Consider the following 57,322-nt stretch of genomic DNA (forward strand, 5'->3'; position numbering starts at 1 on the left):
CGCGAAGCCCGGTGCGGCCGCCAGGGCCAGGCCGCCGGCAGCCGCCTGGACGAAGTTGCGGCGTGAAAAATGCCGTTGCGGGAGGATCGGTGTGCGCATCAGAAATCCGCCGTCAAGGTCAGGAAGCCCTGGCGCGGCGCGATCGGGAAGGTGTTATACGTCTTGTCGGCCGCGCCCACGACCACGTTCAGCGATCCCTCGCGGTTGGCCAGGTTGCTGACGTTGAGTCTCCAGCGCGGATTTTTCAGCCAGCTGGCCATGGCCGGCAGCTTGCCCGACACGCCCAGGCCCATCAGGAAGTAGCTGGGCACGGACAAATCGTTGGTGTACGTCGCGTAGCGCTTGCCCACATAGTCTCCCGTCAGCTGCACTTCGATATCGCCGAACGTGGCCGAGGCCACGAACTTGTTCAGCCACTCGGGCGAGCCCGGCACGTTCTTGCCCGCCGTCATGACCAGTGCGGCGCCATTGTTGTAATTGTCCGCGTACTGCGAGCGGTTGTACGACAGGGCATTGTAGAACGAAAAATTGCTGCCGAAGTGCACGGTGCCGGCGATATCGATGCCGTCCGTGCGCACGCTGCCGACGTTGGCCAGCACGGGGTTGCCGCCTATGATGGAGGAAATCACCGGTGTCGGGCTGATCTGCAGCAAGCGGTTGCTGAAATCGACGTGGTACACATTCACCTGGCCATCGATGGCCGTGATGGCGCCCAGGTTCAGCGCGTGGCTGCCGCGCACGCCCACTTCATAGGTGAGCGCCGTTTCCGGCTTGGCGTCGCGCTTGAACAAATCAAACGCGGCCTGGCTCGACAAGCTCCATGGCGAGGCGCCGCCACCGCCATAGGTGACGAACTGGCGCATGTTTTTCTGGATATTGAAGTACAGCTGGTCTTGCGGCGTGAAATCCCAGCGCGCGCCCACCTGCGGCAAGAACCATTTTTTCGTCGTGATGGAACCGACGGGCAAGGCCGTGGAACCGCCGGCAATGGCGCCCTTGGCCGGCTGCACGGGGAACTGGCCATCGGCGAACTGCAGGCTGGACTTGAAACCGGCCTGCAGGGCGATCTCAGGGCGCAAACGCCACTCATCCTGCAGATGCAGCTGCACCACCTTGTTGTCGATCTCGCTGCCGTACTGCGTGATCAAAGGATTGCTGGGACGGTCGTAGGGCGAAGTCGGGTTGTTCACGTCCAGCGCATACCAGCGGCGGTAGGCCGATGAACGGTTCTGTTCCAGCCACAGTCCCATCTCGACCTGGTGTTCGCCGATTTCCTTGCGCAGGGTGGAAATGACGCCGCCGCGCTTGATGTCGTATTCCGTGGTGCGCACGGCATAGCCCGAGTTGCCGAAAACTTCCTTCAAGTTCTGCTTTGGGTAATACACGCTGAACAGGCCCGGCAAGCCGGCCACACCGATGGGGCCGGCCACCACGCCGGCGCCGTCATCCTTGTGGTAATACACCTGGTTCGACCAGGTCGTGCCTTCGGACAGGTTGGCGTCGAACTTGGCGTATGCCAGGTAGTCGGTGCGCTGCGCATCGCTGTAGTAATTGCGGTAATTGTTGCCATCGGCGGCCGGCGTGGCGCCCGTTGGCGACAAATAATTGAGAGCCGCCTTGAAGTCCGGATACAGGAAGGGGCGCGTGTAGGGCGCGCTCGTCTCGCCGGCCACGTGCACGGTGCTGTCCTCGTTCGGCTCGATCTTGTCCGAGTAATTGAAAAACAGGGTCAGCTTGCCAGCGTCGCTGCGGTTGACGTACTTGGCGTTGACCTGGTCGCCGCCCTGGCGCGCGTCGAAGTCCCAGGCGCGCGCTTCATGGTGCAGCACGGAAACGTACGCGCTGCTGCCATCGCCAAAGGCGCCCGTGTCGTAGCGGGCAAAGGTGCGCGAGGTGCGGTGGCTGCCCACGGTTAGCTGCACGCTGGCGCCCTGCGTGGCCAGCGGGTCGCTGGAATAGGTTTCGATGGTGCCGCCCAGGTTGCTGGTCGAGGCCGTGGCCAGGTCGCCCGCGCCCGACGACAGCACGACGCTGCGCACGTTTTCGCTGATGACGGCGCGCTGCGGCGACAGGCCGTTGTAGTTGCCGTACTGCTGGTCGCCCAGCGGCACGCCATCCATGGTGTAGCCCAGCTGCTGGCCGGAAAAGCCATGCACGAACAGCGACAGGTTCTGCTCGTTGTTGCCCCATGGATCGGCCGTCTGGAAGCTGACGCCTGGCAAGGTTTGCAGGGCTTTCAAAGGATTCGTGCCGGGCAGGATTTTCTGGATCTCATTCTTGCTCAGGGAGACGGACGAGCGCGTCTTGCGCGAGGAAATTTCCACGGTGGCCATCGTCGCGCCGTCGTCAGCGGCGGCGTTTGCGGGCGCGGCCATGTCGGTGGCGGCGGACGCCACGGCGGCGGCCACGGCCGTTTGCGCCAGTGCCGGCAAGGAGAGGCCTGCGGCGCAGGCGCCCAGCAAAACGTGGAAGGAACGGCGGCGCAGGGCCAGCTTCAAGTGGGAGTTCATCATCAGCCTGTGGAAAGTAGTGTGGGTAAGACAAGCTGCGCAGCGTAACGGCGCCGCATGACGGGCTGATGACGAACTGATGACGGGAGAATGACAGCAGAAACAATTGCGCCGCCTCAAGGGCGGCGCGGTCGATGCATGACGAAACTGTAATGCTGGGTCGAGCTTAATTGATGCTGGCTGCGGGCGGTATTAACACTTCAGCTGGCGCATCCGTGATGAAAAGCTGCGCGCAATCGACCTTGTCGAACTCGTAGTGCTGGCCGCAGAAATCGCAGTTCACGCCCACTTGTCCCACTTCTTCCAGAGTGCTGTTGACTTCCTCCTCGCCCAGCATCTTGAGCATATTGCCCACTTTTTCACGCGTGCAGGTGCAGTGGAAGCTCGGGTGCAGCGGGTCGAAGACGCGAATCGTTTCTTCCCAGAACAGGCGCTGCATCAGGGTGTCGATATCGGTGGCGAGGATTTCTTCCTCTTTCAAGGTCGATGCCAGCATCACGGCGCGGTTCCACGTATCGAGTGCGTCTTCTTCCGAAACGGGCGTCGCTTCGGCCTTGCCGCCATGGTGCGGCAGCTTTTGCAGCAGCAGGCCGCGCGAGACGCTGTCGTCCGTGGCCAGCCACAGGCGCGTGTCGAGCTGTTCCGAGCGCAACATGTAGTTTTCGATGACGGTGGCCATGTCGTCGCCGTCCAGCGGCACGATGCCCTGGTATGGCTGCTGGCCTGGCACCTTGTCGGCCGGGTCCAGGGTGATGATGAAGCGGCCCTTGCCCGTGGCGTTGAGCAATTGCGGCACGGTGGCCACGTCGGGGATGGTGGCGTCCGGATCCAGTTTGGCGGTGGCGCGCAGGCGCAGGTCGGAATCGCACTCGACCACCATCAGGCGCACGGGACCGTCACCGTGGATCTGCATGATGATGGAGCCGTTGAATTTCAGGTTGGCCGACAGCAGGGCGGCGGCAGCCACCATTTCGCCCAGCACTTTTTTCACGGCCAGCGGGTAGGCGTGGCGCGCCACCACTTCCTGCCAGGTGTGGGACACGTCGATGAACTGGCCGCGCACGGCGGCGTTGTCGAAAATAAATTTTTGCAGGGTATCCTGGCCGGTGGCGGCAGCGCTGACGGCGCCCGTGGTTTCAGTCGTCATACTTTTATCCAATCTTCTTGAGTTGCGTATTAAATAGCTGGCCGCGTTGTACATAATTGACGGCGTTGCCTTGTAGCCTGGTGATATCGTCTGCCGTCAGGGCCCGCACGGCTTTTGCCGGCGAGCCGAGGATCAGCATATTGTCGGGAAATTCCTTGCCTTCCGTGACCAGCGCGCCCGCGCCGACCAGGCAGTTCCTGCCGATCTTCGCGCCATTCAGGATCACCGCCTGGATGCCGATGAGGGCGCCGTCGCCTATCGTGCAGCCATGCAGCATCGCCTGGTGGCCGATGGTCACGTTCGCGCCGATGTCGAGCGGGTAGCCGGGGTCCGTGTGCAGCACGGCGCCTTCCTGCACGTTGCTGTTGGCGCCCACGGTGATGCGTTCGTTGTCGCCGCGAATGGTGGCGCCGAACCATACCGAGCTGTTCGCTTCCAGGGTCACCTTGCCGATCACGTTGGCCGTGTCGGCAACAAAAGCGGAAGCATCAATCTGCGGCGCATCGGCGCCCAATTGGTAGAGTGTCATCGTTAGCCTGTGGCGGTGGTGGAAGCGCCGGGCATGGCCGGACGCGGAAGTTTTGCGCTATTTTACGCTGTTGCAGGACAAGTCCGAACGCCGGCCATCTATCCGGTATAATTATCGAACGGTCGTACTTTTATATCCGCACTATCTACAGACACAGCATGTGGCGCCATCCGCGCCACTTTCAAGGCAGGCATCCGATGAAAAACATGAAACTTTCCCGTTCCGAATTCATCAATATCCGCGGCGCGCGCACCCACGTGCGCCACTGGGGCCGCGAAGGCGCGCCCATCCTGTTCATGCTGCACGGCTGGATGGACGTGGCCGCCTCGTTCCAGTTCGTTGTCGACGAGTTGCAAGGCGACTGGCACGTAATCGCGCCCGACTGGCGCGGCTTCGGCCTGAGCGACTACACGCAATCGGACACCTACTGGTTCCCCGACTACCTGGCCGACCTGGACGCCATGCTGCTGCATTACTCGCCGGACGCTCCCGTCAATCTGCTGGGGCACAGCATGGGCGCCAACGTGGCCGGCCTGTACGCGGGCGTGCGCCCGCAGCGCATCAGCCGCTTCATCAACCTGGAAGGCTTCGGCATGATGGCAAGCAAGCCTGAGCAGGCGCCGGGCCGCTATGCCAAGTGGCTCGATGAATTGCGCGAACCGCCGCAGATGCGCAGCTATCCCACGCAGCGCGCCGTGGCCGAGCGCCTGCAAAAGACCAATCCGCGCCTGCCGGACGAGCGTGCGGCGTTTCTCGCCGAACACTGGTCGGCGCAGAACGAGGCGGGCGAGTGGGACATCATGGGCGATCCGCAGCACAAGAGGGTCAATCCCATCCTGTACCAGGTGGAAGAAGTGATGGCGTGCTGGCGCCGCATCACGGCACCCGTGCTGTGGGTGGAGGCCGATGACACGAATATGTGGCAATGGATGGGGCCGAAGGAAGAGGCGCGCATCGAGATCGACCGCCGTTTGGCCTGCATCAAGGATGTGCGTTGCGAAATGCTGCTGGACGCAGGCCATATGCTGCACCACGACCAGCCGGTCGCACTGGCGCGCCTGGTGGAAGCGTTCCTGGCGGCGTAGCTGCGCAGGCGCTACTGTGTCGCTAACGCGACTTCCTCATTTGACAAGCAGCGTACAATGAAAACTTCTTCCATGCTGAGCCCGTGCAGGGTATTGTTTTTGTATGCTTAAAGTTGACCTGCATTGTCATTCGAATATCTCCGACGGCGTATTGTCGCCTGCCGCCGTGGCCGCGCACGCGCGCAAGGCTGGCGTCGACGTGTGGGCGCTGACCGACCACGATGAAGTATCGGGCATCGCCGCCGCGCGCGCGGCCGCGCTGGACCTGGGCATGCGTTTCGTGGCCGGCGTGGAAATTTCCATTACCTGGGCCGGTGAAACCGTGCACATCGTCGGCTTGCAAGTCGATGAAAACAATCCGGGCCTGGTGCAGGGCTTGCAGCAGACGCGTTCCGGGCGCGATGCGCGCGGCCGCGAAATCGCCCGCCAGCTGGACCTGGCCGGCATTCCCGGCGCCTATGAAGGCGCGCTGAAATTCGTCGGCAACCCGGACCTGATGTCGCGCACGCACTTCGCCCGCTACATCGTGGAAACGGGCAAATGCGCGAACATCCCCGACGTGTTCAAGAAATACCTGTCTGATGGCAAGCCTGGCTACGTCGAACACCGCTGGGCCACCCTGGCAGACGCGGTCGGCTGGATACGCGGCGCGGGCGGCGTGGCCGTCATCGCCCATCCGGGCCGCTACCGCTTCAGCTACACGGCGCAAGGCGTGCTGTTCGATGAATTCAAGCAACTCGGCGGCGTGGCCATCGAAGTCGTCACGGGCAGCCACAGCCCCGACCAGTATCCGGAATACGCGCGCCTGGCGAACGATTACGGTTTCCTCGCCTCGCGCGGCACGGACTTCCACGCGCCGGGCGAATCGCGCGTGGATTTTGCCATGCTGCCGCCTTTGCCGTCGAATGTCACCCCGATCTGGCACGACTGGTTTTAGCTGGTAGTCAGGCAAATCTGTTGCGCGGCGCCACTTGCGGCTGGCGATGCCCGCTGTGCTGTGGCACAGCTCCGCTTCCCGGCCACCATTGACTGCCGCTCGCGACGATTTTCTCAGGCATTCAGCGCAGTACGCGCGCGGGCATTGAAAATGCGTCACCTCGCACTTATCTTTTAGTTATTGTTATTCCTCTTCATCCGGAGCCAACGCCCATGAAACGTATCGTCCTTTTTATTGCAACCAACCTGGCCGTGATGCTGGTGCTGTCGCTCGTGCTCAGTTTGCTGGGCGTGGGCAATCCGGCGCGCGGCAGTACCCTGAACCTGGGCAGCCTGCTGGTGTTTTCGCTGGTGGTCGGCTTCACGGGGTCGATCTTTTCCCTGTTGATCAGCAAACCGATGGCCAAGTGGAGCACCGGCGCGCGCGTGATCGACAACCCGACCTCGTCCACCGAACTGTGGCTGGTCAATACCGTGCGTGCGCTGTCCGAGCGGGCCGGCATCGGCATGCCGGAAGTGGCCGTCTACGAGGGTGACGCGAACGCCTTCGCCACGGGCGCATTCAAGAATTCGGCGCTGGTGGCCGTCTCGACGGGCCTGCTGCAAAGCATGAACCGCGATGAAGTCGAAGCCGTGCTGGGCCATGAAATCGCCCACGTCGCCAATGGCGACATGGTAACGTTCACCCTGATCCAGGGCGTGGTGAATACCTTTGTCGTCTTCATGGCGCGCGTCGTGGGCTTCTTTGTCGATAATATGCTGATGAAAAATAATAACCGCGAAGGCGGCGGGCGCGGCATCGGCTATTTTGTCACCGTCATGGTGTGCGAAGTGATCTTCGGCTTGCTCGCTTCCATCATCGTCGCCTGGTTCTCGCGCCAGCGCGAATTCCGCGCCGACGCCGGTTCGGCCAAGCTGCTGGGCAGCCCGACGCCGATGATGCATGCGCTGGCCCGCCTCGGTGGCGTGCAGCCGGGCGAGCTGCCGCAATCGATGCAGGCGCTGGGCATCAGCGGCGGCAATGGCGGCTGGGGCGCGCTGTTCGCCACCCATCCGCCGATCGAGCAGCGCATCGCTGCCCTGCGCGGCGTGCAATAATGATAACTGTCTCAATATGAAGAACGTGTAAACCATGAGTCAATTTTTCCAGATTCACCCTGACAATCCGCAATTGCGCCTGATCAAGCAGGCGGCGCAGATCATCCAGTCCGGCGGCGTGGTGGCCTTGCCCACCGATTCCTGCTACGCATTGGTGTGCCAGCTGGACGACAAGGGCGCCGTCGAGCGCCTGCGCCGCATCCGTGGCGTGGATGAGAAGCATCATTTGACCCTGCTGTGCCGCGACTTGAGCGAGCTGGGCGTGTACGCGCGCGTCGACAACCGCCAGTTCCGCCTGCTCAAGGCGGCCACGCCGGGTGCCTATACGTTCATCCTGGAAGCGACCAAGGAAGTGCCGCGCCGCCTCAGCCACCCGTCGCGCAAGACCATCGGCCTGCGCGTGCCGCAGCACCGCATCGTGCAATGTTTGCTGGAAGAACTGGGCCAGCCCCTGCTGGGCGCCACCTTGACCCTGCCCGGCGACGAAGACAGCCTGACGGATGCGGACACCATCCGCGAGCGGCTGGAAAAGCTGGTCGACCTGATCATCGATGGCGGCGTCTGCGCGCACGGTCCCAGTACCGTGATCGACCTGACGGGGCCGGAGCCGGAAGTGGTGCGCGTGGGCCGCGGCGACCCGGCCGTGCTGGGCCTGTAGGCGGCATGGCGGGGCGGGTGCCGCTGCCGTTTTTAGCTGTCCTGATAGCGTGTGCCGGTAGCGCAATGCGGCTGCGGCAGGCAAAAGATGCTGGCTGCCGCAATGGGGTCTTAATGGCAACATAAGCAAGGACAGCGGGTGCCTCTGTTAAAATCGGCGCCATGAATGATATCAATGTGACGGTCCAGACGGTCGCGGTGTATCTGGTGCCCGTGCTGTTTGCCATTTCCCTGCATGAAGCGGCGCATGGCTACGCAGCCCGGTATTTTGGCGACCCGACGGCCTCGAACGAGGGGCGGCTGAGCCTCAATCCCATCCGGCATATCGATCTTTTCGGCACCATCCTGCTGCCCTTGACCCTGTATTGGGCCATCGGCGTGCCGTTCGGCTATGCCAAGCCGGTGCCGGTCGATTTCAGCCGCCTGCGCAAGCCGAAGGAGCAAATGGCCTGGGTGGCGCTGGCCGGGCCTATGGCCAACCTGGCCATGGCGTTTGGCTGGATGATGCTGCATGTCTTGCTGGGCGCGATGTCGCCAGGTTTTGCCATGCGCAATTATCTTGACGAGATGAGCCTGGCTGGCGTGGCCGTCAACGTCGTCATGTTCTGTTTTAATTTGATACCCGTGCCGCCCCTCGATGGCGGGCGTATCGTCGCCGGCCTGTTGCCCGGCAGCTTGTCCAGGAAGTACGCCAGCATCGACCGCTACACGCCGTTTGTCTTCGCGCTGCTGATCTTCCTGAGCTATAAGGGCTACCTGGGCCTGGCGTTGAGCGGGGTGCTGCAGCGGGCGGTGGAAATCCTGTACGCGATGACTTTGCCGCTGCGCATGCTGCTGGGCTGATACCGCCAAATACGACATTAACTGATGGAAGTACCGATGCAAGTAACTGAACACGTAGTAGACACTGACACGATTTCCGGCTGGGTGCGCCGTTGGGCGCCTTTGATCCCCGGTGGCGAGGTGCTGGACCTGGCTTGTGGCGCAGGCCGCCACGCGCGCCACCTGGTGACCCTGGGCCATCCCGTGATCGCGCTCGACCACGATCCGGAAATACTGGAAAAGGCGGCCGGCCCCGGCATCGTCACGTCGCTGGTGGACCTGGAGGCGCCGGGCGCCGTGTGGCCGTTCGCGGCGGGGCGCTTTGCCGGCATCGTCGTCACCAACTACCTGCACCGCCCGCTGTTTGAAGCGATGATCGCCAGCCTGGCGCCCGATGGCGTGCTGCTGTACGAGACCTTTGCCGAAGGCAATGAGCAGTTCGGCAAGCCGTCGAACCCGGCATTCCTGCTGAAGGAGGGCGAGCTGCTGGCCATGGCGCTGGAACACGGCTTGCGCGTCGTCGCGTATGAGGATGGCCGCGTGGAGCAGCCAAAAGCTGCTCTGGTGCAACGAATTTGTGCTGTCCGGCCAGATTTTCCACGGTTGGCAGCCTTGCTGCCGACGTTTTGAACGGGCTTTCCAAGTAGAATGCACCACAGGCGCGGGCTATCCGCTACAATCGTTGTTTTATTTATCGGCGCTATAAACTTACTATGATCAAGGGCAGCATTGTAGCAATCGTCACCCCGATGCACGCGGACGGCAGTCTGGACTTTCCAGGTCTGCGCAAGCTGATCGACTGGCATATCGCCGAGGGTACGGACGGCATCGTCATCGTTGGCACCACGGGCGAATCGGCAACTGTGAGCGTGGAAGAGCACTGCGAACTGATCCAGTTGACCGTCGAGCACGCCAAGGGACGCATTCCTATCATCGCCGGCGCCGGTGGCAATTCCACGGCCGAGGCCATCAAGCTGACGCGCTACGCGAAAGAAGCGGGTGCCGATGCTGTCTTGCAAGTGGTGCCGTACTACAACCGTCCTACCCAGGAAGGCATGTATCAGCACTTCAAGGCCATAGCCGAAGCCGTCGACATCCCCGTGATCCTGTACAACGTACCGGGCCGCACGGTTGCCGACATGAGCAACGAGACCATCGTGCGCCTGTCGGCCATCCCGAATATTGTTGGCGTGAAAGATGCAACGGGCAATATCGGCCGCGGCATCGACCTGCTGCGTTTGGTTCCAGCGGACTTCGCCGTGTACTCGGGCGACGATCCGACCGCCATGGCGCTGATGTTCTGCGGCGGCCACGGCAATATCTCCGTGACGGCCAACGTCGCGCCGCGCGCCATGCACGAACTGTGCGTGGCCGCCATGGCGGGCGAGCGTGCCACGGCTATCGCCATCAACAACAAAGTGTTCCCCCTGCACCAGAAATTGTTTGTCGAGCCCAACCCGGTGCCCGTCAAATGGGCGCTGGCAGAAATGGGCCTGATGCCTGCAGGCATACGCCTGCCACTGGTGCCGCTGGCTGAAAATTGCCACGCTACCGTGCGCGACGCCTTGCGCGACGCTGGTGTCCTGTCTTAAGGCCGGACTTTAAGCCCGGACTCGACCAGTCCGGACCCTCCCTGATTTCAGCTGCTACTTAGCTTCCTATCCCAGTTACGACATGACTAATTGCAAGAAAACCCAATCGGCGCCTGCCACCATCGCCCTCCGCGGCATCGTCATCGGCGCCGTCGCTGCCAGCCTCGCGGGCTGCGGCATGATCAGTTCGGTGGTCGGTGGCGACAAGGTCGACTACAAGTCGGTCAAGAAAGCCAGCACCCTGGACGTGCCGCCTGACCTGACGCAATTGCAGCAGGACAACCGCTACTCCTTGCCAGATTCGAAAAACGGCGTGGCCACGGCTTCCGGCTACAACGCCCAGCGCAGCGCTGCAGCGGGTGCGCCCGTTGTCGTGGGCGCCGATGGCGTGGTAGGCGTGGTGCCTGTCACGGCGGGCGGCGTCAAGGTCGAGCGCGCCGGCAACCAGCGCTGGCTGGTGGTCAAGCAGTCGCCTGAGGTGCTGTGGCCGCAATTGAAGCAGTTCTGGGAAGATGCGGGCTTTACCATCGCCATCGACCAGCCGACGGCTGGCATCATGGAAACCGAGTGGAACGAAAACCGCGCCAAGATCCCGCAAGATATCATTCGCAGCACCATCGGCAAGGTATTCGACGGCCTGTATTCGAGCGGCGAAAAAGACAAATACCGCACCCGCGTGGAACGTCTGGCCGATGGTTCGACCGAGATCTACATCAGCCACCGCGGCGTGGAAGAGGTTGTTACGGGCCGCGACAAGGAAACCACCACCTGGACAGCGCGCCCCAACGATCCGGGCCTGGAAGCGCAATTCCTGGCCAAGCTGATGACGCGCCTGGGCGCTGCTGGCGACGAAGCGCAAGCCAAGACAGCTGTCGACGCCGCCATCGTGCAGCCGCAGCATGCCAAGTTGGTGGGCGATGCCGCCACGCCGGCGCGTGCCATCGAAGTCGATGAAGGTTTCGACCGCGCCTGGCGACGTGTCGGCCTGGCGCTGGACCGCGTCGGCTTCACCGTGGAAGACCGCGACCGCACGCAAGGTACGTATTTCGTGCGCTACGTCGATCCGGACGCGGTCAAGAAAGACGGTTTCTTCTCGAAACTGTTCAGCTGGGGCTCGTCGTCGGACAAGGACAAGGAAGCGCAGCGCTACCGCGTCCTGGTCAAGGCCGGCAATGGTTCGACCAGCCTGGTCAGCATCCTCGGCAACGAAGGCCAGCCGGATACCTCGCCAGTGGCCGAGAAGATTCTGGGCTTGCTGAACGATCAGCTGAAATAACTACGGTGATCGCGGCAGGCATGAAAACCTGCCGCAGATTAAAAAAGGCTGGCCCGGGAAACCGGGTCAGCCTTTTTTGTTGCCGACGTCCGGTGTTTATCCTGCGAATAAAACACCGGACGTAAAAAAGCCGGCCCGAAGGCCGGCTTTCTCTAGTGCAGGGTGCTAAATTACTTAGCAGCCGATGCAGCAGCCGAAGCAGCCGAAGCAGCGTCGGTAGCGGCCGAAGCGGCAGCCGAAGCAGCAGCAGCAGCGTCGGTAGCGGCCGAAGCAGCAGCGTCAGCAGCAGCAGCTGGAGCAGCTTCAACTGCTGGTGCTGGTGCTGGGGTTTCAACTACTGGTGCTGGTGCAGGAGCTTCTTCTTTTTTGCTGCAAGCAGCCAGAGCAACAACCATCAGGGAGGCGATCAGCAGGGATTTTTTCATTTGTTTTCCTTAATTATTTCAAAAATAAATCAACATTGTTGCGATGAATAATTACCGGTAATTATCGCTCGTTAGGTCGTCTTCGAAGGCTTTTCGTACCAGGTGGTGCCTGCCAGACAACGGAAACTTCCTAACCGAATATTATAGCGATTTTTGGTGCGTCGCAATAGGAGCAAGAGGCAAATTCGCAACTTTTTTGTGATATCGCAATAATTGCCGCAGCAAATTGCAAGCAAGTGTAAGTGTTTTGCGAAAGCGCGACAAAACGATATAAAAATAATATGTTTTATTGCGCTAGCGCAGATTCACAAACTCCCACTACGGTAAGACCACTTTTGTTGCGGCGCGCCTGCTTACGCCAATTCGATCCAGCCATCCTGATACCAGGTGTACAGCGCATCCATCACGTCATCCGAAGCCTTGGCGACGGCGGCACCATCAAGGGCGCGGTCGTTGGCCAGGGTTTCCAGGGTCGCTTTATCGGCCCTGCCAATGGCAAACGACTCGCCATTGATGAAGACATTCTTGCCACGATACAGCATCAAGGTCTTGCGTGACAACACGACACCTTTCTTTTGTGCGGCGTCCGTGAAGCGGCCCACCGTCAGCGGCTTGGACAGTGGCGTAAAGAATACGTTGTGCTTCGGTTCCGACAGGTGTTCGCCCAGGAAAATGGTGACGTCTTCTTCCGTGAAGCGCACCTTGTTCAGTTCTTCCGTGATGGTGCTGAGCATGTCGCGGGGAATCTCGGCCGGCTTGGCAGAGGCTTTCAAGTCAGGATCGCTGTAGATGCCTGGCAAGTCGATCGAATCAGCCATGAATTGCAAAAATGCTTCGCCCAGTTCCTGGAACGATGGCGAACGGAAGCCGATCGAATAGGTCTGGCAGTCGCCGATGGCCACGCCGTCGTGCGCGTAGTGGGGCGGCAGGTACAGCATGTCGCCCGGTTCCAGCGTGAATTCTTCGTCCGGCGTGAAGTTGCTGAGGATTTTCAGCGGCAAGCCGTCGATCAGGCTCAGGTCCTTCTGCGCGCCGATGCGCCAGTGGCGCTTGCCCTGGCCTTGCAGCAGGAACACGTCGTAGGAATCGAAATGCGGGCCCACACCGCCGCCATCGGTGGCGAAGCTGACCATCAGGTCATCCAGGCGGGCGTCCGGCAGGAAGCGGAACTGGCGCAGCAGCTCGTCGGCCTTGGCGCTGTGCAGGTTGGCGCCCTGCACCAGCAGGGTCCATTCCTTCTGTTTCGGGGAGGGCAGGCTGGTCAACGGACCTTGCTGCATATTCCAGTGGCCGTCGGCATGGCTGACCAGGCGCGATTCAACGTGGTCCAGCTTGGCTAGCTCGGCCAGCGCCTTGAAATCGAACAAGGCTTTGAAGCCGGGCACGGCCTGGCGGATCAGCAGGGGTTTTTTATGCCAGTAGTCGCGCAGGAATTGCGCTGGCGTGATATCGCCGAGGAGAGTTAATGTTTTCATGCGCCCATTATAACAACCGGAAATGCAGGAATGCGCCTGCCGTTGGCGACGTGAAGGTATAATTTGCCAGCTTATACAATGAAAGGAAGCATAATGAAGATTGCCAAGAATACGGTCGTGACTGTCAACTACAAACTGTCAGACGCGCAAGACAATCTGATCGAAGACGGCCGCCAGCCGATGGTCTACCTGCATGGTGATTATGAAAACACCCTGCCAAAGATCGAAGAAGAGCTGGACGGCAAGGAAGTTGGCTATTCCAACACGATCCAGATCGAACCGGACGATGCTTTCGGTGAATACGATCCCGCCCTGGTCAAGGTAGAGCCGCGCAATCGCCTGCCTGAGCCGCTGGAAGTGGGCATGCAGTTCGAAGGCATGCCGGAAAGCGATTCGCCGGACGAAGAAGCGATGATCTTCACGGTCACCGATATCGCCGACGACAAAGTTGTTCTGGATGGCAACCATCCACTGGCCGGCATCGCGCTGCGCTTCTCGCTGACCGTCGCTGACGTGCGCGAAGCCACCGAAGAAGAAATCGCCCATGGCCACGTGCATGGCGCACACGGCCATGACCATGGCGACGATGAAGGTGACGAGGGCGAAGACGGCGATCACTTCCGTACTCACCCGATTCATTAACACCTGACCAAACCTGCTGCGCGCAGCGGGGCGCGGCCGGCGATGCTCACCGTACTCTAGTACGGTTGCGCTTCTCGGCCACGCCGCGCAGCTGCTCGCTACGGTTTTGTCAGGCGTCGTGACGTCTGTTGGGCGTGACGCTGCTTGAATGAAAACAGGCCGTCTACATGCCGGCCTGTTTGCTTATGCGCTAACGGCGCAAGGTCGACGCCTTGGCCCTGGCTTGCGCCGATGGCCGGGTAGCCCGTTGACGCACCTCAAACAAGGGTGTTTTACCCGGCCGTACGGCGATGGCGGACCAGTCGTTGTCGATGCTGACGTGGCCCAGGTTGCCTTTCCAGCTGATTTTTGGCGCGCCCACCTTGGCGGCGGCCTTGCGGTTCCTGCTTTCCTTCCCCTCCGCCTCGTTGTCGCTGTGCGTATCGACCAGCAAGACCTTGCCGCTGAATTTCTTTGCCAGTGTGCGGATCTGCTTGCGCGGCCCCATGAAGCCATCCTGTTTCGAGCTGAAGCTGGGCAGCAGCGAATTGTCGTCTTCGTCCAGCACGCCCACCTCGCCGTCGGAAAACAGCACGATGCCGTCGAGCTTCTTGCGCTGGGCCATGGCGAACAGGCGCTGCAGCCACGAGCGGTTGGCTACCAGGCGGTCTTCGAACTCGCTGTTGCGGCCCGCTTCAGGCAGGAAATGGTTGTTGTTTGCCGGCAGATTCACGGTGGCAAACAGCACGCCGCCGTATTCCCAGTGCGCATTTTCCGCATAGCTGCGGAACTTCGCCGTCGATGACAGCCGCGACAAGGTCAGCTTGCGCTGGCCCAGGCTCTGGTCGTCGGCGAAATACACGTCACGCAGGCGGTTCAGGCGCTCGATGGCGTTGACCCTGCCGCGTGAATTGCGGCAATACGCCCAGTCGCTGGCCGATAGCGAGACAATCAGCGGCGGCCCGCTGGCGTCCAGCAAGTCCTTGCGCTGGCTGTACAGCTTGTCGCTGCACGACTCGCTGGCGGCCTTGATGCCCGTTGCCACGACGAAGGCGGCATTGAAGGCGCTGGTCTCGGCGATCGCCTTTTTCAGTGGCGCATCGTCGGGCCCGTCCTTGAAGGAGTGGCCCAGCACGGCAAACTCGAAGCCGGCCTGGTCCGCCGGTGCGGCCTGTGCCGCTTGCCATGGCAGGCTGGCGGCCAGCAGGCCTGCCGCCAGCAGGCGCAGGGTGCTGCGCCGGATCGTCATGCGGCGGCCAGCCGTTTCAGCTGATACAACTGCTCCAGCGCATCGCGTGGCGTGAGCGCATCGGGATCGAGGTCGGCGATGGCGTCGAGCAAGGCTTGCTGCGCCGCGTTCAGCGCGGCCAGCGGCGCCGATGCTTCCTCTTCTTCCTCCTGCGCATACGGATCGGCCGATGGCAGCGCGAACAGGTCGCGCTGCGGCGTGGCGTCGAGCGCCTGCGCTTCCAGGCGCGCCAGGTGCTTGCGCGCCGCCTTGATCACGGGCTGCGGCACGCCAGCCAGTTGCGCCACCTGCAAGCCATAGCTTTGCGAGGCGGGGCCCGCTTGCACGGCGTGCAGGAAGACGATGCTGTCCTTGTGCTCGACTGCCGACAGATGCACATTGGTGGCGCTCGGGTGGCTGTCCGGCAATTGCGTGAGCTCAAAATAGTGCGTGGCGAACAGGGTGAAGCTGCGGCTGGTATCGATCAGGTGGCGCGCGATGGCCCAGGCCAGGGCCAGGCCGTCGAAGGTGGAGGTGCCGCGGCCCACTTCATCCATCAGCACCAGCGAGTGCTCGGTGGCGCCGTTCAAAATCGCCGCCGATTCCGTCATTTCCACCATGAAGGTCGAGCGTCCGCCCGCCAGATCGTCGGTGGCGCCGATACGCGTGAAGATGCGGTCGATGGGGCCGATGGTGGCGGACGCGGCCGGCACGTAGCTGCCCACGTAGGCCAGCAGGGTGATCAGCGCCACCTGGCGCATGAAGGTGGATTTACCGCCCATGTTCGGACCGGTAATCAGCAGCAGGCGGCGCTCGTTGACGAAGCGGCAATCGTTGGCGATGAAGCGTTCGATCTGCTTTTCGACAACCGGGTGGCGGCCTTCGACGATGTTGATGCACGGCTCGTCGACCAGTTGCGGCGCGGCCCAGTTGTGCTGCTGCGCATGTTCCGTCAGCGCATTCAGGGTATCGAGCTGGGCCAGGCCCTGCGCAATGGTCTGCAAGGTCCCGATGTGCGGCGCCAGGTCGGCCAGCAGCAGGTCGTACAGCAGCTTTTCGCGCACCAGGGCCTTGTCTTGTGCCGACAGGGCCTTGTCTTCGAAGACCTTGAGTTCCGGCGTGATGTAGCGCTCGGCGTTTTTCAGGGTCTGGCGGCGGCGATAGTCGTCCGGCACCTTGTCCGTCTGGCCGTGCGTCACTTCAATGTAGAAGCCGTGCACCTTGTTGTATTCCACGCGCAGGTTGGCGATGCCGGTGCGCGCCCGTTCGCGCGTTTCCAGGTCGAGCAGGAACTGGCCCGCGTTTTCCGACAGCGCGCGCAATTCGTCGAGTTCCGCATCGAAACCGGTGGCAAACACGCCGCCGTCGCGCACCATCGCGGCCGGTTCCTGCGCCACGGCGCGCACCAGCAAGTCCAGGCAGGCGGTCGGTGTGGACAGGGCCGCGTGGATGGCAGCCAGCAAACCGGTTTCGCCGCCCTGGCCAGGTCCGTAACAGCGCACCACGTCGCCGCGCAAGGCCGGTAGTTGCAGCAAGCCGTCGCGCAGGGCGGCCAGGTCGCGCGGACGCGCCGACAGCAGCGCGATGCGCGTGGTGATGCGTTCGATATCGGGCACTTGCGCCAGGGTGGCGGCCAGCGGTCCCGCCGCTTCGCTTTGCGCCAGCGCGGCGATGGCTTCATGGCGCGCGCGCGCCACGTTCTGGTCGCGCCGCGCGTGGTGCAGCCAGTGGCGCAGCATGCGCGAACCCATGGCGGTGCGGCAATGGTCGAGCAGAGAGAACAAGGTCGGTGATTCCTGGCCGCGGATGGTTTCCGTCAACTCCAGGTTGCGCCGCGTGGCCGCGTCCAGGCCGATGAATTCACTTTCCGTTTCCGTCGTCAATGAACGCACGTGCTGCAGGCCGCGCCCCTGCGTCGATTGCGCATAGCGCAGCAGCGCGCCGGCCGCGCCGAACGCTGCGCCGAGGCCATCGGCGCCAAAGCCCGTCAAGGTCGCCACGCCCAGTTGATCGAGCAGGGCCTTGTGGCCGCCGACCACGTCGAAATGCCAGTCCGGTACGCGGTTGATGTGCGTGCCCGCGTAGTCGTCGAACAGGTTGCCATTGTCGCCGCTCAAGATTTCAGCCGGCACGATGCGCTCGAGCTCCTGCTGCAGGCGCACGGCCACGGTGCTGCTCTCGCCGGAAAACTCCATCAGCTTCAAGGCGCCGCTGGCCAGCGACAGCCAGGCCAGGCCCGTGGTGACCGTCTTGCGCTGCGTGATGCTGCACATGGCCAGCAGCGGGCGCTCAGCCTTCTCAGGCAGCAAGTCCGCATCCGTCAGGGTGCCGGGCGTGACCACGCGCATGACCTTGCGTTCGACGGGGCCCTTGCTGGTGGCCGGGTCGCCGATCTGCTCGCAAATGGCCACCGACTCGCCCAGCTTGACCAGCTTGGCCAGATAGCCATCGAGCGAATGAAACGGCACGCCGCACATCTTGATGGGGTTGCCACTGGCCACGCCGCGCGCCGTCAGGGTAATGCCCAGCAGGCGCGAGGCTTTTTCCGCGTCCTCGAAAAACAGCTCATAGAAATCGCCCATGCGGTAGAAGACCAGCATCGTCGGGTGGTTTTCCTTGATGCCCATATATTGTTGCATCATCGGCGTGAGCTTTTCAGCCGAATTCTTCTTTGCCGCGGCGGCGTTGATTTCTTTTGGGACGGTGGTCATGTGTTCTTTGTCGTTGGTCCGGCGGCAGGAAAGGCATGCCTGCCGGGCTGTGTGTGATGCTGTGTGCGTTCAAGGCCGCGCCAGAGGGCGGAGCTTGGGTTAAGGCCGTCATTTTACCGCTTTCGGCGGGCGGGGCGGGGTATTGCGTGCGGGTGCGAGCAAGCAGCATGTTGCGCCGGTGCTGTTGAGACGCTTGCCAGGCGGAATTGCTTTGGCTGCCTTTGTCGGCTGGGAATCAGGTAGCGCGGTAGTGTGGGCATGGCCAAAGATATAGGCCGCTTATACAGCGACACCATAAACTGCCGCTTGCAAGCTTGCGACCGCATATTCGCAGTTCACCCTGTCTGATTCACTGAAGGTGCTGCAAGAATGAAGCATATGCATCCCGGCCCTGGGCACGGTACCGCTGGCTGGGATGGAATACTGGCACGGTTACAGGCTGCCGTTGCCTCCAACAGAGCTTTCCGGGTCGAAGGAGAAAACGCGCAGCTCTGGCTGGACGTCTTCGCCGCGCATAATGCGTACGGTCATGACAAACGACAATTCCCAGCGGCCGCTTGCGTAACCCACGTCCAGGTTGTGCTTCCATTCCTGGCGAATGTGGTGCAGATTCGGCGGTTCTTGCTCACCCAGAAGTTGCTGGATTTCGAAATCCAGCGGCAGCTGATAGGTGGCGCCCACGGCTTGCAAAAATGGCGATGGTGGCGAGTAGATAGTCGGTACTTTCGGGCCGATCTGCGTCAGTTGCGGTACGGTGATGATGCAGCAGTCGACAATCTGGAACGAGGTGAAGCCGCTGTCCTTGGAGCCGCAGCAAGTAACGTCGAGATAGACATGCTGGCCCTTCTGGAAATGCACGCCGCCCATGTAAGGACCATGGCGTGGATCGGCCGTGCCATCGCATGAGGTGAAGCTGTAGTCGAGCTGATTGGTAATCTGATCTGCATCAAAATGCACGGATAACTTCATCCAAGGGCTTACAGGCGTCATTTTTTACTGTCTCTTTCCAGGTTGATAAAAAGTTGTTGATAGCGGGAATCACGTCGCAGATTCAAAAGATCGGGGGCGGATTCGATCAAGTTGCGTGGGTAGCCAAGTTTGCTGGCTTTGAGCAATGCATCAAGCGCTTCGCTACGGTTGCCGATCAGTTCATGGGTGAGGGCGGCACGAAATTGCACATCCGCTACTTGTGGCGCCAGGCTGAGTGCATGCCGCACTCCGACAAGCGCCTGCTGCTTTTCCTCCGCGTAGGCCTGGTAGAGCGCCATTCGCGAATTCAGTGTGATGTCGTTTGGCATTCGTTTAAGCATCGGCCCTATTAGCGCAATGGCACGCTGATACGATTGTTTCGAGGCCCGCACTTGGCTGGGCACCCAGCGCTGGGCGTCGGCTAGATTAGCCCACAATAAATAGATACCGGGCCCACCTTTTCGTTCTGATACGGCACTCTCAAATGCTTGGACTGCGCCCAGATAGTCACCTTTTGCAAACAGGGAGGTGCCCAGGTTGGAATAAAGTTCCCAGTAGGGGCTGACTTGCAGACCTTGTTGCAGCACTTGCAATGCCTCATCATCGCGATTCTGGCGTAGCAGGGCGGCATTCAGATAAGCGTAGGTCGCGGGGGAGCGCGGGTTCATGCGTATGCTTTCACGGAAAGCTTGTTCCGCACCAACGTAATCGCCTTTCTTGTAGTGCATGTAGCCCAGTAATGTAACGAGCAAGTACTCCTGCGGATGGGCAAGAATGGCCTGGTCTAATACCTGCTTGGCTTGCTCGAATTTGTAACTGACGATATACAGGCGTGCCTTGCCGTACAGTGCTAAAAAATTATTTGGTTCCAGATTCAATGAAATGGTTGCTTCACGTAGCGCATCCTCATTCTTGCCATGGTATTCGTGGACCCAGGCTTGGGCCACGTGGGCAAGTGCCAACTGGTCATCCGCAGCCAATGCCTGTTTCGCATTGACATCTGCTCGCTGTAGCCAAGTCTCATCGCGCCCATCGCCCAAGTAGCGTAAAGTCGATGCAATCGATAGTCCTGCGGCAGCGGTCGCATTGGCCGGATTATGTTGTAGCACGGCAGTAAACTGCTCAATGGGTATTTTCTGACTGCTGTCGAGGTCAAATGCACGCAAGGCATCCATGCCAGCTTTCATCGCAGCCATTTCCGAAAACTGCGCCGAGGAGTAATGGCCACGCAAAGCTGCAAGCAGGGCAGGGCCTTGCCACGCTGCCAGAGCCAATATGGCAACGGCACCAGCGGTCACCGCGGCGCGCTTGACCGGCACCTGCAGGCGGATAGCAATCGAGGCAGGAGGCTTGGCGGGGGGCGTCTCGACGGTCAGTATCGGCGCCTGGACCGCCAGCGTCCGCTGTCCGTCGATCGCCTCGCGCACGTCACGCATGGTGCGCGGCCGTTCGGCCGGGTCGTGCGCCGTCATCGCGCGCACGAGGGCGTTGATGGTGGGGGGCACCGTGTCCGGCAGGTCGGGCCAGGCTTCCGTCGCCTGCATGTGGGCGGCGGCCAGGGCCAGGCCGTTCAGGTGGGCGAAGTGGCGCTGGCCGGCCAGCATTTCGTACAGCATGGCGCCCAGCGCGTAGACGTCGCCGCGCGTGTCGGGCAGGCGGCCCATCAGGCGCTCGGGTGCCATGTAGGCGATTGTGCCCTGCAGGTCGCACAGGGTGGTCGTTTGCGTCGCTTGCGGGTCCATGTGGCGCGCCAGGCCGAAGTCGAGGATGCGCACCTTGCCGTTCGCTTCGAGCATCAGGTTCGACGGCTTCAGGTCGCCATGCACGAGGTCCATGGCATGCGCTTCGTCCATGGCGTCGGCGATCTGGTAGGCGATGTCGAGCGCGGCCTGCAGGTCGGCCTTGCCGCCGTGCATGAACTGCCCGAGGGTCTTGCCTTCGACCAGTTCCATGACGATGGATTGGCCCGTGCCCTGGCCCTCGATGGCGAAGATGCGCACGAAGGCGGCATGTTTGAGCGACGCGGCCAGGCGTGCTTCATTGATGAGTTTTTCCGGATGCGGCACATCGGCTTGGGGCTTCAGGCGCTTCAGCGCCACACTGCGGCACAGCTTGGCATCCCAGGCTTCGAATACGTGGCCGAAGCCGCCTTCGCCCAGCAAGCGGCGCACTTCATAGTGCTCGCTGATATTGTCGTCATGTAGCGGGGACGGACGCAGGGAGTCGAGCAGTTCCATATACCTTGGCGTGAGAGGCATCAACGTGGGCATCGAGCATCGGCTAGGGTAAAGGCGATGCTGGCGTACGCAAGATGATTGATTTTGAGTAACTTCCTGATTTAAAACGATTGTTTCGAATAAGTCAATTAATATTGGCAAGGAATGAACAAAAGTAGCGGTGATGCCGTCCGAATGACATCCCTTGCGTGCTCATGCCTGCAATCTTGTCCAAACTCAATTTTCCTTTTCCACCTTCACCAATAATGCAGATGGGCTCTACCGGCAGGTGCCGGCGCCCGGCCTGGTGCGGATCAGGGGGAGGAGGCCGGCATGGACGAGTTATTGCAGCACTACGAGCGTGAACTGGGAACGCTGACCGCGCACAACCAGGCATTTGCCCGGCGTTATCCCGCCATCGCCGGTGCGCTGGGCACCATGGGTGGCGACTTGGGAGACCCGCACGTTGCGCGCATGGTGCAGGCGTTTGCCATGTTCAACGCGCGCACGGCCAAGCGATTGGAGGATGGTTTTGGCGTGTTCAGCGAAACTTTGCTAGAAGTTAATTTCCCCCACTATCTGCGCCCCTTTCCTGCCTGTTCCATTGCGCGCGTCGATAACGACGCCGGGACGGCGACCGAAGTGGCGATCATTCCACGCGGCACCATCATGCATGCGGTGGAGCATCAGGGTGTCGCCTGCAAGTTCACCACCGCCTACGATGTTGCCGTGGCACCGCTGCGCCTGGCTGAGGTGCGCTTCCAGCCCATCATGTCAACGCCCACTGCGCTATGCCTGGCGCCGGACTTGGGGGCGGCGATCAGCATCACGCTTGAAGCGACCGGTGCTGCGTCAACGCTGGAGGCAATCAAACTGCCGGTACTGCGCCTGTTCCTGGATGGCGAGCCAGCGCTGTGCGCTGCGGTGCGTGACAGCCTGTTCATGCGCGCGCCCTGTGCCTGTGTGGAAGTGCGCGATGATAGCGACGCGGGAATCTGGCAGGTGCTCGAGGTGTTTCCCGTGCGCCCGGCTGGTTTTTCTCCCGAGGAAGCATTGCTTCCGCTTCACGCTGTCTCCCATCCCGCCTACCGCCTGCTGGGCGAATGGTTTGCCTTCCCGGAAAAATTCAATTTCATTGACCTCGACCTGGCCGCGCTGCAGCTCCACCTCCCACCTGACTGCCGGCGTTGCACAGTGCATCTGATGCTCGCTGGCGTGCATGCGGATTCGGCCGTCGCACGCAGCTTGCGGCCCTTGTCGACCAGGCATTTGTTGCTGGGATGCACGCCTGTCGTCAACCTGTTCCACCAGGCCGCCAGTCCCATCCGTCTGACGCAGACGAGTGCCGAGCATGTATTGTTGCCATCGGTCCGGCAGGCGCATCTGTATGACATCCACAGCGTCGATAGTGTGACTGTCCTCAGCGAAACAGCGGAGGGCAGCGCGCTCGATGCCTTTCACCCGTTTTACTCGATGTGCCATGGCGAGGCCGGCGGGCGCCTGGGGCGCTACTGGGTCACCCGGCGCGACGAGAACATGGCGCTGAGTAATCCCGGCTACGACATGCGCATCGCTTTTGTCGATGGCGCCATGCAGCCCTTGCACGACACCACGCAAACGGTTTCGATCATGCTTACTTGCAGCAACCGTGACTTGCCTGGCCGCCTGGTGTTCGGCAGCGCAGCCGGTGACCTGCACCATGATGGCGTGGCCAGCGCCTTGCCCGTGCGCCTGCTGCGCAAGCCGAGCGCGCCAAGCCGTTTCCCCGCAGGCGCCGCTTCCCATTGGCGGCTGATCGCGCAATTGTCGTTGAACCATCACTCGCTCAGCGAGCAGGGTTTGCCGCTTTTCAAGCAGATACTGGAGCTGTACAACTTGCCGGGGTCGGCCAGCGCCGCGCGCCAGATCGCTGGCATCACTTGCTTGCGCCAGCGGGCCGCCAGTACCTGGCTGCCGGACGCGGCGGGGGGCAGCCTGGTGTTTGGTATCGATGTCTTGCTGTCCATCGATGAGGAAGCTTTTGTCGGCAGCGGCTTGCACGCGTTTGCGCAAGTCATCGAGCATTTTCTGAGCTTGTATGTGCACATGGGCTCGTTTACCAGGCTGACCGTACTGTCGCATCAGAATGGAAAGGAGTTGCTGTGCTGCCTGCCGCGCAATGGAAACCAGGCGCTGGTGTAATCGCGCGCCTGCTGGAAGAACCGTCCCGCACCGATTTTTTTCAGGCGGTGCGGCTGCTCTGCGTCTGGCTGGTGCAGCAGGGCATACCGCAGGAACAAGTGTTCCGTGATTGCCTGCGATTCCATGGCAGTGATTCGCTATCGTTTGCCCCTGCCGAAATCGAACAGCTGTGGCTGGCGGCCGACGATGACGGTGGGCGGCAGGTCCACGTGCAGGCGGCCATGATCGGTTTCCTGGGCGTGCATGGCACCTTGCCGCTGCATTACACGGAAATGCTGGCCCGCCATGAGCGGCTGAAGGGCGACGGCGCTCCTCGCGCCTGGCTCGATACGCTGTCGCAACGGGCGCTGGCTCTGTTTTACCAAGCCTGGGCTCGCTACCGCATCGATTGCCAGACGGATGCCGATGGTGGCGATTTCCTGCATCTGCAGCTGGCGCTGGCGGGCACCTGGCCAGCCGAGCTGGCCAGACAGCCGGGCGGCTTGCCAGCGCATGTGCTTGCCCATTACGCGGCCCTGCTGCGCCACCGGCCGGTGGCTGCCGAGGTGATGCGGGCGGTGCTGACACAGTATTTTGGCGTGCCGGTGCAGTTGCAGCGCTTTATTGGCGCCTGGTTCCGGCGTGCGCCGCAGGAGCGCAGCTTGCTCGCTATCGCGCACGCGGGGCTGGGGCAGGGCGCCATGCTGGGTGAGCGCTGCCGGCGTGCCGACTTGCGCGTTCGGCTCATCCTCGGGCCGTTGACGCGTCATGCCTATATAGATTTTTTGCCGGGCCGGCCAGGTGCCGTGGCCTTGCGCCAGATGCTGGGATTGTTTGGCTTGCCCGGCGTGAGTTTCGAGATACGGCTGGTACTGCGGCGCGACGCGGTGCCTAGCTGCATCCTGGGCCAGGGCGCCAGCCTGGCGGAGGATGCCTTTTTGGCCAGCAAGCTTGCCGACCGTGACCGTGACGACATGCATTACGACATCCGCTTCGACGGCTCCGCCTGAGTTCGCCGTGAAATCGAGGCACCGAGTGCAATGCAGCGCTGACTGCTGGAAGGAGCAAAACATGGACGACTTTGCGCAATGGCTGGCCGTAGACAAGGCCCTGACTGCGGCTAACCGCCCCTTGCGGCTGCGCCTGGCCTATCCGGATGGGATCAACGACGATGTTTTGCTGCCGCAGCGTATCAGCGGCAGCGAGACCATCTGCGGCGGTTTCGAGTACCGCATCCTTTGTGTCGCCACGCAGGTGCAGTTGCCGCTGAAACAATTCATCGCCGTGCCGGCCGAACTGCAGATCGTGACCGATCGGGGACAGCTGCGCAGGGTCTGCGGCATCGTGGCTGAGGCGTGCGCAGGGCAGAGCGATGGCGGGCTGGCAACCTATCAGCTGGTGCTGCGTGACGGCTTGGCCGTGATGGAAAAGCGCATCAATACGCGGGTGTTTCGCAACAAGCACGAATTGCAGATTGTCCAGATCCTGCTCGACGAATGGCGTCAAGGCAATAGCGTGCTGGCCGCCAGCCTGGACTGCGCCATTGATCCGGCGCTGGCCGCCCGCACTTTGCCAGCGCGCGATTTCACCATGCAGCACAACGAATCCGATGCGGCCTTTATCCGCCGCTTGCTCAGTCGCCGCGGCATTGCCTGGTGTTTTCAGGCGGGTGCTCCGGGCAGCCAGCACGCCGCTTCCACTCCCGTGCATACCCTGCTGTTGTTCGACGACGCCAGCCGCCTGGTGGAAAACGCGGCCGGCCAAGTGCGCTATCACCGCGATGATGCTACTGAGGAAAGGGATACGGTGACGGGCTGGAGTGCCGTACGCCGCTTGCAGCCAGGAAAAGTCGAGCGCCATAGCTGGGATCATGGCCACCCGCACAGTCCACAGTTCATGAGCACGCAATCGTACAGTGGCGCGGAGCAAGGCGAGAATGGCAATCGCCTGGCCGCCAGCCTCAATGACTATATCGTGGGGACGCCGCTGGCAGGTAGCGCCAGCGATGATCTGCGGCAGTTGGGACAGCTGGCGATGGCACGCCATGATCTGGAGAGCAAGTGTTTTCAGGGCGAGGGCTGCGTACGCGACTTTTGCGTGGGACAGTGGTTCAGCCTGGCAGGACATGCGGAGATCGACATGCACCCGGCGGCCGAGCGCTGTTTCGTTATTACGGCCTTAAACGTATCGGCCAGCAACAACTTGCCGACAGGATTGGATGCGCGGGTGGAACGCCTGTTTGCGCAGAGCGGCTGGCAGTGCGATGCCGGTGCCGTGCGGCAGCAGACGGTCAGCGATGCCCAGTCAGTCCTGCGCTATCGCAATCGTTTTACCTGTGTCCGGCGCGGCATTGAACTCGTGCCGGGTTTTGATCCGCGCAGCGACCTGCCGCAAGTCCGCCTGCAAAGCGCGCTGGTGGTGGGGCCTGCCGGTGAAGAGGTGCACTGTGATGGGATGGGACGGGTCAAGATCCGTTTCGGCGCCACGCGCGCGCAAGATCACGCGCATGCCAACGGTTCGGGCGCCTCCGACACGGAGCGCGATTCCGCCTGGGTGCGCGTGGCGTCCAGCTGGGCCGGCAACGGACCTGGGCCTGGACAGCAGTGCGGTACCTTGAACTTGCCGCGCATCGGCTCGGAAGTGCTGGTCGACTTCGTCGGCGGCGATCCGGACCGGCCCATCATCGTTGGTCAGCTATACAACGATGTGGGCGTGCCACCCGCGCTGAGTGCGCGCGGCAGCCTGCCGGGCAACCGATATTTGTCTGGCATCCGTAGCCGTGAAGTGCGGGGTGGTCGCGGCAACCAGCTGTGCTTTGACGATACGCCCGCGCAAATCAGTGCGCAGCTGGCCAGCGACCAGGCGGCCACCCAATTGAACCTGGGTTGCTTGACATCGCCGCGCAGCGACGGCGCCGGCCAGCAGCGCGGCGATGGTTTTGAACTGCGCAGCGATGCCAGCGGCAGCGTGCGCACGGCCCGCTCGCTGCTGATTTCGGCCTGGAAACAGCTGGGCGCCAGCGGCAAGCAGCGCGACAGCAGCGAGCATGCCGCCGTGATGAAGGAGTGCCTGGAATTGTTTAGCTCCTTGGGTGAGTTTGCCGCCCAGCACCAGGCGCTGGCGCTGGACGCAGCCGGCAGTGAGGCGCTGGGAAGCGCCATTGCGGCCGACCAGCCAGTCATCAGCATCACGGCGCCCGACGGTTTGGCGCTGAGCACGCCCAAGACCATCGCCAGCAATGCGGGTGCAAATATCGACATGGTGGCCCAGCAGCATTTGCAACTGAGCGCGGCGCAGCGCTGCAACGTCAACGCGGGCAAGGGCATTTCCCTGTTCGCGCACAAGGATGGCATCGTGCAGGTGGCCCATTTTGGAAAATTCCTGCTGCAAAGCCAGCACGACTTGATACAGGCAGATGCCGCCAAGGAAATCCGCCTGACGGCAGGCACCCGCCTGGTCGGCATCGCACAGGACGAGATCACTTTCATGACGGCGGGAGGCGCATACCTGAAGCTGTCTGGCGGCGCGGTGGAGCTGGGCGGGCCGGGCGCGCTGACTGTCAAGACAGCTGGCCACCACTGGAATGGCCCCGGCAGCATGAAAGGCGAACTGCCCAGCTTCAGCGAAGGCGACCTGGGCCGTGTGCCGCGATTGCTGCGCCCCACCGACGGCCTGCCTGTTGAAGGTGCGGAAGTGCACATCGAACGCGAGGGCGACAGTCCGCTGACGGGCGTCAGCGATGCCGATGGGCGAGGGCCGAAAGTGCAGACCGACCATCTGCAAAGACTGAAAGGCTTTTTCTTCCGCCGCCGTTCCTGATTCCACTGCACCGGAGAGCGCACCATGTCATTTGATACTCACCCACCGCTATGCGACGACCCGGAAATCGATATCCTGGGGGAGTTTTCCTGTAGTGCCAATTTCCGGCATAGCGACCACAATGCGCTGCAACAACTACCGCTGCCAGGCATTATCATTTTTGTCCACGGCGTCAACTCCGATGGCGAGTGGTACCAGGCGGCGGAGGACGGCCTGTGCAGCGGCCTCAACGAGCGCCTCAAGCGTTCCTGCCACCATTTGCAGCACCTTGGCGTGGAGGGGGGAGAGCTGAAGGCAGTCAGCTACGGCGCCGAAATCACGGAGGACGGCTTTCTCAATCCGGAAACGTCGGCCGACACCTTGATCCACGATGCGGGAGCCTTTTCGCCTGTGATTCGCTTTCGCTGGGGCTACAAGGCCTGCGGCGAGGAACTGCAAAAGTACGGCAAGGGCATCTATCTGAACGAGGAGGATTATTGGGGCGGCGGGCCGTTCGCCAATGGCTGCAGCGCGCTGGCGGATTTGTGGAAGGATGGCTTGAATGACGGACTTTTCTTGTGGAACAAAATCCAGCATCTGAATCCTTTCCCGGAACGGCAGGTGTTCAGCTGCCCGCCCCGCCCGTATTTCGTGCTGGCCGCCTACCGCCTGGCCTGGCTGGTCGAATCCATTCGCCAGCAACAACATGATGCGCCAGTCACCATCGTTTGCCATAGCCAGGGGACCATGGTGGCGATGGCGGCGGCCTTCCTCGGCGCGCGCTTGCCGGCGGTGCAGTCGATCGCCTGCGTCGCTGACAACTATGTGATCTGCAATTCGCCATACAGCCTGCGCGACAGCAATGGCACGGAAAATTGGGTGGAAAGCAATTTGCGCGCAGCCAATGGTTCGACAGGCAGGGTGACGGGCCAGGCGCGTATCGAGACCTTGAAGAATTTCTTCGACATCATCCGCAAGCAGGCTGGCCTGGGACTATTGCAGACGGATGAACGGATCAATGCTTGCATGGCCAATTCTCAACATGGCTTTAGCGCCGACGTGGACCGGGAGGCCTATGGCATTGCGGGCGAAGGCCGTGGCGGCAAGAAATCATCGTACGGCAGGGTAACGGTCTACTGTAATCCACACGATCAGGTGGTGTCGTCTGTTGCCATACAAGGCATAGGCTGGCGTGGCCTGTCGGGACCGCCGGGCAAGGAGAGCAAGAACCCTGACGAGTTGGCCGCCACCCATGCGCAAGGCGTCTATGTGCAGCGTGTGTTTGCGCAAGGCTGCACGGTGGGCAAGATGGGCCACTACCATTACTGGGCTGATCATTGGCGCAAGCCCAAGGCTGGTGGCAGCGATTTCTGGTTTCCAACCCAGAAATATGCGAGCTACTTCGTCAAGCAAGGCATAGCCGCCAGCGAAGGCGTGCTTGCCGTGTTGCTGACCGTGGCCGCCGCACCGGTGATGATTGTTGCCACAGGCCTGGCCAGAAGTCCTGCCAATGCCTCACCGGATGAACACTGGCAAATCGAACTGAGCGCTCCTGCATTACCTGCAACCTTTACACCGCAGTCCCTGCGCTTTGGCGTCAAGAGCGAGCAGTTTGATGAAGGCTATGCCCCACCCGGCGAGTCGCGGCAGAAGGGTAAGCCGCGCGCTTCCGGCGAAGATTACTCTGTCGACCATGAAATTCCACCTGGCGGCTTGCAAGGGCAAGAAGGCAAGAGCGAAGCCAAACGGATGGACAGCGCCAAGGGCACGGCGGAAGACGAGATGCGTTTGAAATACGAGCAGCGGGCGGTGATACGCAACCTGGCGCAGATCGAAAATAAAAGCCCCAGCGGGCAAAAAGTGCAGCAAGAGCTGCGCAATGCCACGCCAGACGCCGACTACCTGAAATGGCGCGGCACGCGCATTGAAGAAATGATGGCCAGCCAGGTCGACGCCTATGCCACCGACCATTCCAGCATCATGACCAACCCCATGCACGCGGAGCGGGCGCTCGCGTACGACGTGGCGGTGGGCGAGTGCCGTATCAAGCCGGACCAGTTGCGCAAGTTGCGGGTGGCGGCGGATTGGAGGTTGTTGAAAGCACTATACAGAAGCGACGCTGCTAAGTGTTTTGAAGAGTACTTCAATGATGGAAAATTCTCTGGTTTGACCACGGCTCAATGGGTTAAGACAGCGGGCGGAGGAGGTGAGCTACCTATGTTCATCATTGATATACGAGAAAATCCTGTTCCTGGATCACTTCCCAATTCTGGCGAAAGGGCATTTGAATAAGTCGATATTAATACTTGCCTTATCGAATTTTAACTCACTTGTAGTAGGATTATCTACGGGAGTCTTTTTATGTCTAGATCTTTTTTTCTATCTTTGCTCGGCGTATTTTTGACTGTCTTAGTTCTGTCTGCGTGCGCGCGCATGCGTACATCTACAAACATAAAGATTTCATCTAATTCAGTTATTACTACCACGCCTGAAAAGTTACCATATATGGCCCAGGTTGTTGGATTGCAATGGCTGAATCCTCTGCAGCGTAAGGACTATCCAACAGAGTGGCAGTTGCTTTGGGCGCTGGGGTTAGCGAGGCCAAATTTGAACGATGATATGCTTAAAAAAAGACCCGAAAAATACTCCAGATTACAAAGCATTGCCTCGGTTGCAATAGGAAATGAGGGGGCTGAGAGTTTCGATGGCTACCATGAAAAATATGTCAATGAGTTAATGAATCTATTCCATGGAAACTATTACTCTGATCCGGAATATTTTTATAACGTTCATTCAGCCGAAGATAAATCACGCTGGCGTGAACTGGCGGGCATCCACATAGAGTATGCTTTGCCGGAAGGTAAACTGAATTCAGTCGAGACGACGGAATTCGTTCGTCAGCGTGTTGCAAGAACTTTTAGCATCGGTAACATCCACGCTCCCACCCTCTGGACCCGTTCCACCCCACCCGACGTCCGCGTCACCATGGGCGGCCCCAACGCCGGTTTTACCTCCTTGGCCGCAGCGCTTGACTATCTGCAAAGCCATCCCAAAGAAACCGTATGGGTCATGAACTGGGATGCGCCCAGCCGGCCCAAGGACAGGCAGATCAACGAGAATCTGGTGCTGCTGGTGCTGGCCGGCCCCGACTACAAGACGGAGCGCGCACCGCTGGCGTGGCTCGGCTATCCGAGCACGAAACGGGCGGCTGATTTTGAGGTGAAAAAGGGTGAGCCGCCGCGCCTGGTGCAGGCGTGGGCGGCCGCCATCGACGATGCCGCAGGCAAGGCCAATAAGACGGATACCGAGATTGGCTACGTCATTCACGATGCCGGCAATACGCACCAGGACGCGTCCGAGCGCCTCGGCGCTTTGGCGCAGACGCTCACCCTGCAATTGCCGGAATTCGACCTGCTCAAGCAAAGTTTCAATCTGACGGCGGTGCTGGGCGAGACGGGGGCCGGCACGGCGCTGACGAACGTGGCGCTGGGCATCGCTTACGCACACCATTTCGGCAAGCCCGTGCTGGTGGCAGGCACCAGCAATTTGACGGCGCCAGTGGCGCTGGTGGTGGCCCCGCCGGCCGTCGTGCGGCCGATCCAGGCCGACAAGCCATGGTTCCGCGCGCGCGGTGGCAACCACGCCTATCTGCCATGGTGGGGCTTGCGCCATGATGCGCCGGAATACTACCAGGGGTTTTCGCAATGATTCATCTCATCACTTCAAAGGAAGCACCATGCGCGGCGTGATCCGTTTGAACGACCCCACCAGCCATGGCGGCAAGGTGGTGGGTGCCGCACCGAACAGCACGGTGCTGGGCGTGGCGGTGGCGCGCAAGGGCGACCCTTGCGTCTGTCCGATCAAGGGCCACGTGCGCTGCGTGATCGCCGAGGGCGATCCGCAGGTGCTGATCAATGGCATCCCCGTGGCCTTCGCAGGCCACAAGACCAGCTGCGGCGCCAGCCTGATGTCCACCGTAGGCAACAGCGGGCGCGGCTAGTGAAGGTTAATCCACGCTGGCGTCGATGGCGATGCCCAGCTTGCCGACAATCTCATCGACATGGCTGGCATCGATGATGTAGGGCGGCGCCAGCAGGATGTGGTCGCCGTGCAGGCCGTCGATGGTGCCGCCCATGGGGTAGCACATCAGGCCGGCCTGCATGGCGCGCGCCTTGATGCGCGCGTGCAGGCGGCGGGCGGGGTCGAACGGATGCTTGCTGGCGCGGTCCCGCACCAGTTCCAGGCCCAGGAACAGGCCGCGGCCGCGGATGTCGCCCACGTGCGGATGCTCGCCGAAGCGCTGCTGCAGCCGCTCCTGCAGCAGGCTGCCCATGGCGCGCACGTTGGCGAGTAGATCGCGCTCCTCGATCTGCCGCTGCACCGCCAGCGCGGCGGCGCAGGCCGTGGCGTGGCCGATATACGTGTGGCCGTGCTGAAAGAAGCCCGTGCCGGCACGGATGGTGTCGCGGAGGTCGCCCGACACCATCACGGCGCCGATGGGCTGGTAGCCGGCGCCCAGGCCCTTGGCGATGCAGATGAGGTCGGCCGTGACGCCTTCCTGCTCGCAGGCGAACAGCGTGCCCGTGCGCCCCATGCCGCACATGACTTCGTCGAGGATCAAGAGGATGCCGTGGCGCTGGCAGATGTCGCGCATGCGCGCAAAATAGCCGGCGACGGCGGGCAGGGCGCCGGCCGTGGCGCCCACGACGGGTTCGGCGATGAAGGCCATGACATTTTCCGCGCCCAGTGCGGCGATGTTGTCCTCCAGTTCCTGACCCAGGCGCGCCACATAGTCGCCGTCCGTTTCATTTTCCTGCTGCTCGCGCCAGGCGTAGCAGGGCGACACGTGGGTAACGCCCATCAGCAGCGGCTCGAACTGCTGGCGGCGCCAGGCGTTGCCGCCCGTGGCCAGCGCGCCCAGGGTATTGCCGTGATAGCTCTGGCGGCGCGCGATGACGTGGCGGCGCTGCGGCTGGCCCCGCTCGACGAAATACTGGCGCGCCATCTTCAACGCGCTTTCCACCGCTTCCGAGCCGCCCGAGACGAAATACACGCTGTCGATGCCGGCGGGCGCGCGGGCGACGAGAAAATCGGCCAGCTCTTCCATGGGGGCGCTGGTGAAAAACGAGCTGTGCGCGTAGGCCATGCTGGCGATCTGCCGCTGCACGGCGGCGATGACGGCCGCATCCGAATGGCCCAGGCACGAGACGGCCGCGCCGCCGCAGGCGTCCAGGTAGCGCTTGCCGGCCGCATCGATCAGGTAAGGGCCGTCGCCACCGGCGGCGACAGGATAGCTGGTACTCAAGCTGCGGTGGAAGACATGGCTCATGGCATCACTTTCATTCGGCAGGAGGGAAGGCCGATTATAGGATGCGCCGTGCCGAATTGCAACGATTGATGTGTTTGATATTAATTTACATCATTTGATGTATTTGCATAAGCGCCCAGCGTCCGCAATTGCTTTTCCGCCGCGCCGATGGCTTGCACGGCGCCTGGGCCTGCGCGCGCCACCAGCAATTCCGCCAGGCTTTCCACGGCGGCGATGCCGGCCACGATGGAAGGGAAAAACGAAGGGCTGTCGACGGCGATGACGATGCTGGCGTCCGCCTGCAGGGCCAGCGGCGAGATGGCGCTGTCGCTGATGGCGATGAGCTGGCAGCCGGCCTGGCGCGCCGCCTGCGCCACCAGCAGCGCTTCGCTGGAATACGGCGCGAAGCTGATGACGACGACGGCTTCGCCCGCCTGCAGGGCGCGCAAGTCCATTTCCAGGGTGCCGCCCTGGCCGCTCAGCAGCTGCACGCTGGGGCGCAGCAGCCGGTACAGATAGTGCAGGGTGTAGGCGATGGGATGGGCAGCGCGAAAGCCAGCCACGTGCACGCGCGGCGCCGCCTGCAGCAAGGTGGCGGCAGCGTCCAGGGCCGCATGGTTGGCGCTTTCCGTGGCGGCCAGGTTGCGTTGCTGCACCGTGAAGACTTCGGTGACCAGATTGCCGTCCTTGCCGGCCAGCGCACCGGCTTTTTCCGCGTAGCCGCCTGGCCCCGCGCGCAGGCGTTCGACGAAGATGGCCTTGAGTTCCGGCCAGCCGGCGAAACCCAGCTGCTGCGCCAGGCGCACGAGGGCGGCCGACTGCACCTGGGCCCGCGTGGCGATGCTGCGCATCGACGAGACCGCCACCTCGTCCGGATGGTCGACCAGGTAGCGCGCGCCGGCCTGGAATTGCGGACTCAGTTCGGCGTAGCGTGCCTTGATCAGGGCCATCAGAGCCGCATGGGGGTCGTGGGGTGTCGCTGCCTGCATCGCCGTGCTTTCAATCAATGGGTTGCGGCGATGGTACAGGATTCGTCAGCGCGCCGGTAGCGGCACGCCTTGCGCCAGCGCGCCCGTGCGGGGACGCAGCCGGGCAAACAGGTGGGGACCGGCCAGCTGGCGGCGCGGTCCCGTCGTCAGCACGCGCAGGGCGGTGGCCAGGGGCACGTCGTGGCAATGCAGGAACAGGGCGGCGGCGCCCGTGCCAGCCATTTCCTGCAAGGCCAGCGCATGCTCGACCAGCGCCGCCGTGCGCATGTCGAGCCGCATGGGTATGTCGGGCTGGAATAATTGTGCATCGATGGGCCGTGCATCGCGCATGGTGCTGCCGCCGAATTGGATGGTCGAGCTGACAGCATAAAAGCCCCGCGTTTCGCCACCTTGCGCTAAATCAATTCCAACGGCGAACAGATGCCACAAGGCAAAAAAACGCCAACCGTTGCCGGCTGGCGCTGAAAACCCTCGCAAGGAAGAAAAACCTGAATATCAACGACGTTTCGACGCCTGAGAAAACCACCGCGAGCGGCAGTGCTGTGCGGCCGAGAAGCGCAGCGGCACGGTCGTGCCGTGAGCATCGCCGGCCGTACAGCGCGCTGCGCAGCCGGTTTGCTCAAGTGTTGTTACTGACGCTAAAAACATCCAGGGGAGGCGCCGTGCCGACGACAGTACGCATGGTATGGCGAGGCACGGCAACAACGCCCCCGGGTGTTTTTAGAGGCTCCAGCGCAGGGACAGACCGACGACCTTGTCATAGCGGCGCACGTCGCGCACATACTCCGGCGAGTCGTGGTAGTCGTGGTAGGTCGAATCGAGCAGATTGTTGGCGTCCAGCGTGACCGTCATGCTCGGGTTGATCTTGTACGAGACCGATGCGTCCAGGGTTTTCGTTGGCGCCACGGTCAGGTGGATGCCCTTGCCGCGGTAGTTGTAGTCGTCGACATATTTGTCGCGCCAGCTGTAGGCCAGGCGCGCCGACCACGGGCCCTGCTCGTACAGGCCGACGACGTTGGCCGACCATTTCGACATGCCCGTGAACGGGTGCGAATTGCCATCCATCTCTTCCAGTTCGCCCTTCATGTAGGTGGCATTCGCCTGCAGGCCCAGGCCGCCCAGCCAGCCAGGCAGCTTGTCGTAGAACTGCTGGTAGGCCATTTCCATGCCTTGCAAATGCCCTTTCGAGGTATTGCGCGGACGCGTGATGTCGTACTCGATGCCGTTATACGTTTCCTTGGCCGAACCGGACAGGATGTAGTTCTTGAAGTTGTGGCGGAACACGGTGGCCGTCACGGAGCCGGTCGGGGCGAAATACCATTCCAGCGCCAGGTCGACATTCTTGCCTTCCACCGGTTTCAGGTCGGGATTGCCGCCACCGCCGGTCGGGCGCACCATGTCCAGGCTCTGGCTCAGGGTCACGCCCGGATTGAAGTCGGCGAAGTTGGCGCGCTGGATGGCCTTGCCCGCCGTCATGCGGCCTATCAGGTCCTGGCGCAGCATGGCTTTCAGGGTCATGCTGGGCAGCACATCCGTGTCGGACGTTTTGACCCGCACGGGCGAAATGACGCCGTTTTGCGAGGAGTTGCCCTGCAGGTCCTGCTTGGTCTGCACCACGCGCACGCCCAGGGTGCCATCGAAGGGCACGGCGCCCACATCAAAACCGATGCGCGCCTTGCCGTACACGGCATTGGTCTTTTCCACGTCCTGGAAGTGCGTCAGCGGATCTTCCGGGCTGCGTTCGCTGCTACCGGTAAACAACTGGCGCAGCATGGCTGTGTTATTGAGCATGAAATCGCGGCATGGCGTGATCCAGCTTTGCAGGCCGAAATTGCCCGTGTTCTTGTGCGAGGTGCATGCCAGGCCGGGAATGCTGTCAGCCGTGATGGGGGACGCCAGGCCGCCTTGCACGTTCTTTTCGCGGATCGATTCGGCCTTGCGCTTGGCCATGCGCACGCCGGTGGAAAACTCGCGGAAGAAGCCCGTGCTGTCCATGTCATAGATGGCGTTGGCGCGCCAGTCGGTCGAGCTGCCTTCGTCGTGGCTGTGGTTATCGTAGAAGCCCAGCAGCGTGTAGTTCTTCGGATCGGCCATGTCGTAGCCGGGGTAGCTGATCTGCGCGCCGCCGTTCACATTCGTGCTGCCGACCACGCTGGTCGGATGGGCGAGGAAGTCGAGGATGGGGAATTCGCGTTCGAAGTTGCTGACCGTGCGCGCCAGTTCCGTCGTCACGCGCAATTGCGGCGTGACATCCCAACGCGCGCCGATGGCGCCTTGCGAACCGATCGAGCGGTCGCGCCGCGCCTGGGTCGAACCGAGGGTGAATGGCGACCATGGGCCGTCGATCTTGCCGACGGTGCCGGCCTGGTTGGTGCCGGGGATCAGGCTGATGTCCGGATTCTGACCCCATGGCAGCGAGCCGACGAAGAACTGGCTGTCGAACGCATGCTTGATCAGGGTCGACATGCCTTCGGCGTAGATTTCCACCTGCGAGTTCGGGCGCCACTGGAAGGCGGCGTTGGCGGCGTAGCGCTTGCGGTCGCCGACGGTCGGAATCATGCCGACGGAATCGGGCCCCGTGATGTTGCCCGCTTCCGGACGCGCCACCGGTTCGGCGTTCCAGATCGTCTCGTCATAGTATTTGCTGCGCTGGTAGGACAGGCCGACCAGGGCGCCGATTTCGCCGTACTGCGTCTTCCAGCGGTTCGAAACCATGCCGCTGACGTTCGGATCGGTGGAGCCGGATTTGTCGCGGTGCTCGACGCGCGTGTTCACCGACGAGGTGAAACCCTTGAAGTCGAACGGGCGGTTGGTGCGCACGTCGATCACGCCGGCCGTGCCGCCCTCGACCATGTCGGCGCCCTGCGATTTGTACACGTCCACGCGCTGCAGCATGGCCGTCGGAATGTCGGCCAGGTACAGGCTGCGGCCCACCGAGGTAAACATCTCGCGGCCGTTAAGCAGGGTTACCACGCCGGGCAAGCCGCGGATGATGACGCCGCCCGCTTCGCCGCCTTCGCGGCGCACCTGCACGCCCGTCACGCGGCCGAGGATTTCAGCGACGTTCTTGTCGGGGAATTTGCCGATTTCGTCGGCGACGATGGAGTCGACCACCTGGTCGTTGTTCTTCTTGATCGTCTGCGCGCTTTGCGCCGCGCGGCGCACGCCGGTGACGGCTACCACGGCCATGCCCGAGGTATCGGCTGGCGCTTCGGCCGCCACTTCCGGCGCCGCCGCCTGCGTGCTTTCCAAGGTGGCCGGTTCGACGGCGGGCGCCTGCTGCGCCCAGACGGACGCGCTGCTCAGCAGCCCGGCGCCGGCCAGCGCGGCCACCGTGGCCTTCAAGGTCAAGCGTGTGTTTTGCCGGGACGTGGGGGTGCCCGTTGCTATCCATTGGTTCATCTTGTCTCCACCTGTATTTTAGTTATGTTGAGAACGCTGCGGCAGCCGCCGCCAGAGCTGAAACTTGCTCAAGAATCATGGTATGGGGAATGACTTTGCCCCACAAATCACTTCTTTTGCGATGTCAATATCAATTCCGGTATCCCTGCTGCATTCATGCGCCCTAGCGGCAGGCGCGCGAACGTCACGCTGGCGCGCCAGCGTTGCAAGGTCTCCACAGGGCTGAAAAATAGTTTTGTATTTTTTGCGGCTGGCCGCGTTGAGGTGGTGATGCAGCGGCGCCAACGACGCGCGCCGCCATCCCACTCACTGAAAGGATCACACCATGACCACACTCACCACCGTCGCCACTACCGCCACCGCCACCGAGTTTCTGCTGCAGCACCTGCGTGCCGAGGGCTACCAGGCGCAGACCGACAGCGATGGTGATATCGTTTTCCGCTTCGAGGGCATGGGCTATGTGCTTTGCCTGGACGCCGACGACATCCAGTTTGGCAAGCTGCTGCTGCCGAATGTCTGGCTGATCGAGTCGCCGCAGGAGCAGCAGCGCGTGCTGGTGGCGCTCGATGAAGTGAACCGCCGCATCAAGCTGGTGAAGGGCCATGTGGTGCGTGGCCAGGTGTGGTTCTGCATCGAGATGCTGCTGCTCGAGCCGCAGCACTGGACGCATTTCCTGGCGCGCGCCACGCGCTCGCTGGCGCATGCGGCTTCTCTGTTCGCCAGCGAAATGCACGCCAGCGCCGAGTAACTTTTACGCGACGCAGGCGGCGGCCGTTTGTGCCAGCCATGCCGCCAGCTGCGCCTGCGGCATGGGGCGGGCGAAGTAATAGCCTTGCAGTTCGTCGCAGCCGGCGTGGCGCAGCACGGCGGCATCGGCCGCGCTTTCCACGCCTTCGGCCGTCACCGTCAGGCCCAGGGTGTGACCGAGGCCGATGATGGCCTTGGTCACGGCCAGGTTCTGCGGCGAATTGTGGATGTTCTGCACGAAGCTCATGTCGATCTTCAGCTTGTCGAGCGGGAAGCGGCACAGGTAGTTCAGGCTTGAATAGCCGGTGCCGAAATCGTCGATCGAGATGGCAAAGCCCAACGCCTTGATCGCCTGCAAGGTGGCGACGGTGTCGTCCACGTGCTCCATCAGGATCGATTCCGTCAGCTCGAATTCGATCCGGCCCGGCGCGATGTCAAACTCGCGCAGCACCTCGCGCAAGGTGGCCGCCAGGCTGCCGTTTTTCAGCTGGATGGCCGACAGGTTGACCGATACGCCGATATCGCCCACGCCCGCCGCGCGCCAGGCCGCGTGCTGGCGGCATGCTTCTCGGATGACCCAGGCGCCGATCGCCACGATCAGGCCCGTTTCCTCGGCCAGGGGAATGAAGCTGTCTGGCGCGATCAGGCCGCGCTGCGGATGCTGCCAGCGGATCAGGCTTTCCACGCCGTGCAGCTGGCCGCTGTGCGCATCGACGCGCGGCTGGTAGTACAGCACCAGTTCGTGGCGCTCGATGGCATGGCGCAAATCGCTTTCCAGGTGCAGCTGCTGCAACTGCTGTGCTTCCATCTGCGGCGTGAACATGCGCGCATGGTCGCGCCCACCGCTCTTGGCCTGGTACATGGCCGCATCGGCGTGGCGCATCAGGGTATCCATGTCGTTGCCATGGTCGGGGTAGATGGCCACCCCCACGCTGCACGAGACATGCAGTTCATGGCCTTCCACCTGGTACGGCTCGCGCATGGCGGGGATCAGCCGCGTGTCGAGCAGGGCGCCGATGTATGCGGCATCGCCGATGCCGTTGAGGATGACGACGAATTCATCGCCACCGAGGCGGCTGACGGTGTCGCCTTCGCGCACCAGCTGCAGCAGGCGTGCCGACACCGATTGCAGCAGCGCGTCGCCCACATGGTGGCCCAGGGCGTCGTTGACGCTCTTGAAACGGTCCAGGTCGACGAACAGCACGCCCACCTTCTCGCCACTGCGGCGCGCCTGCGCGATGGCGGCGGCCAGGCGCAGCTTCGACACGTGGCGGTTCGCCAGTCCCGTCAGCGCGTCATGGTGGGCCATGTGCTCGATCTGCCGCTCGCTGGCCTTGCGTTCGCTGATGTCGAGCGAACTGGCGATGAAGTGCGTGGTGACGCCATCGAGGTCGCGCACGGCATTCATCACCAGCCAGGCGGGATACGCTTCGAGCGACTTGCGCTGTATCCAGATCTCTCCCTGCCAGTAGCCGCGCCGCGCCAGGGTCTGGCGCAGGCTGTCGAGCTGTTCGTGGCTGTTTTGCGGCGACAGCAAAAAGGCCGGGCGCTTGCCGATCAGTTCCACCATGTCGTACAGCGCATGGCGGCGGAATGCCTGGTTGACGGTGATGATGCGCATGTCGGCATCCATCACGATCAGGCTTTCGGCCGAGGCCTCGAAGACCTTGGCCCACAGTTCCAGGCGCGACTCCATCAGCTTCATCTTGTTGATCGGCGTGAAGGTCGACAGCACGGCGCGCTGGCCCTGATAGTCGATCAGGCGCGCCGAAATCAAGGCCCAGGTGGGCGTGCCGCCGCCGCTCCAGCACACCTCGAATTCATCGACGGCGCCCAGGTCGCTCAGGCGCTGGAAGAAGCGCGAGCGCGCCGGCGCGCTCATGCCATCCACCCACGGGTCGAGTTCCAGGCCGCCTTGCCACGCGTGCGCGGCCTGGTTGGCGTGCAGCACGCGGTGGTGCGGGATCGAAGTGACCATCAGCGGAATGGGAATGGCGTCGACCAGCTGGCGTTGCGCGTCGGCCGCACTGGCGCGCGCCACCAGGTCCTGCTGCGCCACGCGCTGGAAATCGAGCTGCTGCAGCATGGTGTTGAAGGCGCGCACCAGGCGTCCCGTTTCATCCTCGCTGTCCCAGACGGCGCGCAGGCTATGGTCGCCCGTTTCGCGCACGTCCTGCGCCACGCGCGCCAGGCGGCGGATGGGCAGGGCGATCTGGCGCGCGACAAAAAACACCAGCCCCAATATCATCACCAGCAGCAGCACGGCCGTGCCCAGGTGCAGCCACATGCGCGTAAAAAAGCCATCCACGCGCAGCTGGATCAGGCGCTGCAATTCGTTGGCCGTGTCGCGCCATGCCAGGCGCAGCGCGGCGAGCGCCACCGCGTCGCGGCGCAGCAGTTCCTGCCTGCCGGCGGGATTGGCCTGCGTGCCGGCCAGCGCCTGGGTGCTGGCGCGGAACTGTGCGATGGCTTGCCGCAGCGCCATGCGCGAAGCGTCCAGGTGCTGGCGCAGCAGTGGCGTGCTGGCCTCGAACGCTTCCGTATAGTCGCTGCCGATGCCGCCCATGGTGGCGTCCATGCGCCCTTCCAGGATCAGGAACTGCGTCTGCATGCGCTGGCGCTGCGCGCCTTCGGCCGTGGCCAGCTGCAGCGCCAGGTCGCGCGTGCTGTTGATCACTTCCAGCAGCTCGGGAAAGCGCAGGATCACCAGCGACATGGTGTAGTAGCTGTCGAGGTCAGGGTCGAGGATCAGGTTGGACTGGTTGCCCACGCGCGTGAGCAGTTCGCGTCCGGCGGCGAAGGCGGGCGAGGGCCCGATGCCGTCATGCGCTGGCGGAGCGCCGGCCTGGCGCAGCAGGACGGAAAACTCCCCGCTCAATTGCGCGCTGCGCATGCCCGTGCCGAACCGGCGCTCGGCCTGCTCGATGGCGGCGGCCGAGCGGGCGGCATCGGCGGGTTCGCGCGTCAACGGCAGCAGGGCGTCGCGGATCACGGCGATGTAATCGTTGCCTGCCATCTCCTTGCGCGAGAAGTCGATGGCCAGGTATTTTTCGTTGATGAGGATGCCGGAAATGAAAATCGCGGCGGACAAATCGAGCAAATAGATCAAGGCCAGTTTGCGCCCCACCGTCAATTTCCCGATCATGCGCGAAATTCTGCCCACCATGCGTGCACCACCTTCTTGTCAGCCCAGTTTGTGTTTTCTAATGAGCAATTTTCATGCCTGAATTTACAAGCTTGCAAGGAGGATATTGGCTGTGTTTGCACCATGCGGGTGCGCACAGGGAGGCGGCGCGCCAATAAAAAAGGGCGGCCCGCAGGCCGCCCTCGCATGCCGTCAGGCTGCGCTTATGCTTCGGCGACGCGCTTGGCGATGTGCGCCAGCGCTTCTTCCACCTGGTCGATCAGGATCAGGCACAGGTCGCCCTCGCCCAGGCGCGCCAGGGCCTTGTCGATGGCGACGAATTCGCCGTTGATTTCATCGATGTGGGTAGTGCGCTTGGCGCCGTCCAGGCCCTGGCGCAGCAGTGCCACCACTTCGCCGTCGGCGCGGCCGCGCTGGCATTGGTCCTGGTACAGCAGCACGTCGTCAAACGCGGCGCCGAGGATTTCCGTCTGCTGGCGGATGTCTTCGTCGCGGCGGTCGCCGGCGCCGCTGATGACCACCGAGCGGCGCTTGGCCGGCATGCTTTCCACGGCCTGCACCAGCGCCAGGATGGCGTCCGGATTGTGGCCGTAGTCGGCGATCAGGGTGGCGCCCTTGTAATCGAAGACGTTAAAGCGGCCCGGCGCATTGTCGGCTTCATTGGCGAAGGTTTTCAGGCCCAGCGCGATGGTCTTCCAGTCCAGGCCCACGGCCCATGCCGCGGCCAGCGAAGCCATGACGTTGTCGACCTGGAAGCCGATGGCGCCATTGCGCGTGATCGGCACCTGCGACAGGGCGATCTCGTGGCGCTCCTGGCCCTGCGCCGCCACCAGTTTGCCGTCTTCGACGAAGACCACGCGGTTGCCTTGCGCGCGGTGCGTGGCCATCACGGGGTGCGTCTTGTCGGCGGCGAAGAAAGTCACCGTGCCGCTGCAGTTCTTGGCCATGCGGGCCACGGCAGGGTCGGTGGCGTTCAGCACGGCCACGCCGCTGTCGGCCACGTTCTGCACGATCACGCGCTTCAGCACCGCCAGGTCTTCCACGGTGGTGATGTAGTTCAGGCCCAGGTGGTCGCCGGCGCCGATGTTGGTGACGACGGCAACCTGGCAGCGGTCGAAGGCCAGGCCTTCGCGCAGCATGCCGCCGCGCGCCGTCTCGAACACGGCCGCGTCGACGTCAGGGTGCAGCAGCACGTTGCGCGCGCTGCGCGGGCCGCTGCAGTCGCCGCTGTCGATCTGGCGGCCTTCGATGTACACGCCGTCCGTGTTGGTCATGCCGGTGCGCAGGCCCGAGGTGGTGAGCAGGTGGGCGATCAGGCGCACGGTGGTGGTCTTGCCGTTGGTGCCGGTGACGGCAACGACGGGGATGCGGCCATCATCGCCTTCGGCGAACATGGCGGCGATGATGGCTTCGCCCACCGGGCGCGGCTTGCCGAACGATGGCGCCAGGTGCATGCGCAGGCCCGGTGCGGCATTGACTTCGACGATGCCGCCATTCTGTTCTTCCAGCGGTTTCAATACGCTGTCGGAGACAACGTCCACGCCGCAGATGTCCAGGCCCACCATGTGCGCTGCCGCGACGGCGCGCGCTGCCACTTCCGGATGCACGTCGACGGTGACGTCGGTGGCCGAGCCGCCCGTCGACAGGTTGGCGTTATTGCGCAGGATGACGCGCTGGCCCACCGGCGGCACCGAGTCGGCCACATAGCCCTGCTTGGCCAGGCTGGCCAGCGCGATGTCGTCAAAGCGGATTTTCGTCAGCGAGGTAGCGTGGCCGCTGCCGCGGCGCGGGTCCAGGTTGACCTGGTCGACCAGTTCGCGCACCGTGTGCTGGCCGTCGCCCACCACTTGCGGCGGGTCGCGGCGGGCCGCGGCCACCATCTTGTTGCCAATCACCAGCAGGCGGAAATCGTGGCCCGGCAGGTAGCGTTCGACAAGGATATCGTCGCGGAATTCCTGCGCCGCGATGAAGCCGGCCGTCAGCTGCTCGCGCGTGGTGATGTTGACTGTCACGCCCTTGCCCTGGTTGCCGTCCTTCGGCTTGACGACCACCGGCAGGCCGATCTCGCAGGCGGCGGCCCAGGCATCGTCCGCGTCGACGGCGACACGGCCGTGCGGCACCGGCACGCCGGCCGAGTCCAGCAGTTTCTTGGTCAGTTCCTTGTCCTGCGCGATGGCTTCGGCGATCGCGCTGGTGCCGTCCATTTCGGCGGCCTGGATCTTGCGCTGGCGGCTGCCCCAGCCGAACGTCACCAGGCTGCCTTCGGTCAGGCGGCGGAACGGGATGTTGCGGGCCACGGCGGCGTTGACGATGGCGCCCGTCGATGGACCCAGGCGCACGTCTTCATCGAGTTCCGTCAGCTGGTGCAGGGCGCCGGCCAGGTCGAATGGGGTGTCGTCCAGCGCGGCCTGGCACAGCTTCTGCGCCAGTTCCAGGGCCAGGCGGCCAACGGCTTCTTCCGAGTATTCGACGACGACCTGGAAGATGCCCGTTTCCAGGGTCGGCGTGGTGCGGCTGAAGGTGACGGGGCAGCCGGCTTGCGCCTGCAGGCCCAGGGCCGCCAGTTCCAGCACCTGCGCCATCGGCGCGGCGTTGTAATTGCCCAGCGGCTGCAGCGGGCTCAGTTGTGGAAAGAGTGCGCGCAGGCGGGCTTCGAAGCCGGGCAGCTGGGCGATGTCGAGTTCCTGCGTGGTGCAGGAAACAATGGCTTCCACGGCGGTGTCGTGGCTCCAGAGGTTAGGGCCCCGCAAGGCCCGTACGCGAGATACTTCCATAATTAAACCGTAATCCTGTTGTGTTCTTGTGGGCCCGGCCGTAGCCGGGCTTTTACGTCAAATCAAACCGTAGCGAGCAGATGGGATTTGTGGCCGAGAAGCGGAGCTGTGCGGATGCACAGTGAGCATCGGAGGCCGCAAATCGCGAGGCGCAGTAGGTTTGGTTTGACGTCTCTGGTTTTCAATTGCCGATGCAGCCGGGCGCCGCGTCAAAGGTGCGCAGTCCGGCGCAAATCAGGTCGACGGGCAGGTTCAGGGCCCAGGCGGCGGCGGCCACGGCCAGCACGCTGTCGACATTGCCGGCGGTGGCAGGCTTGAGCAGGTCCAGGCACAGCAGGACCGTTTCGATGCCGCCTTCGGCCAGCACGATATGGTTGCCGCGCACGAAAGCGGCGCGCTGCCCCGCTGCCAGTTGGGCTGCGATGGCGGGCAGGCTGCCATCCTGCGCGTACAGGGTCACGCTGCCGTCGCACAGCTCGGCCAGTTCCAGCACTTGCGGGTGGGCCGCGTGCAGCACGGCCACGCCGCTCGGCACGACCACGTCGACCTGGCTGCGCACGACCTTGTACAGGCCCGCATCATCGAGCACGTCGAAGTCCTTGACGCTATCGAGGCTGCCCATGTCCGTCACGATGCCGACCTGGCATTTGTCGTAGGCCAGGCCTTCGGCCAGGATCATGCGCGGATTGCTCTCGAACAGGGCGGTCTGCACGGTGCGGTTGAGCAGCAGGCGCTGGCCCGCGTCCCAGTTCACGCAATCGCTGCTGACGACGCGGCGCTGGTCCAGGTACATGCCTTCGCTGCAGACGGCGCCCGTGTGCAGACCGGACAGATTAAGGAGTTTGCACAGCATGCGCACGATCAGGCTGGCGCCGCGCGTGCCCGTCACGCCAATCAGCGGAATGCGGCCCGTTTCCTCTGGCGCAAACAGGTGGTCGACGATGGCCGCGCCGACAGGGCGGGGCTGGCCCACGCCCGGCTTGATGTGCGCCAGCAGGCCAGGGCTGGCATTGACTTCGATGATGGCGCCGCGCTGCTCTTCCAGCGGACGCGTGATGTCTTTTGTGACCAGGTCGATGCCGGCGATATCCAGGCCCACCACGCGGGCGGCCAGCAGGGCCGCATGCACGACGGACGGATGCACGTCGTCCGTGACGTCGATGGCCACGTTGCCGTTCGGCTGGATCAGCACTTTCTGGCCGGCCTGCGGCACGGACAGGGCGGTCATGCCCTGGCGCTGCAGTTCCAGCACGATTTCACCCGATTCATGCGGCTTGACGGTGCCCAGCGGGAAATCCTCGCCTTCGCCGCGGCGCGGGTCGGTATTGATTTGCGCGTTCACCAGTTCCAGCACGGTGGAGGTGCCGTCGCCATCGACCCACAGCGATTCGCCCTTGGCGGCCGCGATCAGCTTGTTGCCGACGACGAGCAGACGGTGTTCGTCGCCCGTGATGAAGCTTTCCACCAGCACGGCCGAGCTGTCGCCCTTGCGCGCGGCCAGCTCATAAGCGGCCTTCACGTCGCTTTCGGTCATCAGGTTCAGCGACACGCCGCGGCCATGGTTGCCGTCATACGGCTTGACGACGACAGGCACGCCGATGTCCTGCGCTTCTTCCCACGCCGCCTCGGCGCTGCGTACCAGGCTGCCTTCGGGCACGCGCACGCCGCACGATTTGAGCAGGAATTTGGTGAGGTCCTTGTCGCTGGCGATGCCTTCGGCGATCGCGCTGGTGCGGTCCGTTTCGGCCGTCCAGATGCGGCGCTGCGCGGCGCCATGGCCCAGTTGCACCAGGTTGCCGTCATTCAGGCGCAGCGAAGGGATGCGGCGTTCGGTGGCGGCATCGACGATGCTGGCCGTGCTCGGGCCCAGGCAGCGCGAATCGACCATGTCGCGCAGCGGCACCAGGGCCGCTTCCAGGTCGAAGGCTTCATCGTTGATGGCGGCCATCAGCATGGTGCGGGCGGTAGCCAGGGCGGCGCGGCCGACGTGTTCTTCGCGTGTGCGGAAGGCCATCTTGTAGACGCCGCGCTGGCTGGTCGAACGCGTCTGGCCGAAACCCGTGCGCATGCCGGCCAGGTTTTGCAGCTCCAGCACCACGTGCTCGAGGATGTGGGCCGACCACGTGCCTTCGCGCAGGCGCTCGAAAAAGCCGCCCCGTTCGCCCACGCCGCAGCGGTGTTCGATCATGCCAGGCAGCCATGCGACGAGACGCTCGTACAGGCCGGGCAGGGTGTTCGATGGGTAATCTTCCAGTTCGCCGATGTCGACCCAGGCTTCAATCACCGGGCGGTAAGTCCAGATGTTGGGGCCGCGCAAGTGGGTGACGCGGACAAATTCGATGTTCTTCTTCTTGATCATGTAAGTGGTTTCTTGATAACAAGCCAGGCGTCTGGGCGCCAGATACTTTATGTTGGCTTTACAGAGACTTTTCAGGCTCGTGCTTGGTTCTTTATCCCGGGTATGCGCAGTGTGCCACCTTTAGCGGTCTCTTGTCGCGTTTGCCTCTCGTATTCTGCTGGTGTTGCCGCTCTAATTGTTACTAAATGTTGCCATTATTATTAAAAACACACCATCCTGTATCCTGGCCGAGACATTTGCCTGGCTTCCAGCTGTTGTATACTTCAGCGCTGGCCCGGCGTTGCAAAAGCGCCGCGCCCGGCTGGTACTTCCTGTCACGATCGCGCGTTTTTTTACGCCGTTTTGCCATCATTCCTTACCGGGAAGCATCCATTCGATACAATACAGGAAATTGCCACTGGTGCATCAACCCCGCCATCGCGCAGTACACAAACATTGATAGGGCACTTGCCCCATCCCCCAAATCCCGCCCTGTGAAGGGCTTGGCCTCGAGCCGGAGTATGCTTTACGATGACAACTGAACTGAGTGTTCCTGCAACAACTATCCCCCTCACATCACTGCCTGAACACTGGCTGGCGGAAGTGGAAAGCAACCTTTCTCCAGGGGAGAACGTTTTAAGTAGCGTTGAGGTTGACCTCGATGCGCGATTACGTTTCACAAAAGGCATAATAGTTGTCACCGAGAAGCGCCTGCTGGCCCGTTCGCCGGGCGAAAGCGCCTGGAAAAGCTGGTCTTTCCGCCCCGGACTGCGTCTCACGCACCACGATCACGCCGGCGTCGGCCACCTGGAACTGTTCGACGACCACGGCCGCCTGGCGTCGTGGCGTTTTACCCTGGGCCAGAACCTGCACGCCATCCGCGTGCTGGAGCAGTTCGTCGAGCGCCTCGACAGCCACCTGACGGGCCAGCCCGTGCTGGAAGCGGAACAGGAAGTGTGCCCGAGCTGCAAGGCGCCCTTGGAGCCGGAGCAGGAAGAATGCCCGATCTGCGCCAAGGTGCTGCATACGCCGCCATCGACCTGGACCCTGTTCCGGCTGTGGCGCTTCGCCCATCCCTACCGTGGACAGCTGGCCCTGGGCTTCATGCTGATGCTGCTGAGCACCGCCGCGCACATGATTCCGCCCTACCTGACGGCGCCGCTGATGGACAATGTGCTGATCCCGTATCAAAACGGCAAGCATATCGACCCGTGGCTGGTGGTGTACTACATGAGCGGCTTGCTCGGCTCGGCCCTGCTGGCCTGGCTGCTGGGCTGGGGCAAGACCTATGTGCTGGCCCTGGTGTCCGAACGCATGGGCGCCGACTTGCGCTCGGCCACGTATGAACACCTGATGAAGCTGTCGCTGGAATTCTTTGGCGGCAAGCGCACGGGCGACCTGATGGCGCGCATCGGCAGCGGCAGCGACCGCATCTGCGTCTTCCTGTCGCTGCATTTGCTCGATTTCGCTTCCGACGTGCTGATGATCATCATGACGGGCGTGATCCTGTGGTCGATGAATCCGTGGCTGGCGATCATGACCCTGGCGCCATTGCCCTTCATCGCCTGGATGATCCACCTGGTGCGCGACCGCCTGCGCACGGGCTTTGAAAAGATCGACCGCGTGTGGAGCGAAGTGACCAACGTGCTGGCCGATACGATTCCCGGCATCCGCGTGGTGAAAGCGTTTGCGCAGGAAAAACGCGAAGCGGCCCGCTTCCGCGACGCCAACGCGCACAACCTGGCCGTCAACGACAAGCTCAATAAGGTCTGGTCGCTGTTCTCGCCCACCGTTTCCTTCCTGACGGAGATGGGTTTGCTGGTCATCTGGTGCTTCGGCATCTGGCAGCTGTCGCGCGGCGAAATCACCGTCGGCGTGCTGACCGCCTTCATCGCCTACAGCACGCGTTTCTATGGCCGCCTCGATTCCATGAGCCGCATCGTCTCCGTGACGCAGAAATCGGCCTCCGCCGCCAAGCGCATCTTCGACATTCTCGATCACGTGTCGAGCGTGCCGGAACCGGCGCAACCGGTGAAGCTGGAGAAGATCGAAGGACGCATCGACCTGCGCGAAGTCGGTTTCCGCTATGGCAACCGGGCCGTCAACCGTGGCATCACCCTGAACATCAAGGCGGGCGAGATGATCGGCCTGGTGGGCCACAGCGGTTCGGGCAAGAGCACCCTGGTCAACCTGATCTGCCGTTTCTATGACGTCTCGGAAGGCGCGATCTTGCTTGACGGCGTAGACATCCGCTCGTTCGCCGTTTCCGACTACCGCCGCAACATCGGCCTGGTGCTGCAGGAGCCGTTCCTGTTCTTCGGCACCATCGCGGAAAACATCGCCTACGGCAAGCCGCACGCGACGCGCCAGGACATCATCGCCGCCGCGCGCGCCGCGCATGCGCATGAATTCATCCTGCGCCTGCCGCAAGGCTACGATTCGATGGTGGGCGAGCGCGGCCAGGGCCTGTCCGGCGGCGAACGCCAGCGCATCTCGATTGCCCGCGCCCTCCTGATCGACCCGCGCATCCTGATCATGGATGAAGCCACATCGTCGGTCGATTCGGAAACGGAGAAGGAAATCCAGAAGGCGCTGGACAACCTGGTGCAGGGCCGCACGACCATCGCCATCGCGCACAGGCTGTCGACCCTGCACCGCGCCGACCGCCTGGTGGTGCTGGACCGTGGCCAGGTCGTCGAAGTGGGCAGCCACGATGAACTGATGGCGAAAGAGGGCGCCTATTTCCGCCTCTACGAAGCACAGGCGCGCAATAACGAACTCGCCCTGGATGACAAGGAATAAGCATGGCCAGCACAACTTTTACATTACACCGCGACACCTTCGGCAAGCTGGTGATGACGGACGCGGACGGCCAGGTTTTTGAAGGCGTGGCGCCCGTGCGCGCCTTTCCCATCCAGTCGCCCGACGAAGGCATTTCGCTGGTGCTGGGCAATGGCAAGGAAGTGGCATGGATCGACCATGTCGACGCCTTGCCGGAGCCGACCCGCAGCCTGCTGCAGGAAGAGCTGGAAGGGCGCGAATTCATGCCCGAGATCGCGCGCGTGAAAAGCGTGTCCAGCTTCGCCACGCCATGCACCTGGTACGTCGACACGGACCGGGGCGAGACGCAATTCGTGCTGAAAGGCGAGGAAGACATCCGCCGCATCGGCGCCGCGTCGCTCCTGATCGCGGACAACCACGGCATTCACTTCCTGATACGCGACATGTTTAATATCGACAAGACGACGCGCAAGATACTCGACCGCTTCCTGTAAGTGTCGCCAGCAGGGCCAGTCAAGGCCTTGATGCCCTTGCCTCCTCGAGCAGCCACTGCGCAAATGCCTGCAGTGCGGCGGCGCTGAGGGCAACAGGCTCGGGCAGTACCAGGCAAAATCTCTTGCTGATAGTGTGGCCATCCGGCCAGGGCGCCACCAGGCGGCCTTGGCGAAGCTCCGCCTCGATATACAGTCGCGGTACCAGTGCCACGCCCAAGCCGGCGAGCGCCGCTTCAATCAACATGGCGTGCAGATCGTAGCGGGGGCCCACCGCAGGATTGGCCAGCCCGATGCCGGCCGCCTGGGCATAGTCTTGCCAGGCGTCCGGATTCTGGCGCCGGTGCAGCAGCGGCAGGGCGTCCAGCGACATCCCGGCGCTGGTGGCGAGCAGTGCCGGGCTGCAGACGGGGACCAGAATTTCCTCCAGCAAGGGGTGGCAATGCATCCCCGTCCATGCCGGATGTTCAAAATGAATCGCCGCGTCGAAACCGCTGCCGGCCAGGACAAAGGGCTCCATGCGTTCGGCGATATGTACGGTAATGTGCGGATGCAGGTTCTTGAAGCGTTTCAGACGCGGGATCAGCCAGCGGCTGGCGAAGGTCGGTAGCGCGGCAATATCGATACTCGCGCCGTCGATGGGTTGCCCCATCAAATACAGGCTGTCGCGTTCCAGCCGTTCCAGAATCTCGCGCACTTGTACCGCATAGCGCGCGCCGCTTGGCGCCAGCCGCACGCGGTTGCCTACGCGCTGGAATAGTGCCACTCCCAGAAACTGTTCCAGGCGGCCAATCTGGCGGCTGATTGCGCCCTCGGTCAGCGACAGCTCGTCGGCCGCCCGGGCGAAGCTGCCGTGCCGCGCCGCCGCCTCGAAGGCCAGCAGTGCCGTATTGCTGGGAATCTTACGCCGCATGGCGTGCTACGGATGCGGGCAGAATTTGAGCTTGAGTAAATATCATGGAAGGGTGATTTTATATCGCTATTCACGGCAAAAATACCATACTACCATTACCTTTGTGCAATGAGTGCCAGCGTTTCGCAGGCCGATGTACCGTTGATGCCAAGGATAATGTGATGATTTATACCGTCGAATGCAGCTTTGCCGATCCCGGCAGCGAAGCGCAATGGAACGATTTTTATACGCTGGAAAAACTCCCTGCCCTGATCTCCGTGAGCGGCTTTCACACTTCGCAGCGTTTCAAGGCGCTCACCGGTGGCTGCCCCGTCTACCTGGCCGTCCATACCATGGATGGCCTTGATGTCCTGGCGGGAGAGGAATACCGGCAGAAAGGCGGCGGAAACTTCGCCAGCTGGCAGCGCCACATCACGGACTGGCACCGTAACCTCTACAGCGATATCGGCCTGGCGCCAGCGGTGGCAGCGGACGAATTGCTGGTGCTGTGTGCCACGGGCCCGGAATCTCTGCTTGCGCTGGGGCTCAGTCCCCTGACCATGCGCGCCGTGGCACTCGAGCAATTGCCGCCACGCCGTTGGCTGGCAAAATTGCCTCGGCAACATGCACCGCTTGCCGAGTCCATGCCCCAGGGCGTCTTCCTGTATGCGCCAATGACGCAACAGCTGAGAAGTTCGGACGTTACCGATGCCGCACCGGCGCGATAGGCCTGTCATGCCCAATCTCACTGTCTATATCGCTACCGAGCAAATGCCCTGCGCCGCAAAGCTGGCACTGCTGTCGCGCGACTGCGTCGAACTGTGCACGCGCGTGCTGCAAGCGGCCCCCGGCAAAGTGCATGTCATGTATGTCGGCGTGCGGCCCGGATATGGTCATCCGGTCTTTGCCGAACTGCTATACCGCATCGATGGCTGTCGCACGCCAGCGGTGATGCAGGCATTCATGGAAGGACTGGACAGCGCCATCATGCGCCATGCCGGCTTGACGGCGCGGATACGCTGCTTTGCGTCTGAGGCCATCGATGCGTTTAACTGAAACGTTTCCTAAAGAAAAAAACATGTCCCCCTCTCTCTTTCCAAACCAGCTGGTCGGCGACTTCACGGTCACCGCGGTCAGTGACGGCTACCTGTCCGCCAGCCTCGAATTCTTGTCGAATATCGATCCGGCCGAGGCCGCCAACATGCAGGGCGCCGCAGGGCAGGCTGCGCCGGACGCCGTGCACATCAATTGCTATATTGTGCGTAGCGCACACCGCAGCATACTCATCGATGGCGGGGCGGGGGGCGTCAAGCAATGGGGTGGCCGGCTGCGCGACAATTTGCTGCGCGCAGGCATAGACGCCGCATCCATCGACACCATCCTGCTCACCCATGCCCATCCCGATCATGTGGGTGGCCTGGTCGACGCGGCTGGACAGCGCAGCTTTCCCAATGCGGAGCTTGTCGTGCATCAAGGTGAAGTGGCGTTCTGGCAAGATGACGGCAATCTCAGCCGGGCTAGTGCGCGTGCCAAGGGCAATTTCGCCATGGCGCGCCGCGTTTTCGACAGCTATCGTGGGCAGCTGCGTACTTTCCTCGACGGTGAGGTACTTCCCGGCATACAGGCGATGCCGCTGCTTGGCCACACGCCGGGCCATACGGGATATCTGCTTGAATCGCATGCGCAAAGCTTGCTGGTATGGGGCGATATCGTGCATTTTCCGCATATCCAGATTGAGCGGCCGGACGTATCGATCGCTTTTGACCAGGACCCCGCCACGGCAGCCACCACCCGTTCACGGCTGCTGGACCTGGCCTGCTCCGAAAAACTGCTGATCGCCGGCATGCACCTGGGCGAACTTGGTTTTGCGCGTATCAGGCGCAGCAGCGGGACATATGCGCTGCATTACGAGACGCAACGGTGAACCGGCGCGACCAGGCATGCCTCGTTCGCCAGCCAGCTTGACGGGCATCTTGTCCAGGCGATTGCCGGCATGCCACGGGAGCATCAACTTGTCGCATTTGCGCGGCACGGATTGCTTGAAGGGGCTGCAATCCGGGCCGTGGCCTTGCGTGAGCGTGCCGGGAGAATGCCATGTTCCGAGCAATCCCCGGCTTCTCTCCTGAATCGCCGTGTTTACTGAAACGCCACCTCGGCAAAGCTGCGCAATTTGCGGCTGTGCAGCCGGTCGACGCCCTGGCGGCGCAGCAGTTCCACGGCGCGGATGCCGATGCGCAGGTGCTGGTCGACCCTTTCGCGGTAGAAGTGGTTGGCCATGCCGGGCAGCTTGATTTCGCCGTGCAGCGGCTTGTCGCTCACACACAGCAGGGTGCCGTACGGGACGCGGAAGCGGAAGCCGTTGGCGGCGATCGTCGCGCTTTCCATGTCCAGCGCGATGGCGCGGCTCTGGCTGAAGCGGCGCTCCGGCGTGCGCTGCGGCAGCAGTTCCCAGTTGCGGTTGTCCGTGCTGGCCACCGTCCCCGTGCGCATGATGTGTTTCAGGTCATGCCCGGTCAGCTGGGTGATTTCCGCCACCGCCGTTTGCAGCGCCTGCTGGATTTCCGCCAGCGGCGGGATCGGCACCCACAGCGGCAAGTCTTCGTCGAGCACATGGTCTTCGCGCACATACGCGTGCGCCAGCACGTAGTCGCCCAGGCTTTGCGTGGTGCGCAAGCCGGCGCAGTGGCCCAGCATCAGCCATGCGTGCGGGCGCAGCACGGCGATATGGTCGGTGATGGTTTTCGCATTGGCCGGACCGACGCCGATATTGACCATGGTGATGCCGCTGCCGTCCGCGCGCAGCAGGTGGTAGGCGGGCATCTGCGGCAGGCGCGGCGGGGCGGCGCCCAGCGCATCTTCGCTTTCCACCGTCTGGCCGACCCTGCGCGTGACCACGTTGCCCGGTTCGACAAAGGCGATGTAGCCGTCATCGTCCGATGGCGCGGCCGCATCGGGCGCACGCTCCATCATGGCGTGCCCCAGGCGGATGAATTCGTCGATATAGAACTGGTAATTGGTAAACAGCACGAAGTTCTGGAAGTGCTGCGGCGAGGTGCCGCTGTAGTGGCGCAGGCGCTGCAGCGAATAATCGACGCGCGGACCCGTGAAGAGCGCCAGCGGCTGCGCTTCACCATGCGCCGGTTCATGCGTGCCGTTGGCGATGCCGTCGTCCATGGCCGACAGGTCGGGCAGGTCGAACAGGTCGCGCATGGCCAGGCGGCGGCCCGCGTCCATATTGCCCTCGATGTGGTCATGCTCGGCGAACGAGAAATGCACGGGAATCGGCTGGGCGCTGACGCCCACTTCCAGGTGTACCTTCTGGCCGCCGTTATGGTTTTTCAGCAGCAGGGTAAACTGGTCGAGGTAGTAGTCGCCAAACAGGTCGGGGCGCGTCAGGGTGGTTTCAAACACGCCGGGGCCGGCGACAAAGCCGTAGGCCAGCGGCGAGTCGGCGCGCGCCACGGTGTCGGTCTGGATGCGCACGAACGGGTAGCAGGCGCGCACGCGCTCGTGCATGTCTTCGCCGGCGACAAAACGCTGCAGCGCATCGCGCAAGTGTTCGATACTGCTGCGGTAGATGGCTTGCACTTGTTCCAATGCCAGGCGTGGATCGTCGAAGCGGGAGGAGGCGATGAAGGGGGGCGTAAGCAAGCGGATTCTCCTTGTGGCGGTTCGTGCATGCCATTGTAAGGCAGCAAGGCAACTCTTGTTTGTCCCGTTCTCGCCGAACGGAGGCGCTTGACGAATTCAAATAGAATCTGTATTCTATTTGGGATGGTCAGACTAGCTAAATTCAACGAAAACAATTTCATCGACAGCGCGATCGCCGTCGCCGCCCAGTGCGGCGTGGCCGCCGTGTCGATGGCCGCCATCGCCGTCAAGGCGGGGGCACCCATCGGTTCCGTGTATCACCGCTTCGATTCGCGCAACGCCATCCTGGCGCGCGCCTGGCTGCGCGTGAAAAGCGACTTCCGCGAAGAAGTGGCCAGCCGCTGGCTCGGCGGCGACACGTGGGCCGGCGTGCATGGCTTGCTGGACTGGTGCCGGCGCAAGCCCGTGTATGCGCGCTTCCTGCTGCAATGCGCGGACAGCCCCGATTTCAACGGCGGCCTCAGCGAGGAATTGCTGGCCGCCGTGGAAGAAGAACAGGCGGCGCTCGACGCCTGCTTCGCCCGCTGCGCCGAAGCCATGCCCGGCACCACGGAGCTGGACCTCGACCACATGCTGCTCAAATTCGTGCTGATCGACGCCCCCGTGGCCGTCGTCAAGCCTTACCTGACCCAGGAGCGGCCGATCCCGGCCAGCGTTGACGCCATGCTGCGCGCCTCGCATGACGCCGTGCGCGGCTGGGCCGCCCACACCACACACTAACCAATACAACCAAGAAGACAACCATGCGCTATTCCACCCAGCTTGAACACGGCAAGAAAATCCCCCTGCATGATGAAGAAGGCTTCATCGGCATGCGCGCGGCCGGCCGCATCGCCGCCGACACGCTCGACTTCATCGCGCCTTTCGTGAAACCTGGCGTCTCGACGGCCAAACTCGACGCCCTGTGCGAAGAGTTCATGCGCGCCGCCGGCGCCATCCCCGGCACCATCGACTACCACGGCTACAAGCACGCCAGCTGCATCTCCGTCAATCATGTGGTCACGCACGGCATCCCGTCGGAGACCAAGATCCTCAAAGTGGGCGACATCCTGAACATCGACGTGACGCCGAAGTTCAATGGCTGGTTCGGCGACACCAGCCGCACCTTCAAGGTGGGCGCCGTGTCCATCCTGGCCAACCGCCTCGTCAACACGGCGTATGAAGCCATGATGGCCGGCATCCATACCGTGCGTCCGGGCGCGACCCTGGGCGACGTGGGCGCCGCCATCGAAGCCGTGGCCAAGGCGCAGGGCTTTTCTTCCGTGCGCGACTTCTGCGGCCATGGCGTGGGCCAGGTCTTCCACGACACGCCGCAAGTGCTGCACTATGGCCGCGCCGGCACCGGCATCGTGCTGGAACCGGGCATGATCTTTACCATCGAGCCGATGCTCAACGTGGGCAGCTACCAGGTCAAGGTCTTGCCGGATAAATGGACGACCGTGACGAAAGACCGTTCGCTGTCGGCGCAGTTCGAACACTCGCTGGCCGTGACGGAAACGGGCTTTGAAATCTTCACCCTGACCGGTTCGACCGAGCCGCTGGTGTAAGCATGGATGCGGCGCGCCGGCAGCAGCTCACCGAGATCGCCGCCGCCAGGGCTGGCGTGGATACGGCATGCGCGGCGCGCCACCTGGCGCTGCACGCGTACGACGTGGCGGCCGCCCTGCGCAGCATCGACGCCGAGCGCTATACGCTCACGCAGCGACTGCTGAACAAATACGGGCGCGACCCGGACGACGCGCTGCAGCACGTGGCGCTGGCCGTGCTGCAGCAGGCAGACATCGGCAGCGACAGCGTGCTGCGCGTCGAGCGCATCGCGGCCCTGGCGCCGCCCGTTGCCGGCATGGTGATGTTGGCCGAGTGGCTGGCCTATGTGGACTGGGAAGGTTTTGACAGCGCCCTGTACGCCAATATCGACGCGGTGGCGGCGGTCATCGCCGGTGCATTGGACCTGCCCGAGGTGGCTGCCAGCCTGCTGCAGGCGCGCGATGCGGCCGTGTTTGAAACGCAGCGTCCCGCGCTGGCGGCAGCGGCCCTGCTGTTCATCGAACGCCACATTCCGCACTTTCCCTGACGGCAGGCGCTTTGCCGCCGGCGGCGCGCGTCTTACAATGGCGGCAAGCACTGTTGCCCCATTTTGAAGACTTCCGCATGAGCGATTTTCCCGAAGATATCTACACCGAGCCGTCCGCCGACGTGCACACTTTGAATAACCTGGGTCCCCTGACCGGCATGGCCGGCATCTGGACCGGCACGCGCGGCCTGGACGTCAAGCCGAAGGCCGATGGCCCGCGCAAGCAGGCGTTTGTCGAGCGCATCGAACTGCAGCCGATCGACCCCGTCACCAACGGCCCGCAGCTGTTCTACGGCTTGCGCTACTACATCCACATCACCAAGCCGGACCAAGTCAAAACGTATCATGAGCAGGTGGGTTACTGGCTGTGGGAACCGGCCACGGGCGCCGTGATCCAGACGCTGGCCATCCCGCGCGGCCAGATCGCCATGGCGTCCGGCACGACGACGGCGGACGCCACCAGTTTCGAACTGGTGGCCAGGCGCGATTCGACGGCCTACGGCATCTGCTCGAACCCCTTCCTCGAACACGCGTTCACCACCGTCGAATACCGCATCAAGGTCGACATCCACGCCGATGGCACGTGGGGCTATGACGAAGACACGGTCATGCTGATCCGCGGCAAGGATGAGCCGTTCCACCACACGGACCGCAACCTGCTGACAAAAGTCGCCGAGCCGACGCCGAATCCGATGGCCTTGCAGGCGCTGGCCGCCGCTGCATAAAAATTAAAAGCGGCGACGCTTGCCGCCGTGCTGCACGAGCGCCTGAACAATGCTCAGGGCCAGGCGCGCTGCCGCAGGCAGTACGAATGTACGGCCAGGCAACGCAACAACGCCATGGGCTTTTTCTCAGGTGCTCCTTAAGGCTTGCCCTGCGCCACCGCCTTGATCGCGCGCTCCTCGCCCATGGCGGCGGCGATTTTCCAGCGCTGCATGGCGCTGGCGCGGTCGGGGCGTTTCAGGCCCGCGCCTTCCCAGTCCATCAATCCCAGATTGTAGATGTCGCCCGCGCTGCCCTTGTCGGCGGCCAGGGTGAACCATTTGCGCGCTTCCTTGTGATTGACGGGGATCTGGTAGCCGCGCACGTTGTACAGGCCCAGCAGATGCATGGCTTGCGCATTGCCCTTGTTGGCCGCCTGTTTCAGCAGGTCCATGCCGCGCGCCATGTTGCGCGGTTCCTGCCAGCCCTCGGCCAGCATCACACCCTTGGCCGTCAGCGCATAGCTGTCGTTCTTCAGCAGGCCCTTGCCGATCAGCGGCTTGGCGGCCACCTGGCGCGCTTCACGCTGCTGCGCCGTCGGCGCCGTGACGGCGCCGCCCTGGCCTTCGCCCATCAGCCGCATCCACCCGTACAAACCATACGCGCTGGCGTCGCCCTTGCCAACCAGGCTTTCCAGCATGGCCAGCGCCTGCACCTTGTCGCCGTTCTCATACAGCTTGACGGCTTTCGGCGTGCTGGCGTCAGGCACAGGC

Annotated in this window: 43 protein-coding genes and 1 pseudogene; 25 read left to right on the top strand and 19 right to left on the bottom strand. The window is 62.8% G+C overall.

Annotated features, from left to right (window positions below; translation table 11 throughout):
- Positions 1 to 98 precede the first annotated feature (98 nt).
- The 3 genes from JaAD80_RS15560 to JaAD80_RS15570 all read right to left on the bottom strand — a co-directional run bounded on the left by JaAD80_RS15560 (position 99) and on the right by JaAD80_RS15570 (position 4,186).
- Positions 99 to 2,513: a TonB-dependent receptor gene (locus tag JaAD80_RS15560; RefSeq protein WP_258003014.1), complete on the bottom strand. Its 2,415-nt coding sequence runs from the start codon at positions 2,511 to 2,513 to the stop codon at positions 99 to 101.
- A gap of 163 nt (positions 2,514 to 2,676) precedes the next feature.
- Positions 2,677 to 3,657, bottom strand: a complete 981-nt coding sequence (gene hslO / locus JaAD80_RS15565) for an Hsp33 family molecular chaperone HslO (protein ID WP_102295289.1) — start codon at positions 3,655 to 3,657, stop codon at positions 2,677 to 2,679.
- A gap of 4 nt (positions 3,658 to 3,661) precedes the next feature.
- A complete protein-coding gene (locus tag JaAD80_RS15570) occupies positions 3,662 to 4,186 on the bottom strand; it encodes a gamma carbonic anhydrase family protein (RefSeq protein ID WP_102295291.1) in 525 nt (174 codons plus the stop codon).
- 206 nt (positions 4,187 to 4,392) lie between these two features.
- Between JaAD80_RS15570 and JaAD80_RS15575 the strand changes: the two genes are divergently transcribed.
- From JaAD80_RS15575 to bamC, 8 genes are all read left to right on the top strand, one after another.
- Positions 4,393 to 5,271 (top strand): alpha/beta fold hydrolase, encoded by an 879-nt coding sequence (locus JaAD80_RS15575; RefSeq protein ID WP_102295356.1) that lies wholly within the window; start codon positions 4,393 to 4,395, stop codon positions 5,269 to 5,271.
- A gap of 103 nt (positions 5,272 to 5,374) precedes the next feature.
- Entirely contained in the window at positions 5,375 to 6,208 is an 834-nt protein-coding gene (locus tag JaAD80_RS15580) for a 3',5'-nucleoside bisphosphate phosphatase (RefSeq protein WP_102295292.1), read from the top strand.
- Between the two features lie 212 nt (positions 6,209 to 6,420).
- The gene (gene htpX / locus JaAD80_RS15585) at positions 6,421 to 7,305 is read left to right on the top strand and encodes a protease HtpX (RefSeq protein ID WP_102295294.1); all 885 of its coding nucleotides are present in this window, start codon (positions 6,421 to 6,423) and stop codon (positions 7,303 to 7,305) included.
- A gap of 34 nt (positions 7,306 to 7,339) precedes the next feature.
- Entirely contained in the window at positions 7,340 to 7,963 is a 624-nt protein-coding gene (locus JaAD80_RS15590) for an L-threonylcarbamoyladenylate synthase (RefSeq protein WP_102295296.1), read from the top strand.
- A gap of 161 nt (positions 7,964 to 8,124) precedes the next feature.
- Positions 8,125 to 8,805: a site-2 protease family protein gene (locus JaAD80_RS15595; RefSeq protein ID WP_102295297.1), complete on the top strand. Its 681-nt coding sequence runs from the start codon at positions 8,125 to 8,127 to the stop codon at positions 8,803 to 8,805.
- 36 nt (positions 8,806 to 8,841) lie between these two features.
- Positions 8,842 to 9,414 (top strand): bifunctional 2-polyprenyl-6-hydroxyphenol methylase/3-demethylubiquinol 3-O-methyltransferase UbiG, encoded by a 573-nt coding sequence (locus tag JaAD80_RS15600; protein WP_102295299.1) that lies wholly within the window; start codon positions 8,842 to 8,844, stop codon positions 9,412 to 9,414.
- Between the two features lie 83 nt (positions 9,415 to 9,497).
- A complete protein-coding gene (gene dapA, locus JaAD80_RS15605) occupies positions 9,498 to 10,376 on the top strand; it encodes a 4-hydroxy-tetrahydrodipicolinate synthase (protein ID WP_102295300.1) in 879 nt (292 codons plus the stop codon).
- Between the two features lie 82 nt (positions 10,377 to 10,458).
- Positions 10,459 to 11,652: an outer membrane protein assembly factor BamC gene (bamC, locus tag JaAD80_RS15610; protein WP_102295302.1), complete on the top strand. Its 1,194-nt coding sequence runs from the start codon at positions 10,459 to 10,461 to the stop codon at positions 11,650 to 11,652.
- A 170-nt stretch (positions 11,653 to 11,822) separates the two neighbouring features.
- Here the strand turns inward: bamC and JaAD80_RS15615 are convergent, their stop codons facing one another.
- Together JaAD80_RS15615 and JaAD80_RS15620 are read right to left on the bottom strand one after the other, a co-directional pair.
- Positions 11,823 to 12,077 carry a hypothetical protein gene (locus JaAD80_RS15615; RefSeq protein ID WP_034783358.1) on the bottom strand — a complete coding sequence of 85 codons (255 nt, stop codon included), beginning with the start codon at positions 12,075 to 12,077 and terminating at the stop codon, positions 11,823 to 11,825.
- Between the two features lie 353 nt (positions 12,078 to 12,430).
- The gene (locus JaAD80_RS15620; RefSeq protein WP_102295304.1) at positions 12,431 to 13,552 is read right to left on the bottom strand and encodes a cupin domain-containing protein; all 1,122 of its coding nucleotides are present in this window, start codon (positions 13,550 to 13,552) and stop codon (positions 12,431 to 12,433) included.
- 93 nt (positions 13,553 to 13,645) lie between these two features.
- Here JaAD80_RS15620 and JaAD80_RS15625 point away from each other — a divergent pair, with 93 nt between their 5' ends.
- On the top strand, positions 13,646 to 14,194 hold the full coding sequence (locus JaAD80_RS15625) for a peptidylprolyl isomerase (protein ID WP_102295305.1): 549 nt from the start codon (positions 13,646 to 13,648) through the stop codon (positions 14,192 to 14,194).
- A 190-nt stretch (positions 14,195 to 14,384) separates the two neighbouring features.
- Here the strand turns inward: JaAD80_RS15625 and JaAD80_RS15630 are convergent, their stop codons facing one another.
- The 4 genes from JaAD80_RS15630 to JaAD80_RS15645 form a co-directional block, all read right to left on the bottom strand.
- The gene (locus JaAD80_RS15630) at positions 14,385 to 15,422 is read right to left on the bottom strand and encodes a hypothetical protein (RefSeq protein ID WP_102295307.1); all 1,038 of its coding nucleotides are present in this window, start codon (positions 15,420 to 15,422) and stop codon (positions 14,385 to 14,387) included.
- Positions 15,419 to 18,112: a DNA mismatch repair protein MutS gene (gene mutS / locus JaAD80_RS15635; protein WP_102295308.1), complete on the bottom strand. Its 2,694-nt coding sequence runs from the start codon at positions 18,110 to 18,112 to the stop codon at positions 15,419 to 15,421. The genes JaAD80_RS15630 and mutS overlap by 4 nt, the downstream gene beginning before the upstream one ends.
- 432 nt (positions 18,113 to 18,544) lie before the next feature.
- The gene (locus JaAD80_RS15640; RefSeq protein WP_146012403.1) at positions 18,545 to 19,069 is read right to left on the bottom strand and encodes a hypothetical protein; all 525 of its coding nucleotides are present in this window, start codon (positions 19,067 to 19,069) and stop codon (positions 18,545 to 18,547) included.
- A gap of 29 nt (positions 19,070 to 19,098) precedes the next feature.
- Entirely contained in the window at positions 19,099 to 21,318 is a 2,220-nt protein-coding gene (locus JaAD80_RS15645; RefSeq protein ID WP_180979438.1) for a serine/threonine-protein kinase, read from the bottom strand.
- A gap of 312 nt (positions 21,319 to 21,630) precedes the next feature.
- Between JaAD80_RS15645 and tssF the strand changes: the two genes are divergently transcribed.
- From tssF to JaAD80_RS15675, 6 genes are all read left to right on the top strand, one after another.
- On the top strand, positions 21,631 to 23,478 hold the full coding sequence (tssF, locus tag JaAD80_RS15650; protein ID WP_102295313.1) for a type VI secretion system baseplate subunit TssF: 1,848 nt from the start codon (positions 21,631 to 21,633) through the stop codon (positions 23,476 to 23,478).
- Complete coding sequence (tssG, locus tag JaAD80_RS15655) at positions 23,439 to 24,467, top strand: type VI secretion system baseplate subunit TssG (protein ID WP_102295315.1); 1,029 nt, start codon at positions 23,439 to 23,441, stop codon at positions 24,465 to 24,467. The genes tssF and tssG overlap by 40 nt, the downstream gene beginning before the upstream one ends.
- A gap of 61 nt (positions 24,468 to 24,528) precedes the next feature.
- Positions 24,529 to 27,276, top strand: a complete 2,748-nt coding sequence (locus JaAD80_RS15660) for a type VI secretion system Vgr family protein (RefSeq protein WP_102295317.1) — start codon at positions 24,529 to 24,531, stop codon at positions 27,274 to 27,276.
- Between the two features lie 24 nt (positions 27,277 to 27,300).
- Complete coding sequence (locus JaAD80_RS15665) at positions 27,301 to 29,547, top strand: DUF3274 domain-containing protein (RefSeq protein WP_146012404.1); 2,247 nt, start codon at positions 27,301 to 27,303, stop codon at positions 29,545 to 29,547.
- 213 nt (positions 29,548 to 29,760) lie between these two features.
- Positions 29,761 to 30,963: a hypothetical protein gene (locus tag JaAD80_RS15670; protein WP_258003015.1), complete on the top strand. Its 1,203-nt coding sequence runs from the start codon at positions 29,761 to 29,763 to the stop codon at positions 30,961 to 30,963.
- A gap of 28 nt (positions 30,964 to 30,991) precedes the next feature.
- Positions 30,992 to 31,255, top strand: coding sequence for a PAAR domain-containing protein (locus JaAD80_RS15675; protein ID WP_102295318.1), 264 nt, complete (start codon positions 30,992 to 30,994; stop codon positions 31,253 to 31,255).
- A 6-nt stretch (positions 31,256 to 31,261) separates the two neighbouring features.
- Here the strand turns inward: JaAD80_RS15675 and JaAD80_RS15680 are convergent, their stop codons facing one another.
- The 4 genes from JaAD80_RS15680 to JaAD80_RS15695 all read right to left on the bottom strand — a co-directional run bounded on the left by JaAD80_RS15680 (position 31,262) and on the right by JaAD80_RS15695 (position 36,954).
- Entirely contained in the window at positions 31,262 to 32,584 is a 1,323-nt protein-coding gene (locus tag JaAD80_RS15680) for an aspartate aminotransferase family protein (protein ID WP_102295320.1), read from the bottom strand.
- 80 nt (positions 32,585 to 32,664) lie between these two features.
- The gene (locus JaAD80_RS15685; RefSeq protein ID WP_102295321.1) at positions 32,665 to 33,552 is read right to left on the bottom strand and encodes a MurR/RpiR family transcriptional regulator; all 888 of its coding nucleotides are present in this window, start codon (positions 33,550 to 33,552) and stop codon (positions 32,665 to 32,667) included.
- Between the two features lie 45 nt (positions 33,553 to 33,597).
- Positions 33,598 to 33,882: a hypothetical protein gene (locus JaAD80_RS15690; RefSeq protein WP_146012405.1), complete on the bottom strand. Its 285-nt coding sequence runs from the start codon at positions 33,880 to 33,882 to the stop codon at positions 33,598 to 33,600.
- A gap of 390 nt (positions 33,883 to 34,272) precedes the next feature.
- Positions 34,273 to 36,954, bottom strand: a complete 2,682-nt coding sequence (locus JaAD80_RS15695; protein WP_102295325.1) for a TonB-dependent receptor — start codon at positions 36,952 to 36,954, stop codon at positions 34,273 to 34,275.
- A gap of 325 nt (positions 36,955 to 37,279) precedes the next feature.
- On the opposite strand from JaAD80_RS15695, the gene JaAD80_RS15700 reads away from it, so the two are divergent.
- Positions 37,280 to 37,702 (top strand): hypothetical protein, encoded by a 423-nt coding sequence (locus tag JaAD80_RS15700; protein ID WP_102295326.1) that lies wholly within the window; start codon positions 37,280 to 37,282, stop codon positions 37,700 to 37,702.
- Positions 37,703 to 37,705: 3 nt separating this feature from the next.
- On the opposite strand, the gene JaAD80_RS15705 is transcribed toward JaAD80_RS15700, so the two are convergent.
- From JaAD80_RS15705 to cphA (JaAD80_RS15715), 3 genes are all read right to left on the bottom strand, one after another.
- Positions 37,706 to 40,846 (bottom strand): EAL domain-containing protein, encoded by a 3,141-nt coding sequence (locus JaAD80_RS15705; RefSeq protein WP_258003016.1) that lies wholly within the window; start codon positions 40,844 to 40,846, stop codon positions 37,706 to 37,708.
- Positions 40,847 to 41,049: 203 nt separating this feature from the next.
- A complete protein-coding gene (gene cphA, locus JaAD80_RS15710) occupies positions 41,050 to 43,620 on the bottom strand; it encodes a cyanophycin synthetase (protein WP_102295330.1) in 2,571 nt (856 codons plus the stop codon).
- A 181-nt stretch (positions 43,621 to 43,801) separates the two neighbouring features.
- On the bottom strand, positions 43,802 to 45,979 hold the full coding sequence (gene cphA, locus JaAD80_RS15715) for a cyanophycin synthetase (protein WP_102295332.1): 2,178 nt from the start codon (positions 45,977 to 45,979) through the stop codon (positions 43,802 to 43,804).
- Between the two features lie 510 nt (positions 45,980 to 46,489).
- On the opposite strand from cphA (JaAD80_RS15715), the gene JaAD80_RS15720 reads away from it, so the two are divergent.
- Both JaAD80_RS15720 and JaAD80_RS15725 read left to right on the top strand, forming a co-directional pair.
- Positions 46,490 to 48,760, top strand: a complete 2,271-nt coding sequence (locus tag JaAD80_RS15720) for an ABC transporter ATP-binding protein (RefSeq protein ID WP_102295334.1) — start codon at positions 46,490 to 46,492, stop codon at positions 48,758 to 48,760.
- Positions 48,761 to 48,762: 2 nt separating this feature from the next.
- Complete coding sequence (locus tag JaAD80_RS15725) at positions 48,763 to 49,233, top strand: DUF1854 domain-containing protein (RefSeq protein WP_102295335.1); 471 nt, start codon at positions 48,763 to 48,765, stop codon at positions 49,231 to 49,233.
- A 19-nt stretch (positions 49,234 to 49,252) separates the two neighbouring features.
- On the opposite strand, the gene JaAD80_RS15730 is transcribed toward JaAD80_RS15725, so the two are convergent.
- On the bottom strand, positions 49,253 to 50,143 hold the full coding sequence (locus tag JaAD80_RS15730; protein WP_102295337.1) for a LysR substrate-binding domain-containing protein: 891 nt from the start codon (positions 50,141 to 50,143) through the stop codon (positions 49,253 to 49,255).
- Between the two features lie 161 nt (positions 50,144 to 50,304).
- Here JaAD80_RS15730 and JaAD80_RS15735 point away from each other — a divergent pair, with 161 nt between their 5' ends.
- Genes JaAD80_RS15735 through JaAD80_RS15745 form a run of 3 tightly spaced genes read left to right on the top strand, consistent with a single transcriptional unit; the run spans position 50,305 to position 52,046 of the window.
- Positions 50,305 to 50,850 carry a sugar ABC transporter gene (locus tag JaAD80_RS15735; protein ID WP_102295339.1) on the top strand — a complete coding sequence of 182 codons (546 nt, stop codon included), beginning with the start codon at positions 50,305 to 50,307 and terminating at the stop codon, positions 50,848 to 50,850.
- Between the two features lie 7 nt (positions 50,851 to 50,857).
- Positions 50,858 to 51,178 carry a hypothetical protein gene (locus JaAD80_RS15740; protein WP_102295341.1) on the top strand — a complete coding sequence of 107 codons (321 nt, stop codon included), beginning with the start codon at positions 50,858 to 50,860 and terminating at the stop codon, positions 51,176 to 51,178.
- Between the two features lie 22 nt (positions 51,179 to 51,200).
- Positions 51,201 to 52,046: an MBL fold metallo-hydrolase gene (locus JaAD80_RS15745; protein ID WP_102295343.1), complete on the top strand. Its 846-nt coding sequence runs from the start codon at positions 51,201 to 51,203 to the stop codon at positions 52,044 to 52,046.
- A 212-nt stretch (positions 52,047 to 52,258) separates the two neighbouring features.
- Here JaAD80_RS15745 and JaAD80_RS15750 read toward each other — a convergent pair whose 3' ends face one another.
- Positions 52,259 to 53,773, bottom strand: coding sequence for an AMP nucleosidase (locus JaAD80_RS15750; protein WP_102295344.1), 1,515 nt, complete (start codon positions 53,771 to 53,773; stop codon positions 52,259 to 52,261).
- A gap of 123 nt (positions 53,774 to 53,896) precedes the next feature.
- On the opposite strand from JaAD80_RS15750, the gene JaAD80_RS15755 reads away from it, so the two are divergent.
- The 4 genes from JaAD80_RS15755 (at position 53,897) to JaAD80_RS15770 (ending at position 56,572) form a co-directional block, all read left to right on the top strand.
- Positions 53,897 to 54,493 (top strand): TetR/AcrR family transcriptional regulator, encoded by a 597-nt coding sequence (locus tag JaAD80_RS15755; RefSeq protein ID WP_102295346.1) that lies wholly within the window; start codon positions 53,897 to 53,899, stop codon positions 54,491 to 54,493.
- 23 nt (positions 54,494 to 54,516) lie between these two features.
- On the top strand, positions 54,517 to 55,320 hold the full coding sequence (gene map, locus JaAD80_RS15760) for a type I methionyl aminopeptidase (RefSeq protein WP_102295347.1): 804 nt from the start codon (positions 54,517 to 54,519) through the stop codon (positions 55,318 to 55,320).
- A gap of 2 nt (positions 55,321 to 55,322) precedes the next feature.
- Positions 55,323 to 55,847 carry a hypothetical protein gene (locus JaAD80_RS15765; RefSeq protein ID WP_102295349.1) on the top strand — a complete coding sequence of 175 codons (525 nt, stop codon included), beginning with the start codon at positions 55,323 to 55,325 and terminating at the stop codon, positions 55,845 to 55,847.
- 77 nt (positions 55,848 to 55,924) lie between these two features.
- Positions 55,925 to 56,572 (top strand): FABP family protein, encoded by a 648-nt coding sequence (locus JaAD80_RS15770; protein WP_102295351.1) that lies wholly within the window; start codon positions 55,925 to 55,927, stop codon positions 56,570 to 56,572.
- 137 nt (positions 56,573 to 56,709) lie between these two features.
- On the opposite strand, the pseudogene JaAD80_RS15775 reads toward JaAD80_RS15770, so the two are convergent.
- Positions 56,710 to 57,322, bottom strand: a pseudogene (locus tag JaAD80_RS15775) (SEL1-like repeat protein); the annotation flags it as partial.

Source organism: Janthinobacterium sp. AD80 (genome assembly GCF_002878455.1).
Lineage (GTDB): Bacteria > Pseudomonadota > Gammaproteobacteria > Burkholderiales > Burkholderiaceae_D > Janthinobacterium.

What these genes read in the sequence shown, in the direction of transcription:
- map (WP_102295347.1), top strand. Translation starts at nt 54,517, where the DNA reads ATGCGCTATTCCACCCAGCTTGAACACGGCAAGAAAATCCCCCTGCAT.
- tssF (WP_102295313.1), top strand. Translation starts at nt 21,631, where the DNA reads ATGGACGAGTTATTGCAGCACTACGAGCGTGAACTGGGAACGCTGACC.
- JaAD80_RS15695 (WP_102295325.1), bottom strand. Translation starts at nt 36,954, where the DNA reads ATGAACCAATGGATAGCAACGGGCACCCCCACGTCCCGGCAAAACACA.
- cphA (WP_102295332.1), bottom strand. Translation starts at nt 45,979, where the DNA reads ATGATCAAGAAGAAGAACATCGAATTTGTCCGCGTCACCCACTTGCGC.
- JaAD80_RS15690 (WP_146012405.1), bottom strand. Translation starts at nt 33,882, where the DNA reads ATGCGCGATGCACGGCCCATCGATGCACAATTATTCCAGCCCGACATA.
- JaAD80_RS15570 (WP_102295291.1), bottom strand. Translation starts at nt 4,186, where the DNA reads ATGACACTCTACCAATTGGGCGCCGATGCGCCGCAGATTGATGCTTCC.
- JaAD80_RS15755 (WP_102295346.1), top strand. Translation starts at nt 53,897, where the DNA reads ATGGTCAGACTAGCTAAATTCAACGAAAACAATTTCATCGACAGCGCG.
- JaAD80_RS15730 (WP_102295337.1), bottom strand. Translation starts at nt 50,143, where the DNA reads ATGCGGCGTAAGATTCCCAGCAATACGGCACTGCTGGCCTTCGAGGCG.
- JaAD80_RS15600 (WP_102295299.1), top strand. Translation starts at nt 8,842, where the DNA reads ATGCAAGTAACTGAACACGTAGTAGACACTGACACGATTTCCGGCTGG.
- JaAD80_RS15745 (WP_102295343.1), top strand. Translation starts at nt 51,201, where the DNA reads ATGTCCCCCTCTCTCTTTCCAAACCAGCTGGTCGGCGACTTCACGGTC.
- JaAD80_RS15740 (WP_102295341.1), top strand. Translation starts at nt 50,858, where the DNA reads ATGCCCAATCTCACTGTCTATATCGCTACCGAGCAAATGCCCTGCGCC.
- JaAD80_RS15705 (WP_258003016.1), bottom strand. Translation starts at nt 40,846, where the DNA reads ATGATCGGGAAATTGACGGTGGGGCGCAAACTGGCCTTGATCTATTTG.
- JaAD80_RS15670 (WP_258003015.1), top strand. Translation starts at nt 29,761, where the DNA reads ATGGCCCAGGTTGTTGGATTGCAATGGCTGAATCCTCTGCAGCGTAAG.
- JaAD80_RS15630 (WP_102295307.1), bottom strand. Translation starts at nt 15,422, where the DNA reads ATGACGATCCGGCGCAGCACCCTGCGCCTGCTGGCGGCAGGCCTGCTG.
- cphA (WP_102295330.1), bottom strand. Translation starts at nt 43,620, where the DNA reads ATGGAAGTATCTCGCGTACGGGCCTTGCGGGGCCCTAACCTCTGGAGC.
- JaAD80_RS15685 (WP_102295321.1), bottom strand. Translation starts at nt 33,552, where the DNA reads ATGCAGGCAGCGACACCCCACGACCCCCATGCGGCTCTGATGGCCCTG.
- JaAD80_RS15680 (WP_102295320.1), bottom strand. Translation starts at nt 32,584, where the DNA reads ATGAGCCATGTCTTCCACCGCAGCTTGAGTACCAGCTATCCTGTCGCC.
- JaAD80_RS15595 (WP_102295297.1), top strand. Translation starts at nt 8,125, where the DNA reads ATGAATGATATCAATGTGACGGTCCAGACGGTCGCGGTGTATCTGGTG.
- JaAD80_RS15620 (WP_102295304.1), bottom strand. Translation starts at nt 13,552, where the DNA reads ATGAAAACATTAACTCTCCTCGGCGATATCACGCCAGCGCAATTCCTG.
- JaAD80_RS15725 (WP_102295335.1), top strand. Translation starts at nt 48,763, where the DNA reads ATGGCCAGCACAACTTTTACATTACACCGCGACACCTTCGGCAAGCTG.
- JaAD80_RS15645 (WP_180979438.1), bottom strand. Translation starts at nt 21,318, where the DNA reads ATGGAACTGCTCGACTCCCTGCGTCCGTCCCCGCTACATGACGACAAT.
- JaAD80_RS15735 (WP_102295339.1), top strand. Translation starts at nt 50,305, where the DNA reads ATGATTTATACCGTCGAATGCAGCTTTGCCGATCCCGGCAGCGAAGCG.
- mutS (WP_102295308.1), bottom strand. Translation starts at nt 18,112, where the DNA reads ATGACCACCGTCCCAAAAGAAATCAACGCCGCCGCGGCAAAGAAGAAT.
- JaAD80_RS15720 (WP_102295334.1), top strand. Translation starts at nt 46,490, where the DNA reads ATGACAACTGAACTGAGTGTTCCTGCAACAACTATCCCCCTCACATCA.
- JaAD80_RS15660 (WP_102295317.1), top strand. Translation starts at nt 24,529, where the DNA reads ATGGACGACTTTGCGCAATGGCTGGCCGTAGACAAGGCCCTGACTGCG.
- dapA (WP_102295300.1), top strand. Translation starts at nt 9,498, where the DNA reads ATGATCAAGGGCAGCATTGTAGCAATCGTCACCCCGATGCACGCGGAC.
- JaAD80_RS15615 (WP_034783358.1), bottom strand. Translation starts at nt 12,077, where the DNA reads ATGAAAAAATCCCTGCTGATCGCCTCCCTGATGGTTGTTGCTCTGGCT.
- JaAD80_RS15560 (WP_258003014.1), bottom strand. Translation starts at nt 2,513, where the DNA reads ATGATGAACTCCCACTTGAAGCTGGCCCTGCGCCGCCGTTCCTTCCAC.
- JaAD80_RS15765 (WP_102295349.1), top strand. Translation starts at nt 55,323, where the DNA reads ATGGATGCGGCGCGCCGGCAGCAGCTCACCGAGATCGCCGCCGCCAGG.
- JaAD80_RS15580 (WP_102295292.1), top strand. Translation starts at nt 5,375, where the DNA reads ATGCTTAAAGTTGACCTGCATTGTCATTCGAATATCTCCGACGGCGTA.
- JaAD80_RS15675 (WP_102295318.1), top strand. Translation starts at nt 30,992, where the DNA reads ATGCGCGGCGTGATCCGTTTGAACGACCCCACCAGCCATGGCGGCAAG.
- JaAD80_RS15625 (WP_102295305.1), top strand. Translation starts at nt 13,646, where the DNA reads ATGAAGATTGCCAAGAATACGGTCGTGACTGTCAACTACAAACTGTCA.
- JaAD80_RS15700 (WP_102295326.1), top strand. Translation starts at nt 37,280, where the DNA reads ATGACCACACTCACCACCGTCGCCACTACCGCCACCGCCACCGAGTTT.
- JaAD80_RS15770 (WP_102295351.1), top strand. Translation starts at nt 55,925, where the DNA reads ATGAGCGATTTTCCCGAAGATATCTACACCGAGCCGTCCGCCGACGTG.
- JaAD80_RS15590 (WP_102295296.1), top strand. Translation starts at nt 7,340, where the DNA reads ATGAGTCAATTTTTCCAGATTCACCCTGACAATCCGCAATTGCGCCTG.
- bamC (WP_102295302.1), top strand. Translation starts at nt 10,459, where the DNA reads ATGACTAATTGCAAGAAAACCCAATCGGCGCCTGCCACCATCGCCCTC.
- JaAD80_RS15575 (WP_102295356.1), top strand. Translation starts at nt 4,393, where the DNA reads ATGAAACTTTCCCGTTCCGAATTCATCAATATCCGCGGCGCGCGCACC.
- JaAD80_RS15665 (WP_146012404.1), top strand. Translation starts at nt 27,301, where the DNA reads ATGTCATTTGATACTCACCCACCGCTATGCGACGACCCGGAAATCGAT.
- hslO (WP_102295289.1), bottom strand. Translation starts at nt 3,657, where the DNA reads ATGACGACTGAAACCACGGGCGCCGTCAGCGCTGCCGCCACCGGCCAG.
- htpX (WP_102295294.1), top strand. Translation starts at nt 6,421, where the DNA reads ATGAAACGTATCGTCCTTTTTATTGCAACCAACCTGGCCGTGATGCTG.